Source organism: Isoptericola variabilis, assembly GCF_050311655.1.
Taxonomy (GTDB): domain Bacteria; phylum Actinomycetota; class Actinomycetes; order Actinomycetales; family Cellulomonadaceae; genus Isoptericola; species Isoptericola variabilis.
Genome location: NZ_JBNOZM010000002.1, coordinates 492,557 through 549,833, shown reverse-complemented (window position 1 = coordinate 549,833; position 57,277 = coordinate 492,557). Strand labels below are relative to the sequence as shown.

The window sequence follows — 57,277 nt, the reverse complement described above, 5'->3', positions numbered from 1 at the left end:
TCTCCACGCCGTACGTCTCGCGCGCGACGCGCGCGGCGAGCACGTTGGAGTTGTCGCCGTCGGACACCGCGGCGAACGCGTACGTGTCCTCGATGCCGGCCTGGACGAGGGTGTCCCGGTCGAAGCCGACGCCGGTCACCTTCTGCCCCGAGAATCCGGCCGGCAGGCGGCGGAACGCGTCGGGGTTCTGGTCGACGACGGCCACGGAGTGGCCGCGGGACTCGATCGTCTGCGCGAGCGTCGACCCGACGCGGCCGCAGCCCATGATCACGAAGTGCACGGGCGAAACGCTATACCTCGCCGCGGCTCGGGACATCGCCACGGGCTCCTCGACGGGACGCGCGCGCCCGCGGGGCGCGGCGGGCATAGCATTGCTCGACGTGTCGGACATCGCGGACGCTGCCAAACGGCTCCTCATCGGGCGCCCCATGCGCAGCGAGAACCTGGGGCACACCCTCCTGCCCAAGCGCATCGCGCTCCCGGTCTTCGCCTCCGACGCGCTGTCGTCGGTCGCGTACGCGCCGGACGAGATCCTCCTGACCCTCGCCGTCGCCGGCATCGCCGCGACGACGATCTCGCCGTGGGTGGGCCTCGGCGTCGTCGTGGTGCTGCTGGTGGTCGTGTCGTCGTACCGCCAGAACGTGCGCGCCTACCCCTCCGGGGGCGGCGACTACGAGGTCGCGACGACGAACCTGGGGCCGTCGGCCGGCATCGGCGTCGCGTCGGCCCTGCTCGTCGACTACGTGCTCACGGTGGCGGTGTCGATCTCGTCCGGCGCCCAGTACGCGGCGTCTGCCCTGCCGTTCCTGCGCGGGCACGAGGCCCTGTTCGCCGTGGCGGTCGTCGTGATCCTCACGGTGATGAACCTGCGGGGCGTGCGCGAGTCGGGCACGGTCTTCGCGATCCCGACCTACTGCTTCATGGCGCTGGTCGGCCTCCTCGCCGTCGTCGGCGCGATCCGGTTCTTCGCCGGGGACCTGCCCCTGGCGGAGAGCGCCGGCTTCGAGATGACGCCGGAGGCGGGCTTCGACCAGGGGCTCACCGGCCTCGCGGGAGCGTTCCTCCTGGCGCGGGCCTTCGCCTCCGGCTGCGCCGCCCTCACCGGCGTGGAGGCGATCAGCAACGGCGTCCCGGCGTTCCGCAAGCCCAAGTCGCGCAACGCCGCCACGACGCTCGCGCTGCTGGGCGGCATCTCCGCCACGATGATGCTGTCGATCCTGCTGCTCGCGCAGGCCACCGGCGTGAAGTACGTCGAGGACGCGCACGACCAGCTCACCGCGGGCGGGCAGCCGCTGCCGGAGGACTACAACCAGCACCCCGTGCTCAGCCAGCTCGCCGAGGCCGTGTTCCAGGGCTTCACCCCGGCGTTCGTGGCGATCTCGATCGTCACGGGGCTGATCCTCGTGCTCGCGGCCAACACCGCGTTCAACGGCTTCCCCGTGCTCGGCTCGATCCTCGCCAAGGACGGCTTCCTGCCGCGCCAGCTGCACACGCGCGGCGACCGGCTCGCGTTCTCCAACGGGATCATCACCCTCGCCGTCGCGGCGATCGTGCTCATCGTGGCGTTCGACGCGCAGGTCACCCGCCTCATCCAGCTGTACATCGTGGGCGTCTTCGTGTCGTTCACGCTCTCGCAGCTCGGCATGCTGCGGCACTGGACCCGGGAGCTGCGCACGGAGCCGGACCCCGCGGAGCGCTCACGGATGCAGCGCTCGCGGATCGTCAACGGCGTGGGTTTCGTGATGACGGCCACGGTGCTCGTCATCGTGCTCGCCACCAAGTTCACGCACGGCGCGTGGATCACCCTGCTGGCGATGGGCGTGCTCTTCGTCCTCATGAAGGCGATCCGCGCCCACTACACCCGGGTGCGCGCCGAGCTCGAGCTGGACGACGTGGCCGGCGCACGTGCCCTGCCCAGCCGCGTGCACGCCATCGTGCTGGTCTCCAAGATCCACAAGCCGACGATGCGGGCCCTGTCCTATGCGCGGGCGTCGCGCCCCTCCGTGCTCGAGGCCGTGACCGTGGGCGTGGACCCCGAGGAGATCGCGGACCTGCGTGCGCGGTGGGAGGCCCTCGACCTCCCGGTGCCGCTGCGCGTGCTGGACTCGCCGTTCCGGGAGATCACCCGGCCCGTGCTGAAGTACGTCCGCTCGGTGCGCCGCGACTCGCCCCGCGACCTGGTGGTCGTCTACATCCCCGAGTACGTCGTCGGGCACTGGTGGGAGCAGCTGCTGCACAACCAGTCGGCGCTGCGGCTCAAGGGGCGGCTCCTGTTCACGCCCGGCGTCGTGGTGGCGTCCGTGCCGTGGCAGCTCTCGTCGTCGGCCGGTCAGACCGGCCTCGAGGGCACCTCGCCGCGCGGGCCGCGGTTCTGATGCCGTCCTGACCGTGGCGTGGCCGCGGCCTGACCTTGTTCCGGCCGGGTCCGCGCGCGGGGGAGAATGGGCTCATGCCCCGACCCCGCCGTTCCGCGCCGCGCCCTCGACCGACCGCACCCGACCCCGAGGTGGGACGTGAGGTCGAGCTCGAGATCGGCCCCGTCGCGCACGGCGGGCACTGCGTCGCGCGCCTCGACGGTCGCGTCGTCTTCGTGCGCCACACCCTGCCCGGCGAGCGCGTGCGCGCCCGGGTCACCGAGACCGGCAGCCGGTTCTGGCGCGCCGACGCCGTCGAGGTGCTCGAGGCGTCGCCGGACCGCGTGCCCTCCGCCTGGCCCGAGGCGGGCCCGGGCGGCGTGGGCGGTGGGGAGCTCGCCCACGTGGCGCTGCCCGCGCAGCGGCGCTGGAAGGCCGCCGTCCTCGCCGAGCAGCTGCAGCGCCTCGCCAAGCTCGAGCGCGACGTCGAGGTCGAGGCCGCGCCCGGCGACGACGAGCGTGGCGGCCTCGGCTACCGCACCCGCGTCGACCTCGTGGCCGACGCCGACGGACGGGCCGGGATGCGACGCTTCCGCTCGCACGACGTCGTGCCCCTCGACGGCATGCCGCTCGCGACCGAGGCGGTCGCGGCGCTCGCGGACGCCGAGGGCGTGTGGACCCGCCGCTGGCGCCCCGGCGCACGGCTCGAGCTCGTGGCGCCCGCGGACGGCGCGGACGCCCTCCTGCTCGTCGACGAGGTGCCGTGGCGTCGCGGCCGCGGGGACACCCGCCCCAACGCCCGACGTTCGGTCACCGAGGCCGTGCGGGCGGGCGGCGCCGAGCACCGCTACCGCGTGGCCGCCGACGGCTTCTGGCAGGTGCACCGGGCGGCGCCCGACCTGCTCGCCGGCGCGGTGCTCGACGGGGCGGGCGACCTCGACGGCGCGACGGTGCTCGACCTGTACTCCGGCGCGGGCCTGTTCACCGTGCCGCTCGCCGCGGCCGTTGGCGGCTCGGGCCGCGTCGTCGCCGTCGAGGGCGACGCCCGCGCGGTGAAGGACGCGCGCCGCAACGCCCACGACCTGGCGCAGGTCGAGCTGCACCTCGGCGCCGTGGACCGGGTCCTGGCGGACGGCGACGCGTCCGGCTCCGACGTGGGCGCCGCCGACGTCGTCGTGCTCGACCCGCCGCGCGCCGGCGCCGGCCGGTCCGTCGTCGACGCCGTCGCCGGCCGCGGCCCGCGCCGCGTGGTCTACGTGGCCTGCGACCCCGCGGCGCTCGCCCGCGACGTCGCGTACCTGGCGGGGCACGGGTACGAGCTCACCGGGCTGCGGGCCTTCGACCTATTCCCGATGACGCACCACGTGGAGGCCGTCGCCGTCCTGGACCGCTGACCGGGACCCCGCACCGAGCGGGGGTCAGGCCTGCCGGGCAGCCGTGGAGGCGAAGCCGAGCCACGTGTGCCGGTTGCGCCACCAGCACCACCCGACCTTGGGGGCGCCGCGGCGCGCGCTGCCGTCGCGGCCGGTGCCGTTCGAGATCCAGACGGCGGGCGTGCGCGCGTCGTAGGAGCCGTTCGGCCGCCGCAGCCGGGACCCGATCGTCATGAAGCAGAGGTTCCGGGCGAGCACGTCGGGGGACTGCAGCACCCAGTGGATCCCCTCCGCAAGAGTGAGCGGGCTGCGGCCACGCGCGGCGATCGCCGGCTGGGCCTCCTCGGGCGACCAGTTCGCCATGTCGTCGCCCCGGTCGGGGGTGGTGACGGCGTAGACGTCGGCGTTGGGGACGTCGACGCCGGGCACGGGCGCGAAGTCGTCCACGTCGGTCATGTCCACGACGACGAACCCCTCGCGCTCCACGCCGCGTCCGCGGACCGCCGTCGTGCGACGCAGGTGCCCGGCGAGGGCGGAGGGCGGCACGACGCGCGGGTGGACCACCAGCAGCGACCCTGCCACGGCCGTGCGCTCCAGCGCCGCGGCGGCGTCGCGCAACGCGGCGGGGGAGAGCACCTCCGGCGGCACGACGCCGCGCTCCAGGAGCAGCTCGGCCTGGGCCGTGAGCGGGGGCAGCGAGGGCAGGTCGTCGGCGTGGTCGGCGGTCGGGGTGCTGGCGTCGGACGGGGCGGCAGAGGTCGTGGTGCGCGACGGCATGGGCGTCCTTCCGGTCGGGGCAGCTGCACAACGCGCCGTCCACGGGAGTTGTTCCCGTGCGGCGTACGGCAATCGTCGGCAGGGAGCGGGCCGGGACCTGACACCGAGATATCTTGACGTCAAGATATATGGGCTATGCTGACCAGGTGCCCGGCGTACGCTGGGCGGAGCCCCCCAGAACCACGGCGTCGGAACCGTCGCGCCGCAGCGCGCACGGTGCCCTCGCCGGCCAGCCCCGCAGAAGGAGCCGCAGTGAGCAGCGTGGACACGTTCGGATCGAAGGGAACGCTGGAGGTCGGCGGGAAGGCCTACGAGATCTTCCGCCTCTCCGCCGTCGAGGGCGCCGAGCGCCTCCCGTACTCCCTGAAGATCCTCGCCGAGAACCTCCTGCGCACCGAGGACGGCGCCAACATCACCGCCGACCACGTGCGCGCCCTCGCGTCCTGGGACCCGGACGCCCAGCCCGACACGGAGATCCAGTTCACGCCCGCCCGCGTGATCATGCAGGACTTCACCGGCGTGCCCTGCGTCGTCGACCTCGCCACGATGCGTGAGGCCGTCGCGGAGCTCGGCGGCGACCCCAAGCGGATCAACCCGCTCGCCCCGGCCGAGATGGTCATCGACCACTCCGTGCAGATCGACGTCGCCGGCCGCGCCGACGCCTTCGCCCGCAACGTCGAGTTCGAGTACGAGCGCAACCACGAGCGCTACCAGTTCCTGCGCTGGGGCCAGACGGCGTTCGACGACTTCAAGGTCGTCCCCCCGGGCACCGGCATCGTGCACCAGGTCAACATCGAGTACCTGGCCCGCACGGTCATGACGCGCGAGGTCGACGGCGTGCTCCGCGCCTACCCCGACACCTGCGTCGGCACCGACTCGCACACCACGATGGTCAACGGCCTGGGCGTCCTGGGCTGGGGCGTCGGCGGCATCGAGGCCGAGGCGGCCATGCTGGGCCAGCCGGTGTCGATGCTCATCCCGCGCGTCGTCGGCTTCAAGCTGTCGGGCTCCATCCCGGCCGGCGTGACCGCGACCGACGTCGTCCTCACGATCACCCAGATGCTGCGCCAGCACGGCGTCGTCGGGAAGTTCGTCGAGTTCTACGGCGCGGGCGTCGCCCAGGTGCCGCTGGCCAACCGCGCCACGATCGGCAACATGAGCCCCGAGTTCGGCTCCACCGCCGCGATCTTCCCGATCGACGACGTCACCCTGGACTACCTGCGCCTCACCGGCCGCAGCGACGAGCAGCTCGCGCTCGTCGAGGCCTACGCCAAGGAGCAGGGCCTGTGGCTCGACCCGAGCTCGGAGTCGTACGTCGAGCCGAAGTTCTCGGAGTACCTCGAGCTGGACCTCGGCACGGTCGTGCCCTCGATCGCCGGCCCGAAGCGCCCGCAGGACCGCATCGAGCTCTCGCACGCCAAGGCCGCCTTCGGTCGCGACCTCCCGGTCTACGCGCCCGAGGTCACCGACGTCGTCGACGAGGCCGAGAAGGAGTCCTTCCCCGCCTCCGACTCGCCCGCGATCCACGCCAACGGCCGCCGCACGGTGCCCGTCACGGACAGCGAGGGCAAGCAGTTCGACCTCTTCCACGGCGCGGTCGCGATCGCGTCCATCACGTCGTGCACCAACACGTCGAACCCGTCGGTCATGCTCGCCGCGGCGCTCCTGGCCAAGAAGGCCGTGGAGAAGGGCCTCGTGTCCAAGCCGTGGGTCAAGACGTCGATGGCGCCCGGCTCGCAGGTCGTGACGAACTACTACGAGAAGGCCGGCCTCTGGCCCTACCTCGAGAAGCTCGGCTTCCACCTGGTCGGCTACGGCTGCGCCACCTGCATCGGCAACTCCGGCCCGCTGGACGAGAAGATCTCCGAGGCCGTCAACGAGCACGACCTCGCCGTCGTCTCGGTCCTCTCCGGCAACCGCAACTTCGAGGGCCGCATCAACCCCGACGTGAAGATGAACTACCTGGCGTCCCCGCCGCTGGTCATCGCCTACGCGCTCGCGGGCACGATGGAGTTCGACTTCGAGACGGACCCGCTGGGCCGCGACGAGGCCGGCAACCCGGTCTTCCTGCGTGACATCTGGCCCTCCCCGGAGGAGGTCCAGGCCACGATCGACGCCTCGATCGACCGCGACATGTTCACCAAGGACTACGCGGACGTCTTCACCGGTGACGAGCGCTGGCGCGCGCTCGAGACCCCGGAGGGTGACACGTTCTCCTGGGACGGCGAGTCCACCTACGTGCGCAAGCCCCCGTACTTCGAGGGCATGGGCGCCGAGCCGGCGCCGGTCGCCGACATCTCCGGCGCGCGCGTGCTGGCGAAGCTGGGCGACTCGGTCACGACCGACCACATCTCGCCCGCAGGCTCCATCAAGGCGGACAGCCCGGCCGGCAAGTACCTCGCCGAGCACGGCGTGGGCCGCCGCGACTTCAACAGCTACGGCTCGCGCCGCGGCAACCACGAGGTCATGATCCGCGGCACGTTCGCAAACATCCGCCTCAAGAACCAGCTCCTGGACGGCGTCGAGGGCGGCTACACGTTCAACTTCGTGAAGAACGCCCAGGACACCATCTACGACGCGGCGCAGGACTACGCGGCGCAGGGCACCCCGCTGGTCGTGCTCGGTGGCAAGGAGTACGGCTCCGGCTCGTCGCGCGACTGGGCGGCCAAGGGCACCGCGCTGCTGGGCGTCAAGGCCGTCATCACCGAGTCGTTCGAGCGCATCCACCGCTCCAACCTCATCGGCATGGGCGTGCTGCCGCTGCAGTTCCCGGCCGGCGAGAACGCGGAGTCCCTCGGCCTCGACGGCACGGAGACGTTCGACATCGCGGGCATCGCCGCGCTGAACGACGGCGCCACCCCGGAGACGGTCAAGGTCACCGCCACCAAGGCCGACGGCACGTCCGTCGAGTTCGACGCCGTGGTGCGGATCGACACGCCCGGTGAGGCGGACTACTACCGCAACGGCGGCATCCTGCAGTACGTGCTTCGGCAACTTGTCGGTAGCAAGTGATCTGCTCGGATTTGAGGCTGTCGGGCTGCTCGAGCCGCATGCTTCGATAGCGGCTCTAGAGTCCCGCTGAGCGCGCCCCGTCAGGCTTCGGCCTGGCGGGGCGCGCTCGTGTCGCCACATACCTCTGTTCATCAAACCGAATCGCCCCCGCTCGGTCGTAACCGACGATCGTGCACGTTCCCGGGGATCTCGGCCGCCCAGGTCTGAACATGGACGAGAGGTTCAGGCGTCGGCTAACGACCGGTTCCTGAACCTCGGCCGTAGTTGCCGGGCCCATGCCCCAGAATCGCTCCATGGCGATCGCGAAGTTCCCCGTGGACATGGCTCAAACGGTCGGCAGGTTCTGGGTGGCCGGGCCCGTGCCCGCTACCAGGTCGGACGGCTTCTGCAAGGTCGACTCCAGCGGGATCTCCATCGAGGTCGCGGAACCGCTGACTCCCGGGTTCGACACCGTGCCCGTGGCCAACGGCGTGGCTATCAGGCAGGCACCGGAGCCCGAGGACCTTGTCGTCCACGGCACCATCCCGTTCGCGCCGAAAGAGCTGACCTTCTTCAGCGCGTGGACGGCGACCCGTCATGGGACGAGTTTCCGGTTCGGCGATGTCCAGGACGAGGGCACGCAGCTGCATCGCCTGCTCGCGGACTGGTGCATCGTAGGCGCGCACGTCCCGTCGCCGTCTACGACGTTCGAGGCGTTCCGGATCCGTCTCACCCACCTGGAGCTCTGGGCGGGCCTCACCGGCATGGACACTCGAATCAAGCGCGACAAACCGATCCAGGTCTCGATGAGCTTCGAGCCCCCGGGGGACATCACGGTCCCATTCGTCGAGTTCGACGAGGACGCCACCCTGCGCCTCAGCACCGTTGGGACTGTGCCGGGCCCGAACGTCTGGGGCGGGCGCATCCGCACGAAGAACCTGCTCGCCGTCGAAGGCTTGTCCGGCTGGACGCTGGCGGCGATGTTCGACAGGTTCATCTATCCAGTCCAGGCGCTCATGACGATCCTCGCGGGGGAGCGGTGCGAGATCCTCGACGTCGAGGTCAAGGTCGGGGAGAGGTGGTGCGCCGTCTTCGGCGACGCCGTGAAGAGCCAGGCCGAGCGGCCGACCGACGACCGGGCGCAGATGCTCCTCACCCGCGAGAGCCTCCCGCTCGAGACGATCGCCGCCTGGTGCCGCACCAGCGCATTGCTGACCCCGACCCCGCAGGTGATCTCCGCGGCCATGTCCGGCGCGTTCCAGACCGTCGACGCCGAAGCCTTGGCCCTGACGACGACCGCCGAGGGCATGGACGCCACGCTCTACCCGGACTCACGTCGGTTCTCCAACGAGGATGTCGAGGCCGCGAAGCGAGCCCTGAGGAAGTCCGAGGTCCCGCTGGCGGTGCGCAACGAGCTCTCGTCGGCGCTCGGGACCTACCTCTACAAGGACAGCTACCCCATCCGGATGAAGCGCCTCGCCACCGAGGTCATCGCTGCATCGTCTGGATGCGTTGGCGACCCGGACCGGTGGAAGGACGCGATGCGTCGCCTGCGCAACGATCTGGCCCACTCCAACCGCGACGCCGACGCAGACGCTGAGGAGCGGCATCTGGCGATGTACGCAACGAGCCGAAGTCTGCGATGGGCGCTGCAGATCCGGCTTCTCCAGCATGCCGGAGTGCCGCCCGAGGTGCTCTCATCTGCACTGTCCGCGTCCAAGAGGTTCGCCCGCGACGCGGAGTTGTGGCGCGGGCTCTTCGAGGGGGACGATCACGAGGAGGCATGACCCCGCGTGCAGAGGAAGGCGAAGTTCGCGAACTTCTTGCCTGCCCTGATGCCCATGGTGCTGTACTCGCCGGTCGCATCATCGGAGTCCGTCGACGCGATCCCGTCGATCCCGCCCTCCACTGCGAGCTACGTGTCGGTCACGCAGATGTGCTCAGTCCTCGCGACGCCCTCGATGTAGCCGCCGTTGAAGGCAGTCGAAGGCCGACAGCGAACCTTGACTAGCGCTCCGCGACCACTGCGGCAAGTTTCTGGAGGCTACAGTTCATGCCGCAACGGTCGCCGCCGGACGGTGAGACTGATCCGAACCCCATGGCTCCGCCGGCACGCGCTGTACGCACAGCCGACGGCTGCTGTGCGGTTGCCTCACCGTGCTCGACCCGCCACCCCGCGCCTGCCTTCGTGATGCGGGTCGGCCGTGGCCAGGGTGTGGGCCGCGGGCCGTGCATCAGCGGCCGCTTCGACGCGGCCTGGTCCGTCGGCTCCGACGGGTGGCCATGCCGACGGGGGATGTCGGTGGCCAGTAAAACTGCAGCGGCTCATCGTCGCCCACGCCAAGGTCCGTTACCGTCCATCCCCTGCTGGCCCTCCGTCGGATGCCTGTATCTCACCGCGTCGAGCGCGCACCGAGCATGAAGAGCGAGTATCGAAGCGCGCCCCATCTGTCGGTCGTCGCTGGCAGGATGTGTCCGTGGCGCGCATACAGCTTGAGGCTGGCAACGACCTCGTCCAGAGGCTCGCGCACGAGAACGATCCGATCAAGGCGGTCATCGAGCTCGTGTGGAACGGCCTGGACGCCGATGCTCATGAGGTCGTGGTCACGCTTCACCGCAACGATGCCGGCGGCGTGATCGGTGCCGAAGTCGTGGACGACGGTCATGGGATGGCCCCCGAGGAGTTGGTGTCCGCGTTCCGGTGGGTCGGCAATTCCTGGAAGTCGGTGAGCGGTCGGAGCAAGGGCGAGGGGCGTCCGCTGCACGGCCGCCTCGGCCAGGGTCGCTTGCGGGCCTTCGCGCTCGGTTCCCGGATCATCTGGGACACCGTGGCAGACAGCGTTGACGGCAAGCGCCTGCGGTCGGTCGTCCGCGCGTCCTCCAGCGCTCGGAACGACGTGGACATTTCGGATCCGGAGAGCACCGACGCGAAGACGGGGACGCGCTTCACCGCCGAGGGGCGAGAGGGACTCGACCGCCTCGATGCCGACAAGGCCCGCGACCGGCTGACGGCCACGTTCGCCCCCTACCTCATTGCCCGCCCCGACGTCGCGGTCGTCTATGACGGCGCGCGAGTTCAACCCGGGGACAGCATCGAGGGCGACACCGCGTACGAAATCGAGTGGTGGCACGAGGGCGTGGCGCGGAAGGCGACGCTCCGGATCATCGAGTGGAAGCAGGGGAGCGAGCGGGCGATCCACCTGTGCGACGGTTCGGGCGTCCCCATCGACGCGCTCGACAGAGCGCCCGCACCAGACTTCCGGTACTCCGCGTACGTGCTCTGGGACGACATGCCTGAGCACCACAACGAGTGGATCCTGGCCCGGATGGAGACCACGCCGTCGGTGCTCGGGGCGTTGCTCGCCGAGGTCGACCGCGTTCTGGAACGGCACTTCGACGACCGGCGCGCCCAGCGACGCCGGGAGCTCGTGGAGGAGTGGAAGGCCGGCAGCGTCTATCCGTACGAGGGCGAGCCGTCGACCGAGGAGGAGAAGGTCGAGCGCGCGACCTTCGACGTCGTCGCCACCTCGATCCGTAGGCACATCCCGAGCGGGCGGCAGCAGAAGAAGCTGACGCTGGGGCTCTTGCGCGAATCCATCCAGCAGCGTCCGAGCGATGTGTCTGCCCTTCTGGACCAGTACGTCGGACTCGCGGCCGACGAGCGAGACCAGCTCGAGCACCTCCTCAAGCGGACCAGCCTCTCCCGCGTGATCCAGGCATCGAGCAACGTCACGAACCGCCTCGAGTTCCTGCGCGCGCTCGAGCTGATGGTCTTCGACCCCGAGACCAACAAGATGATCGGAGAACGGGCACATCTGCACCGCATCCTGGAGAGCGAGCTCTGGGTCTTCGGTGAGCAGTACAACCTCATGATCAGCGAGCGTGGCCTGACCGCCGCTCTGGATCGGCATCTGGAGATCCTCGGCGACGCTCGGACCGATGCCGCTCCAGTGAAGCAAATCGACGGCAGGTCCGGCCGGCTGGACCTCCTGCTTTCGGCATCGGCGACCGAGCACGACCGCAACCGCCACCTCGTCATCGAGCTCAAGGCACCCAAGGTCGTCGCAGGGCAGAAGGAGCTCGCCCAGATCAAGGCCTACGCGATGGCCGTGGCCGAGGATCCTCGATTCGCGAGCAGCACTACGGAGTGGGATTTCTGGCTCGTCACGGGCGAGGTCGAGAGGAGCGTACGGCACGAGGCGCACCAGCGAGGGAAGGAGCGCGGGCTGGTGATGGAGCCCGAGCTCCCGGACGCACCGGGGGCGCGAGTCCGCGTGTGGGTGCGCGACTGGGGGCAGATCATCGACGACGCGAGGCGGCGGCTGGACTACTTTCAGAAGAGCCTCCAGCACGACCCGTCGCTCGACGACGCGCGTGACTACCTCCGCCGGAACCACGGCGACGTCATCCCGGAGGGCCTGCTGGCAGATGGCGAGGGGCCGACCACGAAAGACCCGGCGGCGTGACCTCGCGGCCTTCGTGCAACCCGCGATTGGAGCCAGCCGAAAGTCCCAGTGGGCACCCGCTGTGCGGGGCGATGGAGCGGCCGATCGACTTCTCGCGCGACCGGCGCATGCTCTGCGGGAGCTGCGGCCACGCGTTCCTCGTCGACCTGGAGTGGATTGACCGCTGGGCGCAGGCGGGAGAGATTTGCACTGGCTAATTTGCCTCGGCGATCAGGTTCGACGAGGGCGACGATTCAGGACAGTGGGCGCGCAGGGCGGGCTGCATGCTCGCCTTGGTCCTGGATCCAGGTCAGCTGCTGATTGCGCTCGACAAGGCTGAGCGAAGGACAGGTCTGTGACCAGAGGACCGGGCAGCGCCGCCTGCTGAAATCAGGATTTCGAACGACGCCAGGGTGCATCGGGATCAGCGAGCGTCTCGAGCATGAGCTGGCACCAGACCTGCGCCGCGCCGACGACCAGGCGGGCGTGTCGAGGGCGTACCCACCTCGGCACCTCCTCGGCTCCGTGGTCGATGCCGATGCTATTCCTGAGCTCGGTCACGCTTTGGGTGAGAGTGACCAGGGACTGCAGTGCCTGGCGGAGCGCGCGGTCCTCGTCGCTCACTGACTTGGGGGCGAGGCCGAGCGACTCTTGGGCGGCGTTGACCAGGGCAGGAACCCTCGCCGTGCGGGCGTAGCTCTGCCCGCGGGCGGTGAGCACGCACTTGGCGGTCGACTCGATCAGGGCCTTGGCGGTGCTCACAGCGAGCCGAGGATCGGTGTCGACGCTGTCGCCGAGCCTGTGCAGGTGATCTTGGATGGACTGCGGATCGGGGAGGGCGTTGAGTGCGTGCTCGGTCAGGCGCGCTCCGGCCGCGGCTCCGTTGAGTCGCACGGTGCCGGTGACCTCGTCGACGTCGAAGCCGTCCTCCCGCAAGATCCGGATCCACTTGTCGCGCAGACGATCGTTGTTGTCCCAGCCGGTCGCGCTGCTGTGGATGATCTTCTGCAGCACGTCGCTGAAGACGGCGGTGAGCCGTCGCGCGTCGGCGGCGTCGTCCAGGTTGAGCGGCACGAGATATCGGCGCATGAGTTCTCGTCGGACGCTCTCATCGTTCTCGCGCGGCTGCGGAGGGCCGAGGGCGATGCCTCGGTCATCGAACAGCGCGTTGATCTCGCGCATCGACGTCCCGGTCAGCTCGTCCGAGAGCAACCGCATCACTCGCGGGGTGAAGGTTCCCATGGGATCTCCTTGCGCGTGGGTCAGGGCCGTTCGACGACCGCGCCGACAGAGTCATCTCGCAGCCGGAGCTCCGGCAGACGCTCTCGAGTGTCTCGCGAGCGTGCCCCCCGTCATACTTCGGCCTGGCAGGGAGTGCTCGTGGTGTCGCGTTCCCTCTGATGTCATGTGGTGGGGGATCGCCAGATGTGGGGCGCACCCGGCTCAATGAGGTCATCGTGACAGCGCCGCCTGAACCGCGAGCGACCCAGAGGATGCCGCTGGCAGCACCATTCGGAGTATGGCGACGATCCGATCGACCTGCGCTGGCGAAAGGGGCGGCGCGCCGAGTGCCTTAGAAGCTCCCGCTTCTCGGAGGTCCTTGAGCACCGATGGTGGTACTGGACGGTGCCCGCTGCGGGGCCGGGGTGAGAGGGCACCAACGAGTCGGGGTGCGTTCGCGATCGGGCGGGCTAGCACTTCGGACGGCGCTTGCGCCACGGGCACGTCGCGGGCCGTATCCTCGCGCGTCAACTCTCGGAACGTGGCGGGCTCGATTCCTGGGTTGGCGGTCATGCGCCGTGGCGGTGGTCTCTCATGCGATGCGATCAAGTAGCGCAGGCGAGTCCGAACGGGCCGTGTGAGCGGAGACCCGGCGCGCTGTCGATGTGACTCATCGTCCGTGGACCGATAGTCAGCGTAGCGAAACGTTTGAGACCTGCCTATCCCCGAGCATCGCCGTGCCTTCGGCGGTCGACTCCGGGAACTGCGCCACGAGGGAGGTTGGGCGTCTCAAGAGGAGTTCGCTCACCACGTCGAACTCGATCGGACGTACATCGGCGGTCTCGAGCAAGGCGTTCGCAACCCACCCTCGACGTCATCGTGAAGCTCGCCCGGGGGCTCGATGTGGCCCCGGCGGAACTGCTGTCGACCGTCGAGAAGTAGTCGGCTGCGACGTCCACGCGTCTACCCGATGCGGGACCCGATTCATCACCATCGCGCTGGCCCGCAGCTGTCTGAGCCGACCGAAGGCTTCGTGACTGGCTGGCGGGCGTGCGCGCGGGGGTGGATCCGCCTCAACTACCGCGATGGAAGCACGTCGTCTTAGACGCTTCACGTAGTGCGCGGTATTACCGCTTGGTGCCGCAGCATGGGCTTCTGACCTGGGGTTTTGTGTGGGCGGGGAGGTAGGCATCGCCGTCGGACGACCAGAACTGCAGTACGTGCTGACGCGTCGTCCTGGGGGTCAGCGCCGCGCGAGCCAGTCCCGGTGGTGCACGACGCCGAGCCGGGCGCCAGGGCCGGGCAGCAGCTCGTCGCCGGTCACGATGGCCCCGAAGTACGTCGCGTCGGGGTCGACGACGACGGGCCGCGGGTCGCCGAGCGCCGCCAGGCCGGCGGCGACGAACGCGGGCAGCCGCATCGACTCGGGGCCCGCGAGCTCGTGCGTCGCGCCGGACGGCCCGCCCTCGACGACGCGCAGTAGCTCGGCCGCGACGTCGTCCTCGGCGACGGGCTGGTCCGCGACGTCGGGCAGGCGCACCTCGGGGCCCGAGGGCCCGTCGTGGGTGGCGGCGTCCGCGATCCCGGTCGCGAAGCCGAAGAACTGCGTGGCGGCCAGCACGGTGAACGGACGCCCGGACCGGGCGACGAGGTCCTCCTGCGCGACCTTGGCCTGCAGGAAGCCCGCTCCCGGCAGGCGGCGCGCCCCGACGACCGACAGCAGCACGTGGTGGCCGATTCCGGCGCGCTCGCCCGCGTCGAGCAGGACCCGCGTCCCGGTGGCGAAGAACGCCCGGGCGTCGGCCGGCGCCATCGAGGGGGAGCGCGACACGTCGACCACGGCGTCGGCGCCGGCGAGGGCCGCGTCGACGCCCATCCCGGTCAGGACGTCGACCCCCGTCCGTCGGGACGCGGCCACCGCGTCGTCGCCCCGCGACCGCAGCAGCGCGACCAGGCGCGCCCCGATCCGTCCCGCACCGCCGACCACGACAACCCGCACCGCCCACCTCCACAGAGCCCGGCGGGCTCGTGCCCGCCTCGGCTCACCGTCTCACGGTCGCGGGTCGCGACGCCGTGACGTGGGCGACGACGGCCGCCACGACGGCGGGGTCGTCGAGCACCCGGTTGTGCCCGAGCCCGCGGGTGGTGAGGAGCTCGCTCCCGGGCACCGCCGCGTGCAGGAGCGGCGCGCCCGCCGGCAGCGACATGCGGTCGTCGTCGTCCTGGACGAAGAGCGTCGCGACGCCCTCCGGGACGGGGTGCGCGAGGAGGTCGATCCGCGCGCGGACGTCGCGCACGTCGCCGGGGAAGGTGCGTTCGACGTGCTGGCAGAAGCGCTCGTGCAGCGCGGCGGGCATCCCGACCAGGCGCAGGAAGGACTCGGCGATCGCGTCGAAGCCCGTCATGGCCGCCACGGAGACGAAACGGTCGACGGGCAGGCCGTCGGCCAGGGTGAGCCCGGCGGCGAGGGCCCCGAGGGAATGCCCGACGACGGCGGTGAAGGGCCCCTCGGCGTCGTGGACGGCGCGGATCGCGGCCTGGTGCTCGAGGGCGGACATGCGTCGCCCGCTGGAGTCGCCGTGGGCGACGCCGTCGAACGCGACCACGCCCAAGCCGGCGGCCTCGAGGGCGTCGACGAGCCCCGCGAACCGGGCGGCCCGGCTCTTCCAGCCGTGGACGAGGAGCACGGCGGGCGCGCGGCGGTCGCCCCAGCGGTAGGTGACGACGCGCTCGCCGTCGACGTCGACCGCGCCCCGGCGGGAGCGCTCGTGCACACCGCGGTCGGCAGGCCGGACCGCGGCCGGCGGCCCGACGTACCAGAACGCGCGGGCGGCCGCCCGGACGGCGAGCGGGGGAGCGACAGCGGACAGGGCGCGCAGTCCGGTGCTGACGGGGGCGGGGACGTAGGGCACGACGGCCTCCAGGCGAGGGCGGTGAGATATCTGTACGAACGTTCGCACAGTAACACTGAACGAACGGTCGTACACTCAACTCGTGACCACCGAGACGCCCCTCACGCCGACCACCCCGCACGACGGGCCCACCGACGGCCGCCGCGTGCGCGGGGACCGGTCGCGCCGGGCGGTCCTCGACCTCGCCGTCCAGGACGCGTCCGTCCGGGGGCTCGAGGCGCTCACCCTCGGCTCGCTCGCCGCGCGGCTGCCGGTCAACAAGAGCGGGATCGCCGGGCTGTTCGGGGGCAAGGAAGGGCTGCAGCTCGCCGCCGTGGAGCACGCCCGGGGCATGTTCGTCGAGGCGGTCGTCGAGCCCGCCCGGCAGGCGGCGCCCGGCCTGGCCCGGCTGTGGTCGCTGGTGCGGCACTGGACGGACTACTCCCGCCGCCGGGTGTTCGCGGGCGGGTGCTTCTTCCGGACGGTCGAGGTCGAGTTCGACACCCGGGACGGGGACGTGCACGACGCGGTCGTCACGGCCCACCGTGACTGGACGTCCTACCTGCGCCGGCACGCGGAGCTCGCCGTGGAGGCGGGGGAGCTCGGGGACGGCACCGACGTCGACCAGCTCGCCTTCGAGATCACCGCGATGCTCAACGCGGCCAACGACGGCTCGCTGCTGCTCGGCGACGACGCCGTCTACGACCGTGCCCTCGCGGCCGTGCGGGGCGCGCTCGAGGCTCACGGGGCCGACCCGGCAGCGCTCGCCGCCGGCTGACCGTCACCGTCACCGGGGCGAGGGTTCGCCGCCCTCGCGCGCCCGCAGCCCGTACGTCCCCGCGGTGAGCGCGGCGTACGACGCGGCGACGATCTCCTCCAGGACGTCGAGGTCCACCTGCGCGAGGTCCTTGAGGTACAGGCACCCCACGCCCGTCGTGTGCGGCCCGAGGCGCGCCAGCGCGTCGGCGTGCGCGTCCACGCCGTCGGACAGGTAGACGACGCTCGCGGCCGCCCGCGGGGAGAACCCGGCCGCCGCGGCGTGGCCGGTCCGGCCGCTCGCGTACGCGTACCGGTACTCGCCGAACCCCACGATCGACGCGCCGAACATCCGCGCGGGCTGGCCGGTGGCACGCTCCATCAGGGCGAGCAGGGTCTCGGCGTCCCGCTGGCGCGCGGGGCGCGCCACGGCGGCGACGAACGCGCGGGGGTCGGCGTCGGTCCAGGTGGTCTGCTGCGCGTCGCGGGCCATGACCTGAGTCTGCCGCAGCCATGCCGTCCGCCGCGCCGTCTGCCGCGCCGTCCGCCGCTCAGGCGGCGCCGTCGAGCAGCGCCGCGACGGCGTGGCGACCGATCGGCACCATGCGGGGGTGCAGCTCCGGGTGCGCGAGCATGTTCGTCGCGTAGAGCAACGCCCAGCCCGCGGCACGGGCCCATGTCGCGTCGTCCCAGCCGTGGCCGCCGTTCGCCCGGGCCTGGATCTCGGCCCGGCACCTGGCCCGGCCCTCGTCGTCGAAGCACAGCCACAGCGAGCCCAGGTCGGAGGCCGGGTCGCCGGACGTCACGTCGCCCCAGTCGGCGACGGCGGCCAGCCGGTCCGGCCCACCGCCCTCGCCGGGCGCCACCACGAGGTTGGCGGGGTGCGGGTCACCGTGCAGCCATCGCGGCGGGCCGTCGAACGCGGGGGCGTCCAGGGCGCGGTCCCAGACGCGACGCGCCGCGGCGCGGACGTCCGGCGGGACGGCCGCCAGCCGCTCGTCGAGGGCGGCGGGCTCGCGCGCCTCGGCGCGCTCGTGCAGCGGGACGCCGCGCACCGGGTTGGGCGGCGCGTCGTCGGGTGCGGGGGAGTGCACCGCGGCCAGCAGGCGGCCGAACGTGCCCGCCCAGGAGGTGCGCGCGGCCACGGGCGTCGCCTCCGCGCTCACGCCGTCCGCCCACGGCACGACGTTCCAGGGCCACGGGTAGCCCAGCGCAGCGCTCGGCCGCCCGACGCGGACCGGCACGGGCACGACGACGTCGGGCACCGCCGACCGCAGCCGGCCGGCCAGGGCGGGCAGCGCCTGCTGCTCGTGCTCGACGAGGGGCGCCGCCAGCGCGCGGCGCGGCAGCCGCACGGCCAGGTCGTCGCCGAGCCGCACCATGACGTTGTCCCAGCCGTGCGCGGCGATCTCCAGCGGGTGCTCGGCCAGGTCGGGGTGCTGCTCGGCGAGCAGCCCACGGGTCAGCGGGACGTCGACGTCGATCTCGGCGGCAGGCACCAGGACATCGTCCCAGGCGATCGGGGCCGACGACGTCGCACGGGCCGGCGGGGCGGGCGGGTCACAGCTCGCGCTCGCGCCCGCGGTCCCACGGCTCCGTCCAGCCCAGGCGGTCGAAGGCGGCGTCGAGGATGCCGGCGGTGAACCCCCACACCAGGTGCGGAACGCCGTCGCCGTCGAGCACCTCGAACCCCGGCCCGCGCCAGGTGCGGCCGGCGCGCCGCAGCACGGTCGTGACGCGGTGGTCGGGGTCGAGCAGGTCGGCCACGGGGGCGCGGAAGACGTGCGCGGACTCCCCGACGTCCACCACGCGCACCGGGGTGGGGCGGGCCCACCACCCGAGGACCGGCGTGACCAGGTGGTTGCTCACGGGCATCGGCAGCTGCGCCAGCGTGCCGAGCACCTCGACGCCGTCCGCGTCGAGCCCGGTCTCCTCGACCGCCTCGCGCAGAGCGGCGTCGACCGGCGTCTCGCCGTCCTCGGCCCGCCCGCCGGGGAACGCGACCTGCCCGGCGTGCGAGCGCAGGGTCGCCGCCCGCTCCAGGAGCAGCACGTCGAGGTCGTGCGCGACGGCGAGGGCCTGGGCGTCGTGGTCGGCGGCGAGGTCGTCCAGCACCCCGAAGAGCACGAGGACGGCCGCGGGGCGCGCGGACGCGGCGTCCAGGTCGCCCCGCGCGAGCCCCCAGTCCGACAGGAATCGGCGGTCCGCCGCCAGCGCCGCGAGCTGGGCGCGCGCCGCAGCCGTCCCCGTGCTCACGCCCGGGTCACCAGCTCGTCGCGACCGGCATGCCCTCGGCGTAGCCGGCCGCGGACTGCACGCCCACCAGCGCACGCTCGTGGAACTCCCCGAGCGTGCGGGCACCGGCGTAGGTGCAGCTGGAGCGCAGGCCGGAGGTGATCTCGTCCAGCAGGTCCTCGACGCCCGGGCGCAGCGGGTCGAGGTACATCTTGCCGGTGGAGATGCCCTCCTCGTACAGGGCCTTGCGCGCACGGCCGAACGCGGAGCCCGCCCCGGCGGTCCGGGCGGCCACGGCGCGCGCGGACGCCATGCCGAACGAGTCCTTGTAGAGGCGGCCGGTGCCGTCGTCGTGCAGGTCGCCGGGGGACTCGTACGTGCCGGCGAACCACGAGCCGATCATCACCTGCGAGGCGCCCGCGGCCAGCGCCAGCGCGACGTCGCGCGGGTGGCGCACGCCGCCGTCGGCCCACACGTGCTTGCCGAGCTCGCGCGCGGCGGCCGCGCACTCGAGCACGGCGGAGAACTGCGGCCGCCCCACGGCGGTCTGCATGCGCGTGGTGCACATGGCGCCCGGCCCGACGCCGACCTTGAGGATGTCCGCGCCGGCGGAGACGAGGTCGCGCACGCCGGCGGCGGTCACGACGTTGCCCGCCACGACCGGCACCTGCGGGTCGACGGAGCGCACGGCCTCGAGGGCCTGCAGCATCTTCGTCTGGTGGCCGTGCGCCGTGTCGACGACGAGGACGTCCACGCCCGCGTCGAGCAGCTCGCGGGTCTTGGCCGCGACGTCGCCGTTGATGCCGACGGCCGCGCCGATGCGCAGGCGGCCGGCGGCGTCGAGCGCGGGCCGGTACACCGACGAGCGCACCGCACCCTTGCGCGTGAGGACGCCCGCGAGGACGCCGTCGCGCACCACGGGCGCGAGGTGGATCTTGGCGGCGTGCATGCGCTCGAACGTGGCCTCGAGGCCCTCGGCGTCGATCGCGGCGGCGTCGAGCATGACCACGTCGTCCGACATCACCTGGTGCACCTGTGCGAACCGGTCGACGGCGCCGCAGTCGCCCTCGGTGACGACGCCGACGGGCTTGCCGTCCGCCACCACGACCGCGGCGCCGTGCGCGCGCTTGCCCAGCAGCGTCAGCACCGTGGAGACGGTGTCCGTGGGCGCCACGACGACGGGCGTCTCGATGACGGGGTCCTTGGACTTCACGTCGGCCACGACGTCGGCCACGACGTCGACCGGGATGTCCTGCGGGATGATCGCGACGCCGCCGCGGCGGGCGACCGTCTCGGACATCCGGCGTCCGGCGACGGCGGTCATGTTCGCCACGACGACCGGGATCGTCGTCCCCGTACCGTCGTCGGTCGAGAGGTCGACGTCGAAACGGCTGGTCACGTCCGAGCGGGACGGGACCATGAAGACGTCGCCGTAGGTGAGGTCGGTGGTGGGCTGCTGCCCGTCGAGAAAGCGCACAGGTGTCCCCTGAGAGGTGTGTCGGGAGAGGACGAGCTTCCTGGGTCGTCCCTCTGCCGAACGCTCGCCGGCGGTCACGTGTTCCCGTCGGCCAGGGTCGAAACTACCCTCTACCGCGCCCGCACGTGCCGGGGCGCGGTCCGCGGGACGTCCCGGACCACCGGGCGGGACCGCCTAGAGTGGTGTGGTTATGAACGGGGAGGAACGCATGAGCCTGCTGAGCAGCATCGGCTCGCCCGAGGACGTCCGCCGGCTCTCGCCGGAGCAGACGACGCAGCTCGCGGCGGAGATCCGGGCCTTCCTGGTCGACCAGGTGTCGCGGACCGGCGGGCACCTGGGGCCGAACCTGGGCGTCGTCGAGCTGACGATCGCGCTGCACCGCGTCTTCGCCTCCCCGCGGGACACCCTCGTGTTCGACACGGGCCACCAGGCGTACGTGCACAAGCTCCTCACCGGCCGCCAGGACTTCTCCGCGCTGCGCAAGGCCGACGGGCTGTCCGGCTACCCCTCGCGCGCCGAGTCCGAGCACGACGTCGTCGAGAACTCGCACGCGTCCACGGCGTTGTCGTGGGCGGACGGCGTCGCCAAGGCGAACGCCGTGCAGGGCCACCCCGAGCGGCACGTGGCGGCCGTCATCGGCGACGGCGCGCTCACCGGCGGCATGGCCTGGGAGGCGCTGAACAACATCGCGGCCTCGCAGGAGCGCCGCCTCGTGATCGTCGTCAACGACAACGGCCGCTCGTACTCGCCGACGATCGGCGGCGTGGCGAACCACCTCGACACCCTGCGGACCACGCGCGGGTACGAGGCCTTCCTGTCGTGGGGCAAGCGGACCCTGCACCGCACGGGCGCGCCCGGGCGGTTCGCCTACGACTGGCTGCACGGGCTGAAGAAGGGCCTCAAGGACGTCGTCGCGCCGCAGGGCATGTTCGAGGACCTCGGGCTGAAGTACGTCGGACCGGTCGACGGGCACGACGTCGCCGCGATGGAGCACGCGCTGCGCCGGGCCAAGGCGTACGGCGGCCCCGTGATCGTGCACGCCATCACCGAGAAGGGCCGTGGCTACACCCCGGCCGAGCAGGACGTCGCCGACCGCTTCCACGCCGTCGGGCGGATCCACCCCGAGACGGGCCTGCCGGTCGCGCCGTCGCGGTTCGGCTGGACCTCGGTGTTCGCCGACGAGATCGTGCAGATCGGCCGCGACCGGCCCGAAGTCGTCGCGATCACCGCGGCGATGCTGCATCCCGTGGGCCTCGCCCCCTTCGCGCAGGAGTTCCCGGACCGCACCTTCGACGTCGGGATCGCGGAGCAGCACGCGGCGACGTCGGCGGCGGGCATGGCGTTCGCCGGGCTGCACCCCGTCGTCGCGCTCTACGCCACGTTCCTCAACCGCGCCTTCGACCAGGTGCTCATGGACGCCGCCCTGCACAAGGCCGGCGTGACGTTCGTGCTGGACCGCGCCGGCATCACCGGCGACGACGGCGCCAGCCACAACGGCATGTGGGACATGGCGATGCTGCGCATCGTGCCCGGCCTGCGGCTGGCGGCGCCCCGCGACGAGCCCACCCTGCGCGCGGCCCTGCGCGCGGCGGTGGACGTCGACGACGCGCCGACGGTCGTGCGCTACCCCAAGAGCGCGCTCGTCGACGCGATCCCGGCGCTCGAGGAGCTCGACGGCGTGGATGTCGTCGCGCGCCACACCCCGGGCGCGGGCGCCGCGACCTCGGACGCCAAGGTGCTCGTGGTCGGCGTCGGCTCGATGGTCCCCGCGGCGCTCGCGGCGGGCGAGTCGCTGGCCGCGCACGGCCTGGCGGTCGACGTCGTCGCGCCCACCTGGGTGCTGCCGGTGCCGGAGGCGCTCGTGAAGCTCGCCGGCGAACACGACCTCGTCGTGACGATCGAGGACGGCGTCGTCGACGGCGGCGTCGGCGCCACGACCGCCCAGCGGGCGGGGGAGCAGGGCGTGCGCACGCCGTTCGTGCACCTCGGCCTGCCCACGGCGTTCCTGGACCACGCCAGCCGCGACCAGATCATCGGTCAGCAGCGGATGCGGGCCGAGGACGCCGTCCGCGACGCGCTCGCGGCGCTCGCCCGCGACTGACGAACCTCGGACGACCGGGCGGTCCCGCGCTGCGGGGGGCTAGCCTCCCGGCATGATCTGGCTCTTCGACCTCGACAACACCCTCGTGGGGCGGGACGACGCGTTCGCCTCCTGGGCGGCCGCCGCCGTCGCGGACGCGGGCGGGACGGACGCGGACCTGGCGGCGATCGTCGCGGCGGACGAGGGCGGGTTCTCGTCCAAGTCCGCCCTCGCGCGGGTGATCGTCGACAGGCTCGGCTGGGCCGACGACGTGCCTGCCGCGATCGAGCGGTTCCGCGTCGGGATCCGGGAGCGCGTGCGCCCGTACGACGGCGTGCTGCGCTCGCTCGACGGGCTCCGCGGTTCCGGGCACCAGGTCGCCGTGGTGACGAACGGCGACCCCGTCCAGCAGCGCGGCAAGATCGCGCGGTGCGGCATCGAGGCGCACGTGGACGCGATCGTCGTCTCCGGGGAGGAGGGCGTGGCCAAGCCCGACCCTCGGATCGTCGAGATCGCGTTGGAGCGGCTGGGCGCCGCCGACGTCGACCGGCGCGACGTCTGGATGATCGGCGACGCCGGGCACGCCGACGTCGCTGTCGGCAGGGCCGCCGGAACCCGTACGGCGTGGGTGTCGCACGGCCGGTCGTGGGACGGCCCGGACCGGCCCGACGTCGTCGCGCCGACGACCCGCGAGGCGATCGCCCTCGCCGCTGCGGTGCCGGGCGTCGTCCTGGGCTGACCTCGGAGGGTGTCTGCGACGTCACAGCGCCTCGACCTGTCTTGTGAAGACTTTCACGAATAGGATGTGGTCAGACCTCAGAAGGAGGGGGCTCCTATGACCACCGACGCGGCACCCACGACGACCACCGCCTGGACGGGTTTCACCCCGGGACCCTGGTGCGACGGCATCGACGTGCGCGACTTCATCCAGCGCAACTACACCCCGTACACGGGCGACGACGCGTTCCTCGCGGGACCCACGGCGCGCACCACCGCGGTGTGGGAGAAGCTCTCGGCGATGTTCCCGGCCGAGCGCGAGAAGGGTGTCTACGACGTCGACCCGCAGACCCCGGCGGCCATCACCGCCCACGGGCCGGGTTATGTCGACCGCGACGCCGAGCTGATCGTCGGCCTCCAGACCGACGCCCCGCTCAAGCGCGCGATCATGCCGAACGGCGGCTGGCGCATGGTCGAGGGCGCGCTGAAGACGTACGGCTACCCGGTCGACGAGAACCTGAGGAAGGTCTTCACCGAGTACCGCAAGACGCACAACCAGGGCGTCTTCGACGTCTACCCTCCGAACGTCCGCGCTGCCCGCAGCTCGCACGTCATCACCGGGCTGCCCGACGCCTACGGCCGCGGCCGCATCATCGGCGACTACCGCCGCGTGGCCCTGTACGGCGTCGACCAGCTGGTCGCGGCGAAGAAGGTCGACAAGCTCGGCCTCGACGTCCAGCCGTTCAGCGAGGCCGTGGCGCGCGAGCGTGAGGAGCACGCGGAGCAGATCCGCGCGCTCGGCGAGCTCAAGGAGATGGCCGCGTCCTACGGGTACGACATCTCCGTTCCGGCGACGACGGCGCGCGAGGCCGTGCAATGGCTCTACTTCGGATACCTCGCCGCGGTGAAGGAGCAGAACGGCGCCGCGATGTCGCTGGGACGCACGTCGACCTTCCTCGACGTCTACATCGAGCGCGACCTGGCCGCCGGGCGCCTCACCGAGACCGAGGCGCAGGAGATCGTCGACGACTTCGTCATCAAGCTCCGGATCGTGCGCTTCCTGCGCACCCCCGAGTACGACGCCCTGTTCTCCGGCGACCCGACCTGGGTCACCGAGACCATCGGCGGCATGGGCGAGGACGGCCGCCCGCTCGTCACGAAGAACTCGTTCCGCTTCCTGCAGACCCTGTACAACCTGGGCCCGGCGCCCGAGCCGAACATGACGGTCTTCTGGAGCCCGCGGCTGCCCGAGGGGTTCAAGGAGTTCTGCGCCAAGGTGTCGATCGACACGTCCGCGGTCCAGTACGAGTCGGACGAGCAGATCCGCCCCGCATGGGGCGACGACGCGGCCATCGCGTGCTGCGTCTCGCCGATGGCGGTCGGCAAGCAGATGCAGTTCTTCGGCGCCCGCGTGAACCTCGCCAAGGCGCTGCTGTACGCGATCAACGGCGGCAAGGACGAGGTCACGGGCACCCAGGTCTCGCCCGCGTTCCCCGCCGTCACCCCGGGCCTGCCGCTGGACTACGACGACGTGCGCGCCCGCTTCGACCGCACCATGGACTGGCTCGCCGAGACGTACGTCGAGGCGCTGAACTGCATCCACTGGTCGCACGACAAGTACGCGTACGAGCGGCTCGAGATGGCCCTGCACGACAAGGACGTGCTGCGCACGATGGCCTGCGGCATCGCCGGCCTGTCGGTCGCGGCGGACTCGCTGTCGGCCATCCGGTACGCCACCGTCATCCCCGTGGTCGACGAGCGCGGCATCGTGGTCGACTACGAGACCGAGGGCGACTGGCCCGCCTACGGCAACGACGACGACCGCGTCGACGCCATCGCCGTCGAGCTGGTCGAGACGTTCATGGCGAAGATCCGCAGCCACCGCACGTACCGCGACGCCGTGCCCACCCAGTCGGTGCTGACGATCACGTCCAACGTGGTCTACGGCAAGGCCACCGGGAACACCCCGGACGGCCGGCGGGCCGGCGAGCCCTTCTCGCCCGGCGCGAACCCGATGAACGGTCGTGACACGCACGGCATGCTCGCCTCCGCGCTGTCGGTGGCGAAGCTGCCCTACGCCGAGGCGCAGGACGGGATCTCGCTGACCAACACCGTCGTGCCGTCCGGCCTCGGCCGGACGCGCGAGGAGCAGGTGGCGAACCTCGCCGGGCTGCTCGACGCCTCGGTGGGTGCCGACGGCTACCACATGAACGTCAACGTCCTCGTCCGCGAGACGCTCGAGGACGCGATGGAGCACCCGGAGAAGTACCCGCAGCTCACGATCCGCGTCTCCGGCTACGCGGTGAACTTCGTGCGGCTGACCCGCGAGCAGCAGCTCGACGTGCTGTCGCGGACCTTCCACGGTGCGGTCTGAGCGATGACCACCATGACTGCCGGCCCGGTGCTGCTGGACGCCCCCTCCCCGCGCCGGGCCGGCGCCGGACCCCAGGGCCTGGCGCCCGTGGCCGTGGACCGTGCCGAGCGCCTGGCGCTGATGCGCTCGGGCGAGCTCGGGTCCGTGCACTCCTGGGAGCTCGTCACCGCGGTGGACGGGCCGGGGACCCGGCTCACCGTCTTCCTCAGCGGCTGCCCCCTGCGGTGCCTGTACTGCCACAACCCCGACACGCTCGCGATGAAGGACGGCGAGCCCGTGCGCGCCGAGGACCTGCTGGCCCGCGTCGCGCGCTACCGGGGCATCTTCTCCGCCACGGGCGGTGGCCTCACCCTCTCGGGCGGCGAGGTGCTCATGCAGCCGGCGTTCGCCGCGCGGATCCTGCGGGGTGCGAAAGAGCTCGGGGTGCACACCACCCTCGACACCTCCGGCTTCCTCGGGGCGAACGCGACCGACGCGATGCTCGACGACACCGACCTGGTGCTCCTCGACATCAAGGCCGGCGACGAGGAGACCTACCGCCGCGTCACCGGGCGCTCGCTGGCCCCCACGCTGACGTTCGGCCGCCGCCTCGCCGAGCGCGGCGTCAAGGTCTGGGTGCGGTTCGTGCTGGTGCCCGGTCTCACCGACGACCCGGAGAACGTCGCCGCCGTCGCGCGGCACGCCGCCGACGTCGAGGCCGTGCGCCCCGGCACGGTGGAGCGGGTCGAGGTGCTGCCGTTCCACCAGATGGCCCGCGACAAGTGGGCCGAGCTCGGCCGTACCTACGAGCTCGAGGGCACCGAGCCGCCGACGCCCGAGGCGACCGAGGCCGTGCGCGACGTCTTCCGCTCCCACGGGCTCACGACGTACTGAGTCGCTAGCGTGGTCGCATGACGACGACCGACCGCGGGGACGAGGGCGCCCCGCTGCTGCCCCTCGACGAGACCTGGGCGACGGCGCTCGCGGTGGTGGCGCACCCCGACGACATGGAGTTCGGCGCCGCGGCGGCCGTCGCGCGCTGGACGGGCCAGGGCAAGCGGGTCGCCTACGCCATGGTGACCAGCGGCGAGGCCGGGATCGACGGCATGCACCCCGACGAGGCGCGCCGCGTGCGGGAGGCCGAGCAGATCGCCTCCGCACGCGCCGTCGGCGTCGAGGAGGTGGAGTTCCTCGGCTTCGCGGACGGGGTGATCGAGTACGGCCTGCCGCTGCGCCGGGCGATCGCGGGCGCGGTGCGCCGGCACCGGCCCGAGGTCGTCATCACCGGCAACTACCGCGAGACGTTCCCCGGCGGGATGCTCAACCAGGCCGACCACATCGCGACCGGGCGCGCCGTCGTCGACGCCGTGCGCGACGCCGGCAACCGGTGGGTCTTCACCGACCAGCTGGAGGCCGAGGGCCTGGAGCCGTGGGGCGGCGTGCGCCAGGTGTGGGTCGCCGGGTCGCCCGACGCGGGGCACGCGGTGGACGTCACCGCCACCTTCGACGCGGGCGTCGCGTCCCTGCGGGCCCACGCCGCCTACCTCGACGGTCTCGGGTGGGAGCACTTCGACCCGGCGGAGTTCCTCGCCCGGATGACGTCGGCCACCGGGCCACGCCTGGGAGTCACCCACGCGACGCCCTTCGAGGTGCTGCGGATGGGCTGGGACGACTGACGGACCCCGCCCCAGGCCGCGGTGCGTGTCGTTCAGGCGTGCGTCGCGGCCACGGCGCGGTCGACGACGACGCGGAGGTCGCCGTCACCGGCGGCCTGCCACGCGCGCTGGCGGGTCGCGCCGTCACCGGACGCCCAGAGCCGGCCGAGCAGGTCGGTGACGGCGCCCAGGTCGCCGGCGTCGACCAGCGCGTCGCGCACGTGCGCCACGAGCTGCCCGACGACGTCGTGCGCGCCGGCGGGCCGCCACGTGAGCGGCGACAGCAGGTCGTCCGAGAGGCCGGACCGCCCGGCGCGCCAGGCGGCCGTGCGCAGCAGCTCCGTGCGCAGCACCGGCGCGGGCAGGCCGTCCGCCGCCTCCCTCGCGGCCGTCTCGACCAGGCCCCGGGCGAGGGCACCCAGGAGGGTGGCGGTGTCCGCGTCGAGGCACACGTCGGCGATACGGACCTCGACCGTCGGGTAGCGCGACGAGAGGCGGGCGTCGAAGTACACCATGTTCTGGTCGAGGATCGTGCCGGTCGCGACGAGGTCGTCGACGGCCTGGTGATACGCCTCCGGGGAGCCGAACGACCGCGCCGGGCCCGACGTGGGCCAGCGTGCCCAGACCTGTGAGCGATAGCTCGCGAACCCCGAGTCCTCGCCCTGCCAGAACGGCGAGTTGGCGCTGAGGGCCAGCAGCACGGACAGCCAGGGCCCGATCCGGTCCAGCACGGCGACGCCCTCCGCGTCGTCGGCCACGGCGACGTGCACGTGGCAGCCGCTGGTGAGCTGCTCGCGGGCCGTGAGGCCGAACTTGGCCCGCGCCTCCAGGTACCGCAGGCGGGCCACCGTCGTGCCCTCGAAGGGCCAGGGCGAGGTGGCCAGGGCGGCGACGCGGGCGTCGACCCGGTCGGCCGCCGACTGGGCCCGCTCGCGCCCGGCACGGATCTCGGCGGCGAGGTCGGACAGGTCGCGGCGCGGGTGCGTCGCCGTCTCGAGCTGCTCCTCCATGAACTCGGCCTCGAGCGCCCCGCCGCCGGTCCGCGTCGGCGGCGCGGCCGGGTGCACGTCCCCGTCGACGCCTCCGCCCGCGTCGTCGGACGCGTCCAGCGCCTCCGACGCCTTGGCGACCGGTCGTCCGTCCTCGCCGACGAGGAGGAACTCCTCCTCGACACCCATGGTCCGCTTCATGCGGGGCAGTCTCACACGCGTGCACGGTCGTCGCGCTCTTCCGCGCTCCCGCGAGTCGAGGCGGGCGAGGACGTCCCGAGCGCTGAGGTCTACCCTCCCTCCTACCGAGGCCGTCGTACCGCCCCCGGACACCAGGGGCGCGGCGCCGCGGCCGGTCGCGAAGGAGCACCGGGATGACGGTGAGAGGCAAGGACTTCGACGGAGCGCTCGACCGCGCCGCGCACCACGCGCGGGCGTGGCTCGACGACGTGGGGGAACGGCCGGTCCCGCCGCGCGCCGACGCGGACGCGGTCGCGCGCACGCTCGCCGGGCCGTTGCCCGATCACGGACTCGCGCCGGCGGACGTGGTCGACGAGCTCGCCTCCCGGGTCGAGCCCGGCCTGATGGCGATCGGGTCGGGCCGGTTCTTCGGCTGGGTCATGGGCGGCACGCTGCCCGCGGCGCTGGGCGCCGACTGGCTCGTGAGCGCCTGGGACCAGAACGCGGGGATGCGCTTCTCCACGCCGGGCGTCGTCGCGGTCGAGGAGGAGGCGGGACGGTGGGTGCTCGACGCTCTCGGCCTGCCCGCGGGCTCCGACGTGGGCTTCGTGACGGGAGCGACGACGGCGAACCTCACCGGGCTGGCCGCGGCGCGCGGGGCGGTGCTCGGCCGCGCCGGGTGGGACGTCCACGAGCGGGGCCTGACGGGCGGGCCGCCGGTGCGCGTGCTGGTGGGCGCCGAGCGGCACGACTCCGTCGACCTCGCCCTGCGCTACCTGGGGCTCGGCGCCCCGACGGTGGTGGCGGCCGACGACCAGGGCCGGTTGCGCACGGACGCGCTCGCCGCCGCGCTCGCCGACGGGACGCCCGGGGCACCGACGATCGTGGCCCTGCAGGCCGGCAACGTGCACTCCGGGTCCTTCGACCCCTTCGCCGAGGCGATCCCGCTGGCGCACGCCCACGGCGCGTGGGTGCACGTCGACGGCGCGTTCGGCCTCTGGGCGGCCGCCGCACCGGGCCTCGCCGGCCTCGTGCGCGGGATCGAGGGCGCGGACTCCTGGGCGACCGACGCGCACAAGACGCTGAACGTGCCCTACGACTGCGGTGTCGCCGTCGTGGCCGATCCCGCCGCCGTCCGCGCCGCGTTCGGCGTGCACACGGCGTACCTCGTGGACGCCCCCGGACCCGGCAACCCCTATGACAAGGCGCCCGAGCTCTCCCGTCGCGCGCGTGGCGTGCCCACCTGGGCCGCGCTGCGCTCGCTGGGGCGGGAAGGACTGTCCGGGCTCGTCGGGGGCCTGGCGGAGCGCGCCCGGGCGATCGCCGAGGGGGTGGCGCGCATCGACGGCGTGCGGGTGGTCAACGACGTCGTCTACACCCAGGTGTGCCTCGCGCTCGGCGACGACGCCCTGACGCGCGCGGCCGGCGAGCGGCTCCTCGCCGACGGCGAGACGTGGATTTCCGGTTCCCGGTGGCACGGCCGGGACGTCCTGCGGGTCTCGGTGAGCAACTGGTCCACGGACGTGGACGACGTCGCCAGGACTGTCGAGGCGGTGCGGCGCGCCGTCCGGGACCGGGCGTAGGGCCCGCGGCCCGGGCTCCGTGACGCACCGGTGGCCCGGACCCCGCGAGGGGCCGGGCCACCGGTGCGTCATGAGCCGTGCGGCTCGGGTCTCCGAGGAGGGCGTGTCAGGCGACGGCCTCAGGGACGTTCGCGACGCCGTCGGGCAGGATCCGACGGCCCAGGACCTTCGCCGAGTAGCCGGCGCGGTCGAGGTACGGGGTGATGCCGCCCGTGTGGAAGCCCCAGCCGGCGCCGAGGATCATGCACAGGTCGATCTGCTGCGGTCCGGCGACCACGCCCTCGTCGAGCATGTGGCCCACCTCGACCGTCAGCGCGGTGAGGACGGAGTCGAGCACGCCGGCGGCGTCGAGCACCGGGGTGCCGTGGCGACCCTGCGCGCCCGCCGGGAGCGCCTCGCCGAACACGGCCTGGATCGCCGGGTCGACCGGCTTGGGCAGCCCGGGCGCCGGACGGTCCAGCACGACGCGCGTGCCGTCGGCGACGAGCTTCTCCAGGCCGGGGGAGGTCGGGAAGCGGTCGCCCAGGTCCTCGCGCAGCGAGGTGAGCACGTGCAGGCCGACGGCGGGCCCGACGAGGTCGAAGAGCTCGAACGTAGGCATCGGGAAGCCGAGCGGAGCGAGCGCCGTGTCGGCGACCTCGACGGACGTGCCGTTCTCGATCGCCTCGACGACCTTGCCCATGACGAGCACGAGGAGCCGGTTGACGACGAAGCCCGGACGGTCGGCGACGAGCACCGCCGTCTTGCGCAGCTTCTTCGTGATGGCGAAGGCCGTCGCGAGCGCCTCGTCGGAGGTCTCGGCGGCCTTGACCACCTCGACCAGCGGCATCTGCGCCACCGGGTTGAAGAAGTGGATGCCCACGACGCGCTCGGGGTGCGCCAGGTCCGCCGCCATCTCGGTGACGGACAGCGCGGAGGTGTTCGTCGCGAGGATCGTGTCCTCGGAGACGATGCCCTCGAGCTCGGCGAAGACCTTCTTCTTGAGGCCCATGACCTCGGTGACCGCCTCGATCACCACGTCGCACGTGGCGAACTCGCCGATGTCGGTGGTGCCGTGCACGCTCGCGACGATGCGCGCGGCCGCCTCCGGCGTCATCCGCCCGCGGCCGACGAGCTTCTCGACGGTGGAGCGGACGAAGCCGAGCCCCTTGTCCACGCGCTCGGAGTCGAGGTCGCGCATGACGACCGGCACGCCGAGGCGCTGCGCGACGAGCAGCGCGATCTGCGCGGCCATGAGGCCGGCGCCGACGATGCCGACCCGGGTCACGGGGCGGGCCAGGCTCTTGTCCGGGGCGCCGACGGGCTTCTTGCCGCCGGAGACGAGCTGGAAGGCGTAGACGCTCGCGCGCATCTCGTCGGACATGATGAGGTCGGCCAGCGCCTGGTCCTCGGCGGCGAAGGCTTCCTCGCGGGTGGCGTTGCGGGCCCCGGCGAGCAGGTCCAGGGCACGGTACGGAGCGGGGCGCGAGCCCGCGACGACGGCGTCGAGCCGCTGGCGGGTGGCCGCGACGACGGCGTCCCACACCGGCTGCGGGTCGAGCTCGCGGCGGGGCACCTCGACCTCGCCGCGCAGCACGCGCGACGCCCACAGGATCGACTGCTCGAGGAAGTCGGCCGCCTCGAAGAGCTGGTCCACCAGGCCGAGCTTCGCCGCCTCGGCCGCCTTGAACGGCTTCTGCGCGGCAGGCCGCGTGAGGATGACGTCGACGGCCTTCTCGATGCCCACGAGGCGCGGCACGAGGTAGGCGCCGCCCCAGCCCGGGATGAGGCCGAGGCCGGTCTCCGGCAGGCCGAGGGCGGGGGCGTCGGAGGACACCGTGCGGTAGTCGCAGTTGAGCGCGACCTCGAGCCCGCCACCCAGGGCGAGCCCGTTGACGAACGCGAAGGTGGGCACGCCCATGGTGTGCAGCAGCTCGTAGGCGGCGTGGCCGGAGCGGCCGAGCTCGAGCGCCTGCTCGTGCGAGGTGACGGTGGAGACCTGCAGCAGGTCGGCGCCAGCGGCGAGGAAGTACGGCTTGCCGGTGACGGCGACGGCGGCGATCTCGCCGCGGCTCGCGCGCTCCTGCAGCGCGGTGAGCGCCGCGGTCAGCTCGGCCATGCCCTCGGGGCCGAGCGTGTTGGGCTTGGTGTGGTCGAGGCCGTTGTCGAGGGTGACGAGCGCGAGGGTGCCCGCGCCGCCCGGGAGCTCGACGTCCCGGACGAGGGAGTGCGTGACGCGCTCGGCGCGGACGCCGGAGGTGTTCTCGGTCATCAGGTCAGTTCTCCTCGTCCGTCGCGGTGCTGGTGCTCGTGTGGCCGGAGTAGTCGGCGTGGTGCGGGTTCTCCCAGATCACGGTGCCGCCCTGGCCCAGGCCCACGCACATGGTCGTGATGCCGTACCGGACCTCGGGGTGCTTCGCGAACTGGTGCGCGAGCTGCGTCATCAGGCGCACGCCCGAGCTGGCCAGCGGGTGGCCCATGGCGATGGCGCCGCCGTAGGGGTTGACACGCTCGTCGTCGTCCGCGATGCCGTAGTGGTCGAGGAAGCTCAGCACCTGCACGGCGAAGGCCTCGTTGATCTCGAACAGGCCGATGTCCTCGATCGTGAGGCCGGCCTGGGCGAGCGCCTTGTCGGTGGCCGGTACCGGGCCGTAGCCCATGATCGACGGGTCGACGCCGGCGAACGCGGAGGACACCAGGCGCATCGCGACCGGCAGGCCCAGCTCGGCGGCGGTGTCGCCCGAGGAGAGCAGCGCGGCGGTGGCGCCGTCGGTCAGCGGGGAGGCGTTGCCCGCGGTGACGCGGCCGCCGGGGCGGAACGGTGTCTTGAGGTGGGCGATGCCCTCGACGGTGGTGCCGGGTCGCGGCAGCTCGTCGGCGGTGGCGAGGCCCCAGCCCTGCTCGGTGGAGCGGACGGCGACGGGGACGAGCTCCGGCCCGACGTCGCCGTTGGCCAGCGCCTTGGCGTACTTGGCCTGGCTGTTCACGGCGTAGGCGTCCGCGCGCTCCTTGGTGAGGTGCGGGAACCTGTCGTGCAGGTTCTCGGCCGTGACGCCCATGTTGAGCGCCTCGGGGTCCACGAGCCGCTCGGACAGGAAGCGCGGGTTCGGGTCGGCGTCGAAGCCCATCGGGTGGCGGCCCATGTGCTCCACGCCGCCCGCGATCACGACGTCGGCGCTGCCGGTCGCGATGCCCGCGGCGGTGGTCGTGACGGCCGTCATCGCGCCCGCGCACATGCGGTCGATGGCGAAGCCGGGAACGGTCTGGGGGAGGCCGGCGAGCATCCCCACGGTGCGGCCCAGGGTCAGGCCCTGGTCGCCCTGCTGGGTGGTGGCGGCGATGGCCACCTCGTCCACGCGCTCGCCCGGCAGCTCGGGGTGACGGCGCAGCAGCTCGCGGACGGCCTTGACGACGAGGTCGTCGGCGCGGGTCTCCGCGTAGAGGCCGTCGGGCCGGGCCTTGCCGAAGGGCGTGCGCACGCCCTCGACGAAGACGACGTCGCGCAGCGCGCGGCGGGCCGGGTTCCGTGTGGTCATGGAAGCTCCATCCGCAGGCGGGGGGGTCGGGACTTCGGCGTCCGACGAGCGACGCCGCTCTCGGGCGGCGACCCGGTGGGGCCGGCGCCGAGGTACACGCTACCGCGAGTACCGGAAACCAGGATAGACCACTCTGAGACCCCGTCTCACCGGAACTGTCAGGGCCAGGAGCACGAATACCTGCGTGTGGTCCTGACAGGTCGGGGTCAGGCGAGGGTGGAGAACGCGTCCTCGAGCGGGGTCGCGACGAGCTCGACCTGCCACGGGCGGGCGCCGCGGCCGCGCAGGAACTCGGCGATCTCGGCCGCGTGGGCCGGGTCCGGCGGCGTCCAGCACAGGCGGCGCAGGGCGTCCGGCTGCAGGAGGTTCTCGACCGGCACGTGCAGGTCGCCGGACATGGTGGCGAGGACCTCGCGGGCGGTCGTGAGCCGGCGGGCTGCGACGGGGTCTCGGTCGGCCCAGGTGCGCGGCTGGGGCGGGCCGTCGCTGCGGGGGCCGCGCTGGCTCGGCAGCCGGTCGTCCGGCAGGGCGAGCGCCTCGTCGATCGCCCGCTGCCACGCCGGCGCGCGGCGTCGCGTGGCCTTCCCCGCGAACTCCGGCAGGGCGGTGAGCTGCGGCACGGTGCGCGGCAGCGCCCGGGCGGCCGCGACGATCGCGCGGTCCGGCAGCACCCGGCCGGGGGAGACGTCGCGGGCCCGGGCGCTGGCGTCGCGCGCCTGCCAGAGGCTGCGCACGACGGCGAGCTGGCGCCGGTCGCGCAGCGTGTGCGTGCCCGACGTGCGCCGCCACGGGTCGACGCGCGGCGCCGGCGGCGGCGCGGTGCGCTCGGCCTCGAACTCCTGGGCCGCCCACTCGGCCTTGCCGTCCGCCTCGAGCCGCTCCGCCAGGCGGTCGCGCAGGTCCACCAGCACCTCGACGTCGAGCGCGGCGTAGCGCAGCCAGTCCTCCGGGAGGGGTCGCGTGGACCAGTCCACGGCGGAGTGCTCCTTCGCCAGGCCCAGTCCGAGCAGCTCCGCGACGACGGCGGCCAGGCCCACGCGCTCCAGGCCCAGCAGGCGCGCGGCGAGCTCGGTGTCGAAGACCCGGGTCGGGCGCAGGCCGTGCTCGGCGAGCCCGGGGAGGTCCTGGGACGCCGCGTGCAGCACCCACTCGGCGTCGCCCACGGCGTCGCCGATCGCCGACAGGTCGGGCAGCGCGACCGGGTCGAGCAGCGCCGTGCCGGCGCCCTCGCGTCGCAGCTGCACGAGGTAGGTGGCCTGGCCGTAGCGGTAGCCCGACGCGCGCTCCGCGTCGGCGGCGACGGGGCCGGTGCCGGCCGCGAACCGCTCGACCACGCGGTCGAGGGCGGCCGGGGTGTCGACGACGCGCCCGACGCCGTCCGCGGGCTCGGTGAGCGGGACGACGTCGGTGGCGGTCGGGGGGACTGCTGAGCTCATGGCCCCACGGTATGCGGTCGTGACCCGGGGCGCGGGTGCCCCCGGCCGCCCGAGCGGGCGGCGAGCGAGGCGACGCCGTCCGGCAGCGGGGGCAGGCCGCCGGCGGTCGCCATGAGGTCGCCCCAGACGGCGAGGTGCACGCCGAGGTCCGTGTCGGTGGGCGTCCAGGACGCGCGGATCTCGAGGTCCACGGCGTCGGGGGTGGCGTCGAGCGCGCCGAAGCTCTGGGAGAGGACGCGGGTCACGGTGCCGCCGATCGCCAGGGCGTCGACGCCCGCGGCGGCGAGCGACTCCGTCACCCAGGTCCACGCGACGTCGGCCAGCAGGGGGTCGGCGGCGAGCTCGGGCTCGAGCGAGGCGCGCACCAGCGTCACCACCCGGAAGGTGCCCTGCCAGGTCTCCTGGCCGTCCGGGTCGTGCAGGACGACGAACCGCCCCGTGGCGACCTCCTGGCCGCCGGGCTCGGCGACCTCGCCCTCGAGGGCGACCGAGTACGGGGCCACGCGCGTGGGACCCGGGATCTCCGCCAGGTGCACCTCGCCGCGCAGCCGCCGCTCGCGCAGGGAGGCCAGCGCGGCCGCGAAGGGGGCGGGCACCTGCCTGGGATCCCGAGGGTCCCGCGTCGAGTCGCCCGAGCGATCACCGGTCACGCCAGCCACCGTACGGCGCCCCGCGGCCGGGGTGGCGAAACGACGCACCGGGGCGCAGGTCGTGTCCGGATCGTGATGGTCCGTACACCTCGGTCGCCGCGCCGACTACGCTGGTCCCGGCTCCCGGGCGGGGAGCGCGTGCGCCAGTCGCCGCCCCCGGCCGCCCGACCCGAACCGAGAACCGACGGAAGCAGGGAAACGATGACAGCTCGTGCCCAGATCGGCGTGACCGGCCTTGCGGTGATGGGCCGCAACCTCGCCCGCAACTTCGCGCGGCACGGCTACACGGTGGCGGTGCACAACCGGTCGTACGCCAAGACCCAGTCGCTGATCGCCGACGCCGGGCACGAGGGCGACTTCGTCCCGTCCGAGTCGATGGCCGACTTCGTCGCCTCCCTGGAGCGGCCCCGCAAGGTCGTCATCATGGTGAAGGCGGGTGCGGCCACCGACGCCGTCATCGACGAGCTGGTGCCGCTGCTGGAGGAGGGGGACATCGTCGTCGACGCCGGCAACGCCCACTTCCCCGACACCATCCGGCGCGAGAAGGCGCTCAGCGCGAAGGGCCTGCACTTCGTGGGCACCGGCGTCTCGGGCGGCGAGGAGGGCGCGCTCAACGGCCCGTCGATCATGCCCGGCGGCACCCGCGAGTCCTACGCGAGCCTCGGCCCGATCCTCGAGGAGATCTCGGCGAAGGTCGACGGCACGCCGTGCTGCACCTACGTCGGCCCCGACGGCGCCGGCCACTTCGTCAAGATGGTGCACAACGGCATCGAGTACGCCGACATGCAGCTCATCGCCGAGGCCTACGACCTGCTCAAGCAAGGGCTCGGGGCCTCCGCCGCGGAGATCGGGCAGATCTTCGCCGAGTGGAACACCGGCGACCTCGAGTCGTTCCTCATCGAGATCACCGCGGACGTGCTGCAGCACGTCGACGCGGCCACCGGCAGCGCGTTCGTCGACATCGTCCTCGACCAGGCCGAGCAGAAGGGCACCGGCCGCTGGACGGTGCAGAACGGCCTCGACCTGGGCGTGCCGATCACCGGCATCGCCGAGGCGACGTTCGCCCGCGCGCTGTCCGGCTCCGTGCCGCAGCGTGAGGCCGGTCGTGCCGCGCTGCCCGCCGACGCCGGCACCTGGGAGGTCGCCGACCGGGACGCCTTCATCGAGGACGTGCGCCTCGCGCTGTACGCGTCGAAGGTGGTCGCGTACTCGCAGGGCTTCGACCAGATCGCCGCCGCCTCCGCCGAGTACGGCTGGGACATCGACCGCGGTGCCATGGCCCGCATCTGGCGCGGCGGCTGCATCATCCGCGCTCGCTTCCTCAACCGCATCACCGAGGCGTACGAGCGGGACGCCGCGCTGCCGCTGCTGCTCGCGGACGAGTACTTCACGAACGCCGTGGGGAACGGCCTCGCCGCCTGGCGTCGGGTCGTGTCGCAGGCCGCCCTCAACGGCGTGCCCACGCCGGCGTTCTCGTCGTCGCTGGCCTACTACGACGGCGTCCGCGCCGAGCGGCTGCCCGCCGCGCTCATTCAGGCGCAGCGTGACTTCTTCGGTGCGCACACCTACCGTCGCACCGACCGCGAGGGCACCTTCCACACCGAGTGGTCGGCCGACCGCTCCGAGCAGGAGGCATGAGCGCACCCGTGAGCACCACCAGCACCGGGGGCACGGCCGCGGGCGCGCAGCCCGGGTTCCAGCCCGTCATCGTCGGGTCGGACATCGGGGTGTACGCCCTGGCCCGCTCGTTCCACGAGCGGTACGGCGTGCGCACCACCGTCGTCGCCTTCGCCGAGCCGGGCCCGATCGCGCACTCCCAGATCATCGACACCGAACTGTCCGGCACCGCGCCCGAGCAGATCGTCGCGGCGCTGCAGGACGTCGCGGGCCGGCTGGCGGCCCCCGGCCGTAGCCTCGTGCTCCTCACCAACATGGACTGGGTGGTGCGCGTCCTCGTGCACCACCGCGCGGAGCTCGAGGCCGCCGGCTACCTCGTGCCGTTCTCGGACGCCGCGCTCATCGACCGGATCTCCGACAAGGCGGAGTTCCAGGAGGTGTGCGCCGAGCTCGGCATCCCGACGCCGGCCACGGTCATCCAGGACTTCTCGCGCGCGGCGGAGGCCGGCTGGGAGCCGCTGCCCGTGGGCTTCGACTTCCCGGTCATCGCGAAGCCCGCGAGCAGCGCCGACTACCACGACGTGCAGTTCGCCGGGAAGAAGAAGATCTACGAGATCGCGACGCCGGCCGAGCTGGACCGGCTGATGATCTCGCTGCGCGAGGCGGGCTTCCGCGGCCGCTTCCTGGTGCAGGAGAACATCCCCGGCGACGACACGCGCATGCGGTCGGTCACGGCCTACGCCGACTCGAGCGGCCGGGTCACGCTGCGCTCCTCGGCGCAGGTGCTCCTCGAGGAGCGCACGCCGGCCGCCCGGGGCAACCCGTCGGCCATGATCGTGGAGCCGATCCCCGAGATCCTCGACGCCGCGCAGCGGATCCTCGAGCACACGGGCTGGCGCGGGTTCGCGAACTTCGACGTCAAGCTCGACCCGCGCGACGGCGTGTTCAAGTTCTTCGAGCAGAACCCGCGCATCGGGCGGAACAACTACTACCTCACCGCGGGCGGGCAGAACCCGACCGAGGCGCTGGTGGACGACGTCGTGCACGGCGTGCGCCGCGAGCCGGTGACGGCGGACCGCGAGGTCCTGTACGCCGTCGTGCCGAAGCGCCTGCTGCGCGCGTACGTCCTGGATCCCGAGCTGCACGCCCGCGTCGTGCGGCTGCAGCGTTCGGGGCGCACGGTGCACCCGCTGCGCTACAAGGCGGACGCCTCGCCCCGGCGCAGGCTGTACGTGCTCACGGCGATGCTCAACCACGTGCGCAAGTACCGGCAGTTCTACCCGATCGAGGCGCTGCGCCGGAACTATGCCGCCAACACGGCGGTCGACACCGCGGCCGGTGCGACGGCCGTGACGAAGGAGGCCTCGTGACGCAGACCCCGCAGCGGCGGCTGCAGCCCGTCGTCCTCGGCGGCGACATCGGCGCGTACAGCCTGGCCCGGGCGTTCCACGAGGCGTACGGCGTGCGCTCGGTGGTCGTGTCCGGCGCCTCCACGGGCCTGGTGCGGCACTCCCGCATCCTCACGCACGTGGCGGAACCCCGGATCGACGACCCCGAGGCGATCGTGGCGCGTCTGCGCCGCATCGCGGACGAGCACACCGACGCCGACCTGGTCGTCGTGGGCTCCGCCGACTGGCTGGTGCGGATGCTGGTGCAGCACCGCGACCGCCTCGAGGACCGCTATCTGGTGCCCTACGTGGGCGAGGAGCTGCTGCTGCGGCTCACCGACAAGGAGGAGTTCGGGGCGCTGTGCGCCGAGCTCGGCCTCGCCCACCCGACGACGGTCGTGCACGACGTGGCGTCGGGCACCGAGCCGGACACCAGCGGCCTCACGTTCCCGGTCATCGCCAAGGCGGCCAGCACCGCGGCCTACCACGACGTCGAGTTCGCGGGGAAGAAGAAGGTCTTCCTCGTGGACACGCGGGCCGAGCTGCTCGACCTGCTCGGGCGGGTGAAGGACGCCGGGTACGTCGGCTCGTTCGTCGTGCAGGACTACATCCCGGGCGACGACTCCGGCATGCGGATCCTCACCTGCTACAGCGACGCGCAGGGCAAGGTGCGGTTCTCCTCCTTCGGGCACGTGCTGCTCGAGGAGCACGCCCCCGGGGCGCTCGGCAACCCGGCCGCGATCGTGACGGGCACCCAGCCCGAGGTCGTGGAGCAGGCGCGCCGCCTGCTCGAGCACGTCGGCTGGACCGGCGTCGCGAACTTCGACCTCAAGTACGACCCGCGTGACGGGCGGTACGTGTTCTTCGAGCTCAACCCGCGCCTGGGCCGCTCGAACTACTACGTCACGTCGACGGGCGCGAACCCGGTGAAGTTCTACGTGCACGAGCACCTGCGCGGGCTCGACCCCGACCCGCGTGCGGTGCTCGGTCCGGACGTGCCGCTCTCCGGCGACGGCGAGGTCACCACCGAGCACCTGTACACGGTGCTCCCCGGTGCCCTGCTGCGCCGGTACGTCGCGGACCCCGTGATCCGGTCCCGGACGCGCCGGCTGCAGCTCACGCGCCGCGCGTCCAACCCGCTCTGGTACCGCAAGGAGTGGGACCCGCGCCGGGTCGCGTACCTGCTGGTGGCGCAGCTCAACCAGTTCCGCAAGTACGCCCGGCACTACCCGGTGGCGCAGTCGCGCGCCCTGGCCTGGACCGGGCCGGCCGCGCGCGGCACCCGGGAGGGCGCGTGAGCGCGGAGGCCGAGCACGGCGCCGACGGGGCGGTCGAGGACCGGCCCGTCGGCGTCATCGGCGGCGTGGGCCCGCTGGCCACGGCCTACTTCCTGCAGCGGGTGGTGCAGCGCACCGACGCCGAGCGCGACCAGGACCACGTGGACCTCGTGGTGCTCAACCACGCGACCATCCCGGACCGCACGGACTTCGTGCTCGGGCGGTCGCCCGCCGACCCGGGGCCCGTGCTCGCGCGCGACGCGCGGCGCCTGCAGGACTTCGGCGTGCAGTTCCTCGTCATGCCGTGCAACACCGCGCACTACTTCACCCAGCAGGTGCTCGACGCCGTCACGGTGCCGTTCGTCTCGATCATCGACGTGACGGTCGCGGCGGCGCGCGAGCGGGTGCCCGGCCTGCGCCGCGTCGGCCTGCTCGCCACCGCGGGCACGGTCGCGTCCCAGGTGTACGACGACGCGTTCGCCGCCCACGGGATCGACGTCGTCGTCCCCGACGCCGCGGACCAGGACGTCGTGAACACGGTGATCTACGACCAGGTCAAGGCCGGCCGGCCGGCCGACCCCGACGCCCTGCGCGCCGTCGCCGCCCGGCTCGTGGAGCGCGGCGCGTCCGTCGTCGTGCTCGGCTGCACGGAGCTGTCCGTCGCCGCGGTCGACCACGACCTGCTGGACGAGGAGCCCTTCCTCGACTCCATGGACGAGCTGGTGCGCGCGACGATCACCGGTGCCGGGCACCGCGTGCGCTGACGCTCCGCACGCCGCACGACACGCACGAGGGCCCCGTCCGCCGGACGGGGCCCTCGTGCGTGTCAGGGGTCGGAGGCGACCGGGCTCAGTCGCCGATCTCGCTGGTCCCGGCGTAGAGGTGCAGCACGGGGACCCGCAGGTGCTCGCGGGCGCGGGACGCCCAGTCGGAGCGGAAGGTGTCGGCGACCACGTGCGGGTAGGTGACCACGACGACGTCCTGCACCCCGTCCGGGCCGCCCTGGGCGGCGACGGCGGCGCTCAGCGCGGGCAGCGGGTCCTCCTCGGTGACCGTGCCCTCGGCGTTCGCTCCGGCGGCCCGCAACGCCGCGAGCGACCGCTCGAGGCGCTCGGCGGCGGTCACCTTCGCCTGCTCGGGCGTGGGCTCCTTGCCCACCAGGTCCTGCCCGGCCTCGCGCAGCTCACCGACCCACAGGTGGTCGATGATCGCGGCCACCACGTTGCGGTCGGTGTCCGAGGGGACGAGCACGCGGTAGCGCTCGGCCTGCTCGTCGTGCAGGGACAGGATGTGCGCCACGTCGGCGTCGGTGAGGGCGTCCTCGGTGAGGACGACGGTCGTCGGCATGCCAGCACCGTAGCCACCCCGCGCCGTCGATGCGAGGCCAGAGCGCCGGCGGTGGGGTAGACGTGACGCGCGCCTCTCCGCCGTCGCCCTCGCGCGCTCAGCGCAGCAGCCAGCGCGCCAGCAGCGTGCCCGTGCCCGGCGCGTGCAGCAGGTGCGCGAGCCGGGCGGGCACGGGAGCCGACGCCGGGACGCCGGCCGGCCGCGGATCCTCGCCGGGCGCCCCGGCGGGGGAGGCGGCGACGATGCGGGACGGTCCCGGCCCGACGAGGCACGGGCTGGTGGTGACGCACAGCTCGTCGACCAGGTCGTCCGCGAGCAGCGCCGCGAGCAGCGTCGGGCCGCCCTCGCACAGCACGCGGCGCAGCCCCCGGTCGGCGAGGGCGGCGCGGCCGGCGCGCAGGTCCACCTCGTCGGGGTCGTGCCCCGCGGGCACCGCGAGCACGTGGTCGGCGGGTGCCATCCGGCGCGCCGTCCGCGCGCCCGCCTCGCCGGTGAGGACCAGCGGCGGCCGGTCGCCGTCGACGAGCTGCTGGGGCACCCGGCCGGAGCGCGTGACGAGCGCGAGCTCCAGGGGCCGGTCGCCCGCCGGGACGTCGCACGGCCGGTCGAGCGCGGTGTAGCCCTCGTGCCGGGCCGTGCCCGCGCCGACCAGCACGACGTCGGCCGCCGCGCGCAGCACGCGGAACACGCGCCAGTCCGCGTCGTCGTTGATCGAGCCGGACAGGTGGTCCGGGCCCCACGCGCCGCCGTCGACCGTGCTGACGAAGTTGGCCCGGAGCCACCCGCCGGTGCCGGGGTCCTCGTCGTACAGCGCGGCGAGGCGGGTCTCCGCGGGGTCGGGGGGCAGGTGCTCGGGCCTGGGGACGAGCAGGTCGAGCGGCGTCGTGGCAGATCTCACAGCGGTCAGCGTACTGACGCGGCGTAGCCTTGACGGTCGTGACGCTCACGCAGGACGAGGACCGGGACACGGGCACGGACGCCGCCACGACGACAGGTGTGGGCGGGACCCGTCCCGCGCAGGACGGCGGGGTGCCGTCCCTGTCGGCGGTGCGTCCGACCGTCTCCCCGGACCGGCTGCTCGCCGACCTCGTGCCCCCGCGACACTTCGCGGAGGCCCGCTTCTCCACGTACCGGGCCGACCCCGCCCACCCGAGCCAGACGACGGTGCCCGCCCGCCTGCAGGAGGTGGCACGCGAGGTCGTGGCCCCGCGGTCGTCCGGGCTCAAGGCGCTGTTCGGTCGGCGCCGGGCGGTGCCGGCCGTGTACATGGACGGCGGCTTCGGCGTCGGCAAGACGCACCTGCTGACGTCCCTGGCGCACGAGGTCACCGCGGCGCTCGGCGAGGGCTCGGTCGCGTACGGCACGTTCGTCGAGTACACGAACCTCGTGGGAGCGCTGGGCTTCCTCCCGACGGTCGAGGCTCTGGCCACGCGCCGCCTGGTCTGCATCGACGAGTTCGAGCTCGACGACCCGGGCGACACGGTGCTGATGTCGCGCCTGCTCCGCGAGCTCGCCGACCGGGACGTCGCCCTCGCCGCGACGTCGAACACGCTGCCCGACGCGCTGGGCGAGGGTCGCTTCGCGGCCGAGGACTTCCTGCGCGAGATCCAGGCGCTCGCCGCGCGCTTCGAGGTGCTGCGCGTGGACGGCGAGGACTATCGCCACCGCGCCGTCGTGACCGAGGCGGAGCCGCTCGCGGCCGACGTCGTCGCCCGGGCGGCCGCGGGACGGCCCGGCGCCGTGCTCGACGAGTTCGACGACCTGCTCGCGCACCTGGCGACCGTGCACCCGAGCCGCTACGGCGCGCTGCTGGACGGCGTGGAGCTGGTGGCGCTCACCGGCGTCCACCCGGTGCAGCGGCAGGAGGTGGCCCTGCGCCTCGTCGTGCTCGTCGACCGCCTCTACGACCGCGACGTGCCCGTGCTCCTCGCCGGCGAGGGCCCGCAGCACCTGTTCTCCGAGGAGATGCTGCGCGGGGGCTACCGCAAGAAGTACTTCCGGGCGCTGTCACGCCTCGGCGCGCTGGCCGAGGAGGGCCGGCGCCTGGCGGCCTGACCCGACGGCCTCCTCGAAGTCCGACCTGACGCGTCCCCGACCGGTCGCCGTCGCTACGGCTCGACCGGGTCGGAGTGCAGCACGGCGGGGGACCGCGGGGGGAGCCGGAGGACGCCGTCCGCGAGGGTGGTTCTCGCCGGGTCCCAGGCGGCCACGACCTTCATGTCGTCCGGGAGCGACGAGACGTCGACCCCCGCCGCCTCGGTGCCGGTGACGAGGGCGACGGCGGTCCGTCCGCGCCGGCCGAGCAGCGCTGCCCCCTCGGTGCGCACCTCCACGGGCAGGTCGCGGTCCGCCGCCGCGACGGGGCGCAGCGCGACGAGCGTCCTGGTCCAGTCGACGAGGCGCCGTGCCCGGTCGTCCCGCGCGGGCACGGGCACGTGCTCGGTGTCGAGCACCGGTGGCGTCCCGGCGAGGATGGCGAACGTCAGCAGGCAGGCGCGGTCGTCGTCGGTGACGCCCGGGGCCTCGCGGGAGGGCTCGCCCGCGTCGGGCGTCCACGGGACGGAGCGGTTGGCGGCGGGCAGCCGCGTGAGGTCGCGCACCAGGACCGCGGAGGCCCGCTGCGTGGCGCGGTGCGCGCGCCGCAGGCTGGGCGGCCGCCACGGGTCCGTCGTCGGCGGGAACACCTCGTGCGCGAGCTGGCGCAGGTCCTGGACGGGGTCGGCGTCTCCCGGCGCGGCGAGGATGTCGTGCACGACGGTGGTGAGCCGGTCGCTGCGTCCCGGACCGTCGACGAGGAGGTGGAGCCGGCGGCCGAGCTGCTCGCCGAGGTGGTGCACGTCCTCCGCGAGCTCACCGAGGAAGGGCACCGCGGAACGGTCCACGAGCGCCTCGACGTCGAGCAGCAGGCCGTCCACGTGGAAGTCCCGCAGCCAGCGCTCGGCGTCGGCCACGAGGAAGTCGCGCGGCCCGCGGCTCCCGCTGCCGTCGAGGTTGATCCGCGGGCTGTCGGAACCCGGGGGGCCGGGCCGTGCCCCCGTGCGCGGGCCGATCCGCGAGCCGGTGGCGTAGGGGCCGAAGGCGTGCAGGCCCAGGTCGTCGGCGACGGCCCAGCGGTGGGGTGCGTCCAGGACGACGGCGAGGCCGCACCGGTGCGCGCGGTCCACGAAGCGCTGCAGCGCCTCGGGGCCGCCGAGCGGCTCGTGCACGGCGAACAGGCGGACGCCGGCCGCCGGACCGCGGTCGGGGTCGTAGGCGGCGACGGGGGAGACCTCGACGCCGACGACTCCCGTGGCGGCGACGTCCTCGAGGAGGGCGGCGGCGGCGTCGAGCGTGCCGGCCGCCGTGAACGTGGGCAGGTCGACGCGCAGCAGCGCGCCGGTGTCGAGGTCGGTGCCCCGCCAGTCGTCGTCCGACCAGTCGAACTCCTGGGCCAGCACCCGCGACGGGCCGTGCACGCCGCGCGGCAGCCAGGCGCTGCACGGGTCCGGGACGGGCTCTCCGCCGTCGACCGAGAACAGGTAGTCGGTGCCCGGGGTGAGCTCGGCGTCCGCGCGCCAGTACCCGGGCTCGTGCGCGCCGACGAGGCGGAGGGGGAGCCGGGAGCCGGACGCCGGCAGCACGACCTCGACCGTGTGGGCCCGCGGCGCCCACAGGAGCGGGCGGGGCCCAGGCCAACGGTCCCGCGCCCCGGGGAGCGGGGGAGGTGTCCCGGGTGCCGCCCTGTCGGCGAGGCCTGCGTCGGCAGCGGTCACGGCGGACACTCTAGCCACCGCGGGCACCCTTCGCGGCCCCGCGTCCAGGTGCCGGATGTCGCGGGCGATCGTGGCGCGCAGCGACCGTCCGGCAGGCGTCCGGGCGACGCGCAGGAGAGGACGACCGCGACCCGACCCTGAGAAATAGTGTGCCAAGCGCGGGCGCGGAGACCCGTCGGCTGCTAGACCTTGGCCCATGAGCACGGATGGCACAGGCACCCGACCCACGGTGCCGGTGGACAGGTTGGACGAGTCGATCGCCTCGCAGGCCAGGCTGGCACCCCGGCGGCGCCCGCTGGACGATCGTGACCGGGACGCCAGGTCCGGGGGAGACGCGGCGAAGGCGCCGGCGTCGCTCTCCGCGGCGGAGCTCGGCCCCATCGAGGGCGCCTCGAGCGGAGTCTCCTGGGACGACCCGGACGAGCTCTGACCGGAGCGTCAGCGGGGGAGGCGGTCCGTGCCGACGGGGACGAGCCGCGGCATCCCGGCGGGCGCCACGCGGCTCAGCGCGACGTAGCGCGCCTCCGCGCGGTGCAGCCGGATGTGCTCGTCGAGGGACCAGTCCGGCCCGTTGGTGAGGACCATCCCGCAGGAGCAGTCGATCTCCACGGCGCCGCCGTGGCCGTGCCGGACCTGCCCCACCGTGACGTGCGACGCCCGGGCGTGCGCCTTGGCGCGGTGCATCGTCGCGGAGACCGGGTCGGGGGCGGTCGGCGGCTCGCCGACGGGGGCGGGGAAGGGCTGATCCACGCGGGCGAGCCTAGTGCGTGTGCGCGATCCCGAGCTCGTGCATCCGCTCGTGCTCCTCGCGCGCGGCCTGGCGCGCGGCGATGCGCGCCTGCACCTCCTCGCGGCGCAGCGGCGGCACGGTCTTCGGCGGCTGCCGACGCTCGGGGAGCTCGCCGAGCAGGCGGGTGACGATCTCCGCGATCTCTGCCGTGGCCTGCTCGCACGGCTCGCGGGTGGCGGCGCTCGCCGAGCGCTGGACGCCCGTCACCTTGCGGACGAACTGCTCCGCGGCGGCCCTGATCTCCTCGTCGGTGGCGGGCGGCTCGAGCCCCCGCAGGGTCGTGATGTTGCGGCACATGCCCTCGACGCTACGCCGAGGGGGTGACGAGGGCGACACCCGGCGACCGGCACGGACGACAAGCACGGGTCTGACGACGGGGACGCGAAAGGCCGCCCCGGGCGAACCGGGACGGCCTCGTGCTGGTGGGCGATACTGGGATCGAACCAGTGACCTCTTCCGTGTCAGGGAAGCGCGCTACCGCTGCGCCAATCGCCCGTGCGGCTGCTGCGCTCCCCGAGAGGGGATGCAGAGCTCGGAGCGGATGACGGGACTCGAACCCGCGACCCTCACCTTGGCAAGGTGATGCTCTACCAACTGAGCCACATCCGCGCGACCGGGTCGTTCAGGACTGCTGTCCTGGCCTCCCGGCGCCTGAGGAACATTACTCGACCTTCGGCGCACTGGTCCAATCGCGGCCGTGTGACCTGCGACGCTGCCGTTCCCTCCGGCCGTCGGCGGCGCGCCGGTGGGTGTGTCGGACAGCCAGGGGCGTTCCCGGGAACGACGAAGCCCCGACCGGAATCCCGGTCGGGGCTTCGTGATGCTGGTGGGCGATACTGGGATCGAACCAGTGACCTCTTCCGTGTCAGGGAAGCGCGCTACCGCTGCGCCAATCGCCCGTGCTGCGAGGTGGGTACGGGATTCGAACCCGTGTATACGGCTTTGCAGGCCGCTGCCTCGCCTCTCGGCCAACCCACCTTGAGACGTGCTCTCCCGACGCTCGTGGTGAGCCGATCAGAGAGTGGGCCTCCGAGCGGATGACGGGACTCGAACCCGCGACCCTCACCTTGGCAAGGTGATGCTCTACCAACTGAGCCACATCCGCGCGACCAGGAACCAGGACACCCTGCGGTGCCCGTCGTTCTGGCGCGCCCCAAACATTAGTGGACCCCTGGCGGTCCGTCCAATCGCCCCCGCCGAGGTGCCCGCGGGCGAACCCACTAGCGTGCTCGTGTGCACGAGCCGACCTCATGGGCCACGTTCGCCGGCCGCCGCGCGTCGCGCGCCGTCGAGTGCGTCGACCTCTCCGAGCAGCCGGAACGGCTCGACTCGGGACTGTGGTTCGTCGTCGTCGACTTCGAGGCCGACCTGGGGCGCGACGGCGTCACGCGGCCGGGCGGTCGAGCGCGCGCGTGGCGGTTCGCCGACGTGGGGCCCGCGCCGGCGACGAGCGGCGACGCCGGGGCCTGGCGCGGGCCCGCGCCGTCGGCGTGGACCACCTCGATGGACCGGGACTCCTACGTCCGAGCCGTGGCCACGGTCCGGGAGCGCGTGCGGCGCGGCGACGTCTACCAGGTGAACGTGTGCCGGGTGCTCTCGGCGCCCCTGGCCGGGTCGAGCGCCGGCGGGGACGTCGTCGAGCCCGACGCCGCCGCCCTCGCCGCCAGGCTCACGGCCGGCAACCCCGCGCCGTACGCGGCCGCGGTGCACGTGCCCGCCACGAGCGGGCTCGACCCCGTCTGGGTCGTGAGCGCCTCGCCCGAGCTCTACCTCTCGCTCGACGTCGCCCCCGACGGGGTGGCCGCGCTCGCCTCCGGCCCCATCAAGGGCACGGCGCGCACGCCGTCCGGGCTCACGGCCAAGGACCGCGCGGAGAACGTGATGATCACCGACCTGGTGCGCAACGACCTGCAGCGCGTGTGCCGCCCCGGCACCGTCGAGGTGACCGACCTGCTCGCCGTCGAGGAGCACCCCGGCCTGGTCCACCTCGTGTCCCGGGTGCGCGGCGAGCTCGTCGGCGCCGCCCCGGGGCGCTGGTCGCGGGTGCTCGAGGCCACGTTCCCGCCGGGGTCGGTGTCGGGGGCGCCCAAGTCGTCCGCGCTGCGGCTGATCGCCGAGCTCGAACCGACCGCGCGCGGCCCCTACTGCGGCGCCGTGGGCTGGGTCGACGGCGACGCCGGGAGGGCCGAGCTCGCCGTCGGGATCCGCACCTTCTGGTGGGAGGACGGACACGGCGGCGGCGTCCTGCGGTTCGGTACCGGCGCCGGGATCACCTGGGGGAGCGACCCCGAGCGCGAGTGGGACGAGACGGAGCTCAAGGCGGAGCGCCTGGTGGGGCTGGCGTCGTCGGGCCGTTGACCGGCCGCACCGATGAGTCTCCGCGCCCGGCGCCGTCTCCCCGTGCATGACACAGGTGACCTGCGACCTCGGCATCTCCCTCGACGGCATCTCGGCGGGGGTGAACCAGTCCCTCGACCAGCCGTTCGGCGACGGCGTCGGCGACGGCGAACGCATCATGCACGCGTGGATGTTCGACAACCCGGACGACCACCGGGCGGAGCTCGACGCGATCACCGCGGCGGGCGCGTTCGTCATGGGCCGGAACATGTTCAGCCCGGGCCGGGGGGAGTGGGACCTCTCCTGGCGCGGCTGGTGGGGCGAGGAGCCGCCGTACCACGCGCCCGTCTTCGTCCTCACGCACCACGAGCGCGACCCGATCGAGATGCAGGGCGGCACCACGTTCCACTTCGTGACCGGCGGGCCCCAGGAGGCCCTCGCCCGGGCACGCGAGGCAGCCGGCGACAAGACCGTCTCGGTGGCGGGCGGCGCCACGACCGTCAACCAGTTCCTCGCCGCGGACCTCATCGACGAGCTGCGGCTGCACGTCGCGCCCGTGGTGCTCGACGTCGAGGGCGTGCGCCTGTTCGAGGGCGTGGGGTCGCACGACCTGCGCATCGTGGACGCCCGCGTCACGCCCGAGGTGACGCACCTGGTGCTGCGGCGCTGAGCATCCCGGGCACCGTCACTCCGGGACGTTGCCGCTGTCGTGGCCGAGCAGGTACGGCGTCGTCACCCCCGTGTACATGAGGTGCGCCACGAGCCCCTCGGTGGCGTGGGGCAGGTTGTGGCAGTGGTCCATCCAGATCCCCGGGTTGTCCGCGACGAACGCGACGTCGTAGACCTCGCCGTCGGCCACCTCGAGCGAGTCGGTCCACCACGGGCTGCCGCTCGCGGCGACGCCGTCGCGGGACAGCACCACGACGTGGTGGCCGTGCAGGTGCATCGGGTGCGGGGTGCCGCTGCGGTTGTCGATCCGCATGCGCACGACGTCGCCCCGGGCGACCTCGAACATCGGCACGTCCGGGTAGGTGTGCCCGTTCACCGTCCAGTGCATGCCCGGCTTCCCGTCCAGGAACCCCGGCGCCCGCCCGATCACGTAGTCGAAGGACCGGTCGGGGGCGGCCGGGTCCAGGCCGAGCGGGGCGGGCGTCCCGTAGGTCAGCAGGTCGAGGGTCGCCGTCGGGCGCCGCGTCGGGGACGACGTCGCGCCGTCCGGTCCCACGACGACGGCGGACGACCCGCCCAGCTCGACGCGCGCCGCCGCACCGTCCGCCGGCGCCACGACGAGCAGGTCCGCGCGACCGCCGGCCGGGACCACGACGGCGCGGTCGCGCACCTCGGGCGGGTCGTGCACGTCGGTGCCGTCGACGGCGAGGAGCCGGAAGCCGGCCCCGCCCACCCAGACGGGGAGGACGCCGTTGTCGGTGTTGATCACCCGGACGCGCGCGGCCGTCCCGGGCGGGACGGCCACGGGCAGGTCGCCGGTCGTGCCCTGCACCGTGCGCCGCGCCCCGTACCGGTGCACCAGCGCGGGGACGTCGACGGCGTCGTCGAGCAACCGCGCGACCTCGGGGCCGCCCGCCGTCGGCGCGTCGTCCGCCGGGGCCACCACCACCGCCCCCAGCAGGCCCTTGCGCACCTGCTCGTGGGAGACCTGGTGGGAGTGGTACCAGTAGGTGCCCGCGTCGTCGGCCACGAACCGGTACGTGTGCGAGCCCCCGACGGAGACGGCGTCCTGGGTGACGCCCGCGACCCCGTCCGCGGCGTTCGGTACGTCCATCCCGTGCCAGTGCAGGGTGGCGCCGCCCGGCACGCTCTCGTTGACGAACGTCACCTCGACGAGGTCGCCCTGCACGGCGCGCACCGTCGGGCCCGGAGTGGTGCCGTTCACCGTGTACGCGTCGGTCGTGACGCCCGGCGCGAGCTCGACGCGCTCGGCGCGCGCGGTGAGGGTGAGGGCGACGTCGGCCGGCCCGGTGGGCGCCACCAGGGCGTCGACGCTCGTGGCGGTCGCGGCGTTCCCGCCCCCGTGGCCGGCGTGGCCCTCGAGCGTCGCCGTGCGGGGACCGCTGCCGCGCTCGAAGGCGCCCGTCTCGGTCACGGAGAACCGGCCCGGCGCCCGGCTGGTCTGCCAGAGCAGCACGAGCGGCACCACGACGGCCGCCGCCACCAGTCCCGCGACCACGCGCCGCACGACCGGTGAGCGCTCGGCCGTCATGGTGCCGGGGTCAGGGCGTGACGCCGTCGGCGGCCAGTCCCGGGGCCGCGGCGGCGGGCGCGCCCCGCACGGCCCGGCCGCGCGCCGCGACGCGCCAGCCGGTGTACAGGGAGACGCCGAACAGGAGCAGCGCGTTCACGCCGTGCAGGCCGCCCAGGAACGGGACGCTGTGCCCGGCGATGCCCAGCGTGGCCTGGAGCGCCACCAGCAGCAGGATCGCGAGCCCCCAGCGCCAGGCGCCGCGCACGCCCGCGAAGAACGACGCGACGAACGTCAGGAGGGCGAGGACGGGGATCACCATCGTGCCGTTCATGCCGTGCAGCAGCATCCCGTCCTGCTCGGGAAAGACCCGCTCCCCGGCGAACACCTGCTCCATCGCGGCCTGGTCGAGCACGCCGCCGTCGTCGATGTAGAGGCCCATGCCGGCCACCGCGTAGACGATGACGGCCGCTTGGACGACGACGCCCGCTGCGACCACGTACGCGAGCACACGAAACAACTGTCTCATCCCGATCACCCCGAAGGTGCGGGGGCCACGCCGTCGCGGCCCGTTCTCTGATGGTGAGACGGGCGCCGGCGGGTCGCTACGAACCGGCGGGGTGAACCAGGGGTGAACTCGGCCGCCCGGGGCGACACCGTCCGCGCGTGAAGTCGGGCACACTGGCCCCATGAGTCTGGTGATCTGGGCGGAGGGCCGCCTCGTCGGACAGGGAGAGGCGGCGCTGAGCGCCGTCGACCACGGCATCACGGTCGGGGACGGCGTCTTCGAGACGTGCACGATCTTCGACGGGCGGGCGTTCGCGCTGACGCGGCACCTGCGGCGACTCGCGCGCTCGGCCACCGGGCTCGGGCTCGCGGCTCCCGACGAGCAGAAGGTGCGCGACGGCGTCGCCGCCGCGCTCGCCGAGGCCGTGCGCCTGGACGGCGCGTTCGACGGCCGCCTGCGCATCACCGTCACCGCCGGCGTCGGCCCGCTCGGCTCCGGCCGCGTCGACGCACCGCAGACTGTCGTCGTGGCGGCGCAGCAGTCGGCCATGGCGCCGACGTCACGGTCCGCGCGCTCGCCGTGGCCGCGCAACGAGCGGTCCGCCGTCGCCGGGCTCAAGACGACGTCGTACGCCGAGAACGTGGTGGCGCTCGCGGACGCCGTGGGCAAGGGCGGCGACGAGTCGATCCTGCCCAACACCGTCGGCGACCTCTGCGAGGGCACCGGCTCGAACGTGTTCGTGGAGCGCGACGGCGAGCTGGTCACGCCCACCCTCGACTCCGGGTGCCTCGCCGGCATCACGCGCGCCCTCACGCTCGAGTGGGCGGCGGAGGAAGGCCTGCCCGTGCGCGAGGCGAAGGAGGGCGAGCTGCCCTTCACCGTGCTCGACGAGGTGTCGCAGGGTCGCGCGCAGCTCGCGCTCACGTCGTCGGGGCGCAACGTCCAGCCGGTCGTGTGGCTCGACGGCGCGGACGTCGAGGTGGGAGAGATGACCCGCGCCGCCCGCGAGCTGTTCGAGCGCAACTGCCGCGAGCGCCTCGACCCCTGAGTGCCCGTGGCGCCGGTTTGGTCCGCCGCCCGATCTGTGGCTAATATCGTCCACGCACCGGGCGATTGGCGCAGTGGTAGCGCGCTTCGTTCACACCGAAGAGGTCACTGGTTCGAACCCAGTATCGCCCACCGATGCTCAGGCAGCTGAAGGCCGCGTCCCTCCGGACGCGGCCTTCGTGCGTCTAGCCGGCCGCGTCGCCGACGTCGTGCCGGGCCGCGAGGACGGGCAGGCCGGCGCCGTCGAGCCGGGGCAGGACGGCGGCGCGGCCGCACGCGGCCATGAGCAGGTCGATGCCCCGGCCGGTGACGTCGAGCCCGTCGCCCCAGGACCAGTCGAGGTCGGCGGCGGCGAGGCGCAGCCCCCGCAGCCGGCCGCGGGGGACGAACCCGATCGCCCGCCCGGACGTGACGAAGTCCAGCCCGACGCGGACCTGCGCAGGCTCCGGGCCGTGGTCGAGGCCCAGGGGGAGCCGCATGTCGCCCTCGTGGACGAGGAGGTCGGTGAGGGGTGCCCGCGGGCCGGTCATCGGTGGGCTGAAGCGGCTCTCGGCGCGCTCGCGGAGCAACGCCACGGTCCGGGCGACCGGTCGCCGACCGGCGCGCCGCGCGGCGGCGTCGTTCGCGCGATGGATGCTTCCCCGGGCGCGGACGACGTCCCGTAGGAACTCTCCGAGTGCGCCGGGGGCCGCGGTCTGGGCGAGGTGGGCTCCGACGGTGCGGACGTCCCAACCGGCACACAGGCTCGGAGCGGCGAGCTGCGACTCGTCCAACGTCTCGAGCAGGTCCGCGACGGCGCGGCGTCGCTCGGCGGTCGCGGCGAAGACGTGCGCCAGGGCTGATGCGTCCAACATCGATCCTTCCGGGTGCGGTCGAGACGGTCGTGCCACGCCTGCCGAGCGGTCTGGACGGCCGGGCAGCCGCGGTCGTCGTCAGGCGGAAGGTACCTCGACGGTGATGTTGGCACGCTCGGTGCCCGGCGGGTCGCCGAGCACCGCCCAGAAGTCGGTGTCGCGCATCCAGGCCGGGAGCCCCGCGGGGAGGTCGCGGCTCGGGATGGCGGGCAGCTCGTCCGGTGCGAAGTCCGCGCCGTAGGGGACGAGCGGGCGCGCCTCGTCGGGCTGCTGGACCCTCGCGTGCAGGCGACCCAGTGCCACGTTCCAGTTGTCGAGGAGGTCCCGGCGGCTGATGGGACCGCCCGGCTTGTCGGCCGTCGGGTGCAGGGCCCGCTGGTGGAACACCGACACCCCGGCGGCCTCGGGCGAGTCCACGAACGTGCGCCAGGCCTCGAAGGCGGGGGTGCCGAACGTCACGACTGCCTCGATGTGGCCCGGCGCGAGCGCCGCGGCGAACCACCGGTGCCGGTAGGCGACGACCTCCGGGTCGTTCAGGTGCGGCAGCGCCATCTTCTGGTTGTAGATGCCGTAGAGGAACGCGTTGACCATGAGGTAGCTCGACGTGAATCCGAGCTTCTCGACGAATCCCTGCACCCGCCGTCCTGCCTGCCCGGACAGGATGCGCCGGGTGAACGCCTCGGTCTGGGCCGGGTCCTGCCCGACGACGAGCAGCCGGGCGGCGCCGTTCGCGCGGCCGCGGTAGAACACCGGCCCCCACAGGGACCGAAAGCCGTCGGCGCCGCGGAACACGGTGTCGTCGGGGTAGCGACGGCACAGCGTCCGGAACCGGCCGGTGGGACCGGTGTCGAACGGGTCGGTGATCATGGCGCCTCCTCACCGACAGGGAGCGCCGCGCGGCGCCCGCACGCACGCCCGGGACCGGGTGAAGTCGACCCGCGCAACCGGTGGGACGGCGTCGCCCGTGCCGACAATGAGTCGACAGTCCGGACGAGTCGACGGTCCGGACCGGGTGCGGGCGCCCGCCCGCCGGGGACGACCGCAGGGGGACGGCCATGGCGCAGCTGGTCATCACCGGGAACGTCGCGACGATGGCGCAGGGGGCGACGGAACCGCCGGAGCGCGGGCGGGTCTGGATCGACGGGGACGCGGTCGTCGACGTCACGACCGGTCGGCGCCGGGTCGCCGGCTTCTCCCGGGCCACGGAGGTCGACGTCGGCGACGCCTTCGTGCTGCCGGGGTTGGTCGACATGCACAACCACCTGGCCTACAACGCCCTGCCGCTCTGGACCGAGCCCGGCCGCACCGAGCCCTGGCTGCACAACAAGCACTGGCCGGACGCCGACACCTACACCGAGTCGATCACCGAGCCCGCATGGGTCTACGCGAAGGCCTGCCCCGAGGCCCTGCTCGCCTACGTGCAGGTGCGCGCCATGGCCGGGGGAGCGACCGCGGCGCAGGGATGGCCCACCGCCAACCGCGGGTACCGCACGGTGATGCGCAACGTCGACGCCGAGGACGTCGGTACCGGGCGGGACGACCTGATCTACACCTCGGTCGTCACCAAGACGGGCGAGGCGCTGGCCACCGCCGTCCGACGCATGGCCGCCGGCTCCGGGTTCATCTACCACTGTGCCGAGGGCCGCCGCGGCTCCCGCGTCCTGGCCGACTACACGGACCTCGACCGTGCCGACGGGCTGCTGCCCACGCTGCTGGCCGTGCACGCGTGCGCGGTCGACGCCGACGGGTGGGCCCGGTGGGAACCCGCCGAGGCGGGCGGCGTCGTCTGGTCGCCGCTGTCCAACCTCCTCCTGTACGCCGAGACCACCCTCGTGGACGACGCCCGCGCCCGCGGTATTACCGTCTGCCTGGGCAGCGACTGGGGCCCGTCCGGCACGAAGAACCTCCTCGGCGAGCTGAAGGTGGCCCGCATCGCCGCCGACCACCTCGGCTACGACCTCACCGACGCGCAGCTCGTCGAGATGGTGACGAGCAACCCCGGCACGCTGCTCGAGCGGTGCTGGCACCGACCCGTCGGCCGCCTCGTCCCCGGGGCGCTCGCGGACGTCACCGTCGTGCGGGGCCGCGGGCGGGGTGACGCCTGGACGCGCGTCGTCGCCGCCCGCGAGCGGGACGTCGCCCTCGTCGTCGTCGGGGGCGTCCCCCGGTACGGGGACTCGGCCCTCATGACGGCGGCCGCGGCTCCGCCCAGCTTCACCGCGACCGTCGGAGGCCGACGGCGGCGGGTCGCCCTGCCGGACCCCGCGGACCCGGAGCGGGCCTGGTCGTGGCGGGCCGTCATGGACACGCTGCGCGCCGTGCAGCAGGACCCCCAGCAGGCCATCGCGACCGCTCAGGCCCGCGCCTCCGCCGGGCCCCGCTTCGCGCCGGACGCGGAGCTCGAGCTCTTCCTCGACATGCCCGACACCCGGCGCACCGGCCGCGCCGGGCCGCCCAAGAACCCGGACACGGTGCGGATCCCGCCGGTGCCTTCGCTGGAGCACGACGCCGCGTACTTCGACCTTCTCGACGCCGCGCCGATCCCGCAGGGCGTCCTCGCCCCGCTGCGCGCGAGGTTCGGGCGGTGACACCCCCGAGCCCGGCCGCACTCCGGGCGCGCGCCGGCAGCCGCCTCGACGCCGTCGTGCCGTCCCGGACGGAGCCCGGGCCGGAACCGGTGGCGCTGACCACACCGCAGCAGCACGACCTCGTCGACCTCTGGACCACGCTGCTCACCGACGTCTACGTGCACTACGGGCAGAAGCGGGCGCTCTACGGCTATGACCCGCTGCGCGCGCTCGCGGCCCTGCGCCGGGAGATCCCGCTGCTCGACAGCGCCGGGTTCCTCCGGGCGCTGACCAGGGTGGTCAACCGGCTGCGCGACCAGCACACCCAGCTCTTCGTGGGCGTGCCGGGGGCCGACCCGTACGTGGCGGCGCTGCCGTTCCTGGTGGAGTCGTTCGGCCCGTACACGTCGCCCACGTTCCTCGTCACCAAGACGACGGACGAGGTGCCCGACCCGGCGTTCGCCTCCGGCGTCCGGCTCACCACGTGGAACGCGGTGCCGTTCACGCGCGCGGTCGACCTGTTCGCCGACACCCTCACCGGGGGACGGCCCGACGCCCGCCGCGCGCGGGCCCTCGAGGCGCTCACCCAGCGGCCGCTCGCCTACCTCCCCCCGCCGGACGAGCTCTGGGTCGACGTCGGCTTCCGGCGGCCCGAGGACCAGCCGGGGGACCCGGACCGCACCGCGCGGTTCGAGTGGCGGGCCATCCGCCCGGGGTCCGCCACCACCGCCGACGACCGGGTCGCGACCCGGACACGCCGCGGGATCGACGTCGTCGGGGAGACCGCCCGCCGCGCGCGCAAGCTGCTCTTCGCCACCGACCTGTGGGAGGGGGACCGTTCGGGCGCCCAGCCCCAGGCCAAGGGCGCCGGCTGGCTGCGCACCAGCATCCCCGACGCCCTCGCCGCCCGGCCGGTGACGACGTCGCACGGGACGTTCGGCTACCTGCGGATCTGGACGTTCGACGTGCGCCACCCGGGCCGGTTCGCCGACGAGGTCGCCCGGCTCCTGCGCCGGCTGCCGCAGGACGGGCTCGTCGTCGACCTGCGGTCCAACCCGGGAGGGGTCGTCGACGCGGCCGAGCGGCTGTTCCAGCTCTTCACGGACCGGCGCGTCGAGCCGGCGCGGTTCGCGTGCCGCGCGACGACGGCGATGGCCGAGCTCGCCGAGGCCGACGGCAACGGGGCGGACCTCGCGGACTGGGCCGCCTCCCTCCGGTCGGCCCTCGACCTCGGCGAGGAGTTCTCCCAGCACCTGCCGCTCGCCGACCCGGACCTGTGCAACGGCGCAGAGCGCGCGTACCGGGGGCCGGTCGTCGCCGTCGTGGACGCCAACACCTACTCCTGCGGCGACCTCTTCGCGGCGGGGATCGTGGACCACGGCATCGGGCGGGTGGTCGCGGTCGGGGCTGCCACCGGGGGCGGCGGCGCGAACGTCTGGACCGGCGACGACGTCCGGTACGCGTACCACGCGGCCCACCGCACGCTCCCGCCGGTCCCGCCCGGGATCGGCTTCGCCCTCGCCGTGCGGCGCATGGTCCGGTCCGGCAGCGCCGCCGGCCTCGCCGTCGAGGACGTCGGCGTGGTCGGCGAGGAACGGTACGACATGACCGAGCGGGACGTCGTGGACGGGAACCCCGACCTCCTCGAGCACTGCACCGCGCTCCTGGCGTCCGCGTAGCGGGCCTCCTCCCGCCCGAGCGCGGCCCGCGGCGTCAGGGAGCTGCCGGGAGCCTGCCGACCAGCACGTCGCGCAGACCGGTGCGGAGCCGCTCGGCGTCGTCGAGGTCGATCGGGCGCAGCCGGCGAGGCAACGCCGCGACGACCAGCGCGTACGCGTCCAGGACCAGCTCCTCCACGAGGTCGGGCGTGATCCCCGGCCCGGCCGCCAGCGAGATCCAGTGGCGCTTGTTCATG

Annotated in this window: 48 protein-coding genes and 6 tRNA genes (2 of these 54 cut by a window edge); 25 read left to right on the top strand and 29 right to left on the bottom strand. The window is 73.6% G+C overall.

Annotated elements, in window-relative coordinates:
* On the bottom strand, window positions 1-265 hold the 5' portion of the coding sequence (locus ACQP60_RS06975) for a potassium channel family protein (RefSeq protein WP_429729998.1). It extends 389 nt beyond the left edge of the window; the window shows 265 of its 654 coding nt (coding positions 1-265); it begins with the start codon at window positions 263-265; its stop codon lies beyond the left edge, outside the window.
* Window positions 266-380: 115 nt separating this feature from the next.
* On the opposite strand from ACQP60_RS06975, the gene ACQP60_RS06970 reads away from it, so the two are divergent.
* On the top strand, window positions 381-2,375 hold the full coding sequence (locus tag ACQP60_RS06970) for an APC family permease (protein ID WP_429729792.1): 1,995 nt from the start codon (window positions 381-383) through the stop codon (window positions 2,373-2,375).
* 74 nt (window positions 2,376-2,449) lie between these two features.
* On the top strand, window positions 2,450-3,748 hold the full coding sequence (locus ACQP60_RS06965) for a class I SAM-dependent RNA methyltransferase (protein ID WP_429729789.1): 1,299 nt from the start codon (window positions 2,450-2,452) through the stop codon (window positions 3,746-3,748).
* 24 nt (window positions 3,749-3,772) lie between these two features.
* Here ACQP60_RS06965 and ACQP60_RS06960 read toward each other — a convergent pair whose 3' ends face one another.
* Entirely contained in the window at window positions 3,773-4,504 is a 732-nt protein-coding gene (locus tag ACQP60_RS06960; protein WP_429729787.1) for a DUF5701 family protein, read from the bottom strand.
* 252 nt (window positions 4,505-4,756) lie between these two features.
* Between ACQP60_RS06960 and acnA the strand changes: the two genes are divergently transcribed.
* The 3 genes from acnA to ACQP60_RS06945 all read left to right on the top strand — a co-directional run bounded on the left by acnA (window position 4,757) and on the right by ACQP60_RS06945 (window position 11,961).
* Entirely contained in the window at window positions 4,757-7,516 is a 2,760-nt protein-coding gene (gene acnA / locus ACQP60_RS06955; RefSeq protein WP_429729784.1) for an aconitate hydratase AcnA, read from the top strand.
* A 293-nt stretch (window positions 7,517-7,809) separates the two neighbouring features.
* Window positions 7,810-9,282, top strand: a complete 1,473-nt coding sequence (locus tag ACQP60_RS06950; RefSeq protein WP_429729781.1) for an ApeA N-terminal domain 1-containing protein — start codon at window positions 7,810-7,812, stop codon at window positions 9,280-9,282.
* A gap of 690 nt (window positions 9,283-9,972) precedes the next feature.
* Window positions 9,973-11,961, top strand: coding sequence for an ATP-binding protein (locus ACQP60_RS06945; RefSeq protein WP_429729778.1), 1,989 nt, complete (start codon window positions 9,973-9,975; stop codon window positions 11,959-11,961).
* Between the two features lie 369 nt (window positions 11,962-12,330).
* Here ACQP60_RS06945 and ACQP60_RS06940 read toward each other — a convergent pair whose 3' ends face one another.
* Complete coding sequence (locus ACQP60_RS06940) at window positions 12,331-13,182, bottom strand: abortive infection family protein (protein WP_429729775.1); 852 nt, start codon at window positions 13,180-13,182, stop codon at window positions 12,331-12,333.
* A 694-nt stretch (window positions 13,183-13,876) separates the two neighbouring features.
* On the opposite strand from ACQP60_RS06940, the gene ACQP60_RS06935 reads away from it, so the two are divergent.
* The gene (locus ACQP60_RS06935) at window positions 13,877-14,044 is read left to right on the top strand and encodes a helix-turn-helix domain-containing protein (RefSeq protein ID WP_429729995.1); all 168 of its coding nucleotides are present in this window, start codon (window positions 13,877-13,879) and stop codon (window positions 14,042-14,044) included.
* 360 nt (window positions 14,045-14,404) lie between these two features.
* Here ACQP60_RS06935 and ACQP60_RS06930 read toward each other — a convergent pair whose 3' ends face one another.
* The gene (locus ACQP60_RS06930; protein ID WP_429729772.1) at window positions 14,405-15,160 is read right to left on the bottom strand and encodes an SDR family oxidoreductase; all 756 of its coding nucleotides are present in this window, start codon (window positions 15,158-15,160) and stop codon (window positions 14,405-14,407) included.
* 43 nt (window positions 15,161-15,203) lie between these two features.
* Window positions 15,204-16,073: an alpha/beta fold hydrolase gene (locus ACQP60_RS06925; RefSeq protein ID WP_429729769.1), complete on the bottom strand. Its 870-nt coding sequence runs from the start codon at window positions 16,071-16,073 to the stop codon at window positions 15,204-15,206.
* Window positions 16,074-16,155: 82 nt separating this feature from the next.
* On the opposite strand from ACQP60_RS06925, the gene ACQP60_RS06920 reads away from it, so the two are divergent.
* Complete coding sequence (locus tag ACQP60_RS06920; protein WP_429729766.1) at window positions 16,156-16,830, top strand: TetR/AcrR family transcriptional regulator; 675 nt, start codon at window positions 16,156-16,158, stop codon at window positions 16,828-16,830.
* A gap of 9 nt (window positions 16,831-16,839) precedes the next feature.
* On the opposite strand, the gene ACQP60_RS06915 is transcribed toward ACQP60_RS06920, so the two are convergent.
* From ACQP60_RS06915 to ACQP60_RS06900, 4 genes are all read right to left on the bottom strand, one after another.
* Window positions 16,840-17,301 (bottom strand): DUF1801 domain-containing protein, encoded by a 462-nt coding sequence (locus ACQP60_RS06915; protein ID WP_429729763.1) that lies wholly within the window; start codon window positions 17,299-17,301, stop codon window positions 16,840-16,842.
* Window positions 17,302-17,359: 58 nt separating this feature from the next.
* The gene (locus ACQP60_RS06910; RefSeq protein WP_429729760.1) at window positions 17,360-18,307 is read right to left on the bottom strand and encodes an aminoglycoside phosphotransferase family protein; all 948 of its coding nucleotides are present in this window, start codon (window positions 18,305-18,307) and stop codon (window positions 17,360-17,362) included.
* A gap of 61 nt (window positions 18,308-18,368) precedes the next feature.
* Complete coding sequence (locus ACQP60_RS06905; RefSeq protein ID WP_429729757.1) at window positions 18,369-19,064, bottom strand: NUDIX hydrolase; 696 nt, start codon at window positions 19,062-19,064, stop codon at window positions 18,369-18,371.
* Window positions 19,065-19,071: 7 nt separating this feature from the next.
* Window positions 19,072-20,520 (bottom strand): GuaB1 family IMP dehydrogenase-related protein, encoded by a 1,449-nt coding sequence (locus ACQP60_RS06900; RefSeq protein ID WP_429729754.1) that lies wholly within the window; start codon window positions 20,518-20,520, stop codon window positions 19,072-19,074.
* Window positions 20,521-20,728: 208 nt separating this feature from the next.
* On the opposite strand from ACQP60_RS06900, the gene dxs reads away from it, so the two are divergent.
* The 5 genes from dxs (at window position 20,729) to ACQP60_RS06875 (ending at window position 27,346) form a co-directional block, all read left to right on the top strand.
* Complete coding sequence (gene dxs / locus ACQP60_RS06895) at window positions 20,729-22,621, top strand: 1-deoxy-D-xylulose-5-phosphate synthase (protein ID WP_429729751.1); 1,893 nt, start codon at window positions 20,729-20,731, stop codon at window positions 22,619-22,621.
* A gap of 52 nt (window positions 22,622-22,673) precedes the next feature.
* Window positions 22,674-23,339, top strand: a complete 666-nt coding sequence (locus ACQP60_RS06890) for an HAD family hydrolase (protein WP_429729748.1) — start codon at window positions 22,674-22,676, stop codon at window positions 23,337-23,339.
* 96 nt (window positions 23,340-23,435) lie between these two features.
* A complete protein-coding gene (gene pflB / locus ACQP60_RS06885; RefSeq protein WP_429729745.1) occupies window positions 23,436-25,691 on the top strand; it encodes a formate C-acetyltransferase in 2,256 nt (751 codons plus the stop codon).
* A gap of 12 nt (window positions 25,692-25,703) precedes the next feature.
* The gene (gene pflA, locus ACQP60_RS06880; protein WP_429729992.1) at window positions 25,704-26,564 is read left to right on the top strand and encodes a pyruvate formate-lyase-activating protein; all 861 of its coding nucleotides are present in this window, start codon (window positions 25,704-25,706) and stop codon (window positions 26,562-26,564) included.
* Window positions 26,565-26,581: 17 nt separating this feature from the next.
* A complete protein-coding gene (locus ACQP60_RS06875) occupies window positions 26,582-27,346 on the top strand; it encodes a PIG-L deacetylase family protein (RefSeq protein WP_429729743.1) in 765 nt (254 codons plus the stop codon).
* A gap of 32 nt (window positions 27,347-27,378) precedes the next feature.
* On the opposite strand, the gene ACQP60_RS06870 is transcribed toward ACQP60_RS06875, so the two are convergent.
* Window positions 27,379-28,515 carry a carboxylate-amine ligase gene (locus tag ACQP60_RS06870; RefSeq protein ID WP_429729740.1) on the bottom strand — a complete coding sequence of 379 codons (1,137 nt, stop codon included), beginning with the start codon at window positions 28,513-28,515 and terminating at the stop codon, window positions 27,379-27,381.
* Window positions 28,516-28,688: 173 nt separating this feature from the next.
* Here ACQP60_RS06870 and ACQP60_RS06865 point away from each other — a divergent pair, with 173 nt between their 5' ends.
* Window positions 28,689-30,077 carry a pyridoxal phosphate-dependent decarboxylase family protein gene (locus ACQP60_RS06865; protein ID WP_429729737.1) on the top strand — a complete coding sequence of 463 codons (1,389 nt, stop codon included), beginning with the start codon at window positions 28,689-28,691 and terminating at the stop codon, window positions 30,075-30,077.
* A 106-nt stretch (window positions 30,078-30,183) separates the two neighbouring features.
* Here ACQP60_RS06865 and ACQP60_RS06860 read toward each other — a convergent pair whose 3' ends face one another.
* The 4 genes from ACQP60_RS06860 to ACQP60_RS06845 form a co-directional block, all read right to left on the bottom strand.
* Complete coding sequence (locus ACQP60_RS06860) at window positions 30,184-32,328, bottom strand: 3-hydroxyacyl-CoA dehydrogenase NAD-binding domain-containing protein (protein ID WP_429729735.1); 2,145 nt, start codon at window positions 32,326-32,328, stop codon at window positions 30,184-30,186.
* Between the two features lie 4 nt (window positions 32,329-32,332).
* Window positions 32,333-33,592, bottom strand: a complete 1,260-nt coding sequence (locus ACQP60_RS06855) for a thiolase family protein (RefSeq protein ID WP_429729732.1) — start codon at window positions 33,590-33,592, stop codon at window positions 32,333-32,335.
* A gap of 206 nt (window positions 33,593-33,798) precedes the next feature.
* The gene (locus ACQP60_RS06850) at window positions 33,799-35,028 is read right to left on the bottom strand and encodes an HRDC domain-containing protein (protein WP_429729728.1); all 1,230 of its coding nucleotides are present in this window, start codon (window positions 35,026-35,028) and stop codon (window positions 33,799-33,801) included.
* Window positions 35,025-35,624 (bottom strand): DUF3000 domain-containing protein, encoded by a 600-nt coding sequence (locus tag ACQP60_RS06845; protein ID WP_429729725.1) that lies wholly within the window; start codon window positions 35,622-35,624, stop codon window positions 35,025-35,027. Before ACQP60_RS06845 ends, ACQP60_RS06850 begins: the two co-directional genes overlap by 4 nt.
* Before the next feature lie 255 nt (window positions 35,625-35,879).
* On the opposite strand from ACQP60_RS06845, the gene gndA reads away from it, so the two are divergent.
* The 4 genes from gndA to cuyB are packed head-to-tail and all read left to right on the top strand — an operon-like array spanning window position 35,880 to window position 40,724.
* Window positions 35,880-37,316 carry an NADP-dependent phosphogluconate dehydrogenase gene (gene gndA / locus ACQP60_RS06840; protein ID WP_429729723.1) on the top strand — a complete coding sequence of 479 codons (1,437 nt, stop codon included), beginning with the start codon at window positions 35,880-35,882 and terminating at the stop codon, window positions 37,314-37,316.
* Window positions 37,313-38,665, top strand: coding sequence for a carboxylate--amine ligase (locus ACQP60_RS06835; protein ID WP_429729720.1), 1,353 nt, complete (start codon window positions 37,313-37,315; stop codon window positions 38,663-38,665). The genes gndA and ACQP60_RS06835 overlap by 4 nt, the downstream gene beginning before the upstream one ends.
* Window positions 38,662-39,981, top strand: coding sequence for a carboxylate--amine ligase (locus ACQP60_RS06830; protein ID WP_429729717.1), 1,320 nt, complete (start codon window positions 38,662-38,664; stop codon window positions 39,979-39,981). Before ACQP60_RS06835 ends, ACQP60_RS06830 begins: the two co-directional genes overlap by 4 nt.
* Complete coding sequence (gene cuyB, locus ACQP60_RS06825; RefSeq protein WP_429729714.1) at window positions 39,978-40,724, top strand: cysteate racemase; 747 nt, start codon at window positions 39,978-39,980, stop codon at window positions 40,722-40,724. Before ACQP60_RS06830 ends, cuyB begins: the two co-directional genes overlap by 4 nt.
* An 85-nt stretch (window positions 40,725-40,809) precedes the next feature.
* Here cuyB and ACQP60_RS06820 read toward each other — a convergent pair whose 3' ends face one another.
* Together ACQP60_RS06820 and ACQP60_RS06815 are read right to left on the bottom strand one after the other, a co-directional pair.
* A complete protein-coding gene (locus ACQP60_RS06820; RefSeq protein ID WP_429729711.1) occupies window positions 40,810-41,307 on the bottom strand; it encodes a hypothetical protein in 498 nt (165 codons plus the stop codon).
* A 97-nt stretch (window positions 41,308-41,404) separates the two neighbouring features.
* Entirely contained in the window at window positions 41,405-42,205 is an 801-nt protein-coding gene (locus ACQP60_RS06815) for a dihydrofolate reductase family protein (RefSeq protein WP_429729709.1), read from the bottom strand.
* Window positions 42,206-42,303: 98 nt separating this feature from the next.
* Between ACQP60_RS06815 and zapE the strand changes: the two genes are divergently transcribed.
* Window positions 42,304-43,362: a cell division protein ZapE gene (gene zapE, locus ACQP60_RS06810; RefSeq protein WP_429729990.1), complete on the top strand. Its 1,059-nt coding sequence runs from the start codon at window positions 42,304-42,306 to the stop codon at window positions 43,360-43,362.
* Between the two features lie 53 nt (window positions 43,363-43,415).
* On the opposite strand, the gene ACQP60_RS06805 is transcribed toward zapE, so the two are convergent.
* On the bottom strand, window positions 43,416-44,927 hold the full coding sequence (locus ACQP60_RS06805) for a hypothetical protein (protein WP_429729706.1): 1,512 nt from the start codon (window positions 44,925-44,927) through the stop codon (window positions 43,416-43,418).
* A 328-nt stretch (window positions 44,928-45,255) separates the two neighbouring features.
* Between ACQP60_RS06805 and ACQP60_RS06800 the strand changes: the two genes are divergently transcribed.
* A complete protein-coding gene (locus tag ACQP60_RS06800) occupies window positions 45,256-45,489 on the top strand; it encodes a hypothetical protein (protein WP_429729703.1) in 234 nt (77 codons plus the stop codon).
* 8 nt (window positions 45,490-45,497) lie between these two features.
* Here the strand turns inward: ACQP60_RS06800 and ACQP60_RS06795 are convergent, their stop codons facing one another.
* From ACQP60_RS06795 to ACQP60_RS06765, 7 genes are all read right to left on the bottom strand, one after another.
* On the bottom strand, window positions 45,498-45,743 hold the full coding sequence (locus ACQP60_RS06795) for a hypothetical protein (RefSeq protein ID WP_429729988.1): 246 nt from the start codon (window positions 45,741-45,743) through the stop codon (window positions 45,498-45,500).
* A gap of 76 nt (window positions 45,744-45,819) precedes the next feature.
* Complete coding sequence (locus ACQP60_RS06790) at window positions 45,820-46,146, bottom strand: DUF2277 domain-containing protein (RefSeq protein ID WP_429729700.1); 327 nt, start codon at window positions 46,144-46,146, stop codon at window positions 45,820-45,822.
* A 123-nt stretch (window positions 46,147-46,269) separates the two neighbouring features.
* Window positions 46,270-46,344: transfer RNA gene (locus ACQP60_RS06785), tRNA-Val, on the bottom strand.
* A 41-nt stretch (window positions 46,345-46,385) separates the two neighbouring features.
* A tRNA-Gly gene (locus ACQP60_RS06780) sits at window positions 46,386-46,458 on the bottom strand.
* Between the two features lie 215 nt (window positions 46,459-46,673).
* Window positions 46,674-46,748 (bottom strand) — tRNA-Val (locus ACQP60_RS06775).
* An 8-nt stretch (window positions 46,749-46,756) separates the two neighbouring features.
* Window positions 46,757-46,827 (bottom strand) — tRNA-Cys (locus ACQP60_RS06770).
* A gap of 54 nt (window positions 46,828-46,881) precedes the next feature.
* A tRNA-Gly gene (locus tag ACQP60_RS06765) sits at window positions 46,882-46,954 on the bottom strand.
* Window positions 46,955-47,082: 128 nt separating this feature from the next.
* Between ACQP60_RS06765 and ACQP60_RS06760 the strand changes: the two genes are divergently transcribed.
* The gene (locus tag ACQP60_RS06760) at window positions 47,083-48,207 is read left to right on the top strand and encodes a chorismate-binding protein (RefSeq protein WP_429729697.1); all 1,125 of its coding nucleotides are present in this window, start codon (window positions 47,083-47,085) and stop codon (window positions 48,205-48,207) included.
* A gap of 46 nt (window positions 48,208-48,253) precedes the next feature.
* Complete coding sequence (locus tag ACQP60_RS06755; RefSeq protein ID WP_429729695.1) at window positions 48,254-48,856, top strand: dihydrofolate reductase family protein; 603 nt, start codon at window positions 48,254-48,256, stop codon at window positions 48,854-48,856.
* A 15-nt stretch (window positions 48,857-48,871) separates the two neighbouring features.
* On the opposite strand, the gene ACQP60_RS06750 is transcribed toward ACQP60_RS06755, so the two are convergent.
* Together ACQP60_RS06750 and ACQP60_RS06745 are read right to left on the bottom strand one after the other, a co-directional pair.
* Entirely contained in the window at window positions 48,872-50,407 is a 1,536-nt protein-coding gene (locus tag ACQP60_RS06750) for a multicopper oxidase family protein (protein ID WP_429729692.1), read from the bottom strand.
* 10 nt (window positions 50,408-50,417) lie between these two features.
* Entirely contained in the window at window positions 50,418-50,915 is a 498-nt protein-coding gene (locus tag ACQP60_RS06745) for a COX15/CtaA family protein (RefSeq protein ID WP_429729689.1), read from the bottom strand.
* 160 nt (window positions 50,916-51,075) lie between these two features.
* On the opposite strand from ACQP60_RS06745, the gene ACQP60_RS06740 reads away from it, so the two are divergent.
* Together ACQP60_RS06740 and ACQP60_RS06735 are read left to right on the top strand one after the other, a co-directional pair.
* Complete coding sequence (locus ACQP60_RS06740; RefSeq protein ID WP_429729686.1) at window positions 51,076-51,942, top strand: aminotransferase class IV; 867 nt, start codon at window positions 51,076-51,078, stop codon at window positions 51,940-51,942.
* Between the two features lie 59 nt (window positions 51,943-52,001).
* Window positions 52,002-52,073 (top strand) — tRNA-Val (locus ACQP60_RS06735).
* 53 nt (window positions 52,074-52,126) lie between these two features.
* Here ACQP60_RS06735 and ACQP60_RS06730 read toward each other — a convergent pair.
* Window positions 52,127-52,795, bottom strand: coding sequence for a maleylpyruvate isomerase family mycothiol-dependent enzyme (locus ACQP60_RS06730; RefSeq protein WP_429729684.1), 669 nt, complete (start codon window positions 52,793-52,795; stop codon window positions 52,127-52,129).
* A gap of 78 nt (window positions 52,796-52,873) precedes the next feature.
* Entirely contained in the window at window positions 52,874-53,662 is a 789-nt protein-coding gene (locus ACQP60_RS06725) for a uracil-DNA glycosylase family protein (RefSeq protein ID WP_429729681.1), read from the bottom strand.
* Window positions 53,663-53,850: 188 nt separating this feature from the next.
* Between ACQP60_RS06725 and ACQP60_RS06720 the strand changes: the two genes are divergently transcribed.
* Window positions 53,851-55,383, top strand: a complete 1,533-nt coding sequence (locus ACQP60_RS06720) for an amidohydrolase family protein (protein WP_429729678.1) — start codon at window positions 53,851-53,853, stop codon at window positions 55,381-55,383.
* Window positions 55,380-57,041 carry a S41 family peptidase gene (locus ACQP60_RS06715; protein WP_429729675.1) on the top strand — a complete coding sequence of 554 codons (1,662 nt, stop codon included), beginning with the start codon at window positions 55,380-55,382 and terminating at the stop codon, window positions 57,039-57,041. The genes ACQP60_RS06720 and ACQP60_RS06715 overlap by 4 nt, the downstream gene beginning before the upstream one ends.
* 34 nt (window positions 57,042-57,075) lie before the next feature.
* On the opposite strand, the gene ACQP60_RS06710 is transcribed toward ACQP60_RS06715, so the two are convergent.
* On the bottom strand, window positions 57,076-57,277 hold the end of the coding sequence (locus ACQP60_RS06710; RefSeq protein ID WP_429729672.1) for an MmcQ/YjbR family DNA-binding protein. The gene runs 227 nt beyond the window's last position; the window shows 202 of its 429 coding nt (coding positions 228-429); the start codon falls outside the window, past its right edge; it ends in the stop codon at window positions 57,076-57,078.

Bases quoted from the DNA above. Each gene is read 5' to 3' on its own strand.
- ACQP60_RS06835 (WP_429729720.1), top strand. From the start codon at position 37,313: ATGAGCGCACCCGTGAGCACCACCAGCACCGGGGGCACGGCCGCGGGC.
- ACQP60_RS06865 (WP_429729737.1), top strand. From the start codon at position 28,689: ATGACGGTGAGAGGCAAGGACTTCGACGGAGCGCTCGACCGCGCCGCG.
- ACQP60_RS06755 (WP_429729695.1), top strand. From the start codon at position 48,254: ATGACACAGGTGACCTGCGACCTCGGCATCTCCCTCGACGGCATCTCG.
- ACQP60_RS06850 (WP_429729728.1), bottom strand. From the start codon at position 35,028: ATGAGCTCAGCAGTCCCCCCGACCGCCACCGACGTCGTCCCGCTCACC.
- ACQP60_RS06940 (WP_429729775.1), bottom strand. From the start codon at position 13,182: ATGGGAACCTTCACCCCGCGAGTGATGCGGTTGCTCTCGGACGAGCTG.
- dxs (WP_429729751.1), top strand. From the start codon at position 20,729: ATGAGCCTGCTGAGCAGCATCGGCTCGCCCGAGGACGTCCGCCGGCTC.
- gndA (WP_429729723.1), top strand. From the start codon at position 35,880: ATGACAGCTCGTGCCCAGATCGGCGTGACCGGCCTTGCGGTGATGGGC.
- ACQP60_RS06790 (WP_429729700.1), bottom strand. From the start codon at position 46,146: ATGTGCCGCAACATCACGACCCTGCGGGGGCTCGAGCCGCCCGCCACC.
- ACQP60_RS06875 (WP_429729743.1), top strand. From the start codon at position 26,582: ATGACGACGACCGACCGCGGGGACGAGGGCGCCCCGCTGCTGCCCCTC.
- ACQP60_RS06730 (WP_429729684.1), bottom strand. From the start codon at position 52,795: ATGTTGGACGCATCAGCCCTGGCGCACGTCTTCGCCGCGACCGCCGAG.
- ACQP60_RS06725 (WP_429729681.1), bottom strand. From the start codon at position 53,662: ATGATCACCGACCCGTTCGACACCGGTCCCACCGGCCGGTTCCGGACG.
- ACQP60_RS06820 (WP_429729711.1), bottom strand. From the start codon at position 41,307: ATGCCGACGACCGTCGTCCTCACCGAGGACGCCCTCACCGACGCCGAC.
- ACQP60_RS06965 (WP_429729789.1), top strand. From the start codon at position 2,450: ATGCCCCGACCCCGCCGTTCCGCGCCGCGCCCTCGACCGACCGCACCC.
- ACQP60_RS06740 (WP_429729686.1), top strand. From the start codon at position 51,076: ATGAGTCTGGTGATCTGGGCGGAGGGCCGCCTCGTCGGACAGGGAGAG.
- ACQP60_RS06745 (WP_429729689.1), bottom strand. From the start codon at position 50,915: ATGAGACAGTTGTTTCGTGTGCTCGCGTACGTGGTCGCAGCGGGCGTC.
- ACQP60_RS06915 (WP_429729763.1), bottom strand. From the start codon at position 17,301: ATGGCCCGCGACGCGCAGCAGACCACCTGGACCGACGCCGACCCCCGC.
- ACQP60_RS06750 (WP_429729692.1), bottom strand. From the start codon at position 50,407: ATGACGGCCGAGCGCTCACCGGTCGTGCGGCGCGTGGTCGCGGGACTG.
- ACQP60_RS06795 (WP_429729988.1), bottom strand. From the start codon at position 45,743: ATGCACCGCGCCAAGGCGCACGCCCGGGCGTCGCACGTCACGGTGGGG.
- pflB (WP_429729745.1), top strand. From the start codon at position 23,436: ATGACCACCGACGCGGCACCCACGACGACCACCGCCTGGACGGGTTTC.
- ACQP60_RS06720 (WP_429729678.1), top strand. From the start codon at position 53,851: ATGGCGCAGCTGGTCATCACCGGGAACGTCGCGACGATGGCGCAGGGG.
- pflA (WP_429729992.1), top strand. From the start codon at position 25,704: ATGACTGCCGGCCCGGTGCTGCTGGACGCCCCCTCCCCGCGCCGGGCC.
- ACQP60_RS06870 (WP_429729740.1), bottom strand. From the start codon at position 28,515: ATGAAGCGGACCATGGGTGTCGAGGAGGAGTTCCTCCTCGTCGGCGAG.
- ACQP60_RS06890 (WP_429729748.1), top strand. From the start codon at position 22,674: ATGATCTGGCTCTTCGACCTCGACAACACCCTCGTGGGGCGGGACGAC.
- ACQP60_RS06950 (WP_429729781.1), top strand. From the start codon at position 7,810: ATGGCGATCGCGAAGTTCCCCGTGGACATGGCTCAAACGGTCGGCAGG.
- ACQP60_RS06800 (WP_429729703.1), top strand. From the start codon at position 45,256: ATGAGCACGGATGGCACAGGCACCCGACCCACGGTGCCGGTGGACAGG.
- ACQP60_RS06960 (WP_429729787.1), bottom strand. From the start codon at position 4,504: ATGCCGTCGCGCACCACGACCTCTGCCGCCCCGTCCGACGCCAGCACC.
- ACQP60_RS06855 (WP_429729732.1), bottom strand. From the start codon at position 33,592: ATGACCACACGGAACCCGGCCCGCCGCGCGCTGCGCGACGTCGTCTTC.
- ACQP60_RS06860 (WP_429729735.1), bottom strand. From the start codon at position 32,328: ATGACCGAGAACACCTCCGGCGTCCGCGCCGAGCGCGTCACGCACTCC.